The following is a 57,671-nucleotide window of genomic DNA, read 5'->3' on the forward strand; positions in this document are numbered from 1 at the left end:
TAGAAGATAGCCCAGAATAGTTTGCGATAAATGCAAATCCTAATACAAATCCAATAGATAGAATTGGCATTTTAAGTTCACTTAAAGTTTCTTTAAATGTTACCACTGCATCTTTTACACTCATTTTCAAAATCAGCATGGAAATGAGACAAGCAATTAAAATTGCTGTTCCCGTTGCTGATAATACATCAAACTTCAAAATTGCCTCGTAAGGCGTCGCTTTATTTACAATAGGCTCTGCTTTCATTACTAAATTGTGCAAGCCTGGAATTTCAAACTTAAACACAAGGCTTTCCAATGCGCCGCCTGGAGCAAATAACGATTTAAAGAAACTTTGGCTCCAAATAACTACCATCACAGTTAAAACAATGAATGGAGACCATGCTTTTACGACTTTTCCTACTGTTAGTTTCGGCATAGATGTCGCCGTCGTTGCCGCAGCTACTTCTCTATTTGCTTGCCCCGATTGATAAATTTCTTTCGGTTGCCATACTTTTAAGAACAGCGCTAAACTCACTAAACTTACAAGTGCTGACGTAATATCCGGAAGTTCTGGTCCTAAGAATGTCGCTGTTATGAACTGCGTAATTGCAAATGAGCTACCTGCTACAAGTAAAGCAGGCCATGTTTGTCTTACCCCTTTCAACCCGTCCATTAAAAATACGATAAAGAATGGAACAAATAATGATAAGAACGGTAATTGATGTCCAGCCATTTGTCCAATTTTATGTGGATCAATACCTGTTACTTGTCCAGCAACTGTAATCGGAATACCCATCGCCCCGAACGCTACTGGTGCTGTATTTGCAATTAAACAAAGACCTGCTGCATATAAAGGATTTAACCCAAGACCTGCAAGAAGCGCTGCCGTAATCGCTACTGGTGCACCAAATCCTGCTGCCCCTTCTAAAAATGCTCCGAATGAAAAACCGATTAAAATAACGAGTAAACGATGATCATTCGTAATGGATAATACAGATGCACGAATCACATCGAATTGACCTGTTTTCACAGATATTTTATATAAAAATACCGACATAATGATAATCCAAGCAATTGGCCATAATCCGTATAAAAAACCATATCCAGTCGCTGCCATCGCCATCATGAACGGCATCTTATAAGCGAATAACGCCACTAAAATTGTAAGTACAACTGTAATAAATCCTGCCACGTACCCCTTCATGCGGAAAACTGCTAAAGCTAAGAAAAAAAAGATAATCGGAATAAGTGCGACTGCTGCCGAAATCCAAATGTTTCCGAACGGATCATAAACTTGTGTCCATGTGTTCATTGTTCTCTCCCCCTAAAGAATCCCCTTTTAAATAGAATAACCTCATCAATAGACTATCAGGTCATCATACCTTTCAGCCTAAAATAAAAAAACGTTTAAGAAAACGTTTTCAATAACTTTCATTTATACTGTACCATAACAATTTCCGTTTAAAAAGATTTTTTCGAAAATTTTATTATTTAACATAAAAATCTTACAAAATCGTCACCTTGCTGTAATGTTCATCGATAGAAAGCTTGCCAAAACTATTGCATAATAATAGTATAACAACAGACATTATTCATGAGGTGATATATATGAACGGAAACAAAATATTAGCAGCTTTATCATACTTTAGTGTATTATTTGCCCCTATCTTATTCCCGATTATTGTGTGGATTGTGGGCGATTCTGAAACGAAACCACACGCAAAACGCGCTCTATGGACACACATCATTCCAAGCATCGCTACATTCATTGGCGTAACTATTTTAGGAATTATGGGTCTTGGATCTGATCAACCGGATGTAACATTGGGGATCGGTACAATGATTGTCTTATGTATTTGCGGAATCATTAGCTTATACTACTTCATTTGGAACATCGTAAAAGGTATTAAAGTACTGAAAGCTTAATTTCCTTTTTAAACAAACGTTTGATTAAAAAAGAAAAACCGTCCCAAAATACCTTTTGGGACGGTTTTTTATCTTCTGCGTCTCTTCTTTTTTCTCATCATTTTCTTGCGGCGCGTATTCACTTTATCCGCTATAATGTGAAGCGTGCTTGCCACAACAATTCCCATTACGAACGTTACAATTTCAACCTCATGGTCCTTCGCAATTTCTATTAAATTACCGTCAAGCGCGATTACATTTAATAGGAATAAAAATGGAGAAAACACAATTAACATGTATGCAATACGAATCACATCACCAAGTATAATTGTGTGTGTAAAGAAGGAGCGATGCGGCATTACCTTCTTATACGGATACCAAAATATACGCAGGAATCCCCATTTATTATACGCATTACTATACGTATCTAAATCCGGTGTTAAAAATGTAGTACCTACTAAAAAACCAATTGCAAAAGTTAATAAAAAATCAAAATTTGTTAGTCCATACGAAAAGAGCAGAAACAAAACAACCGGAAGGGATATTAAGTTTATTTTCGTATGCGTTCTTCCTGATGGCATAATGCACTTCCTCGCTTACGTTCGCCCTGTCACCATGTGACAGTTCTCACCTATTGATCTAATTTCTGATCGATAAAGGATGTGTCTATATCCGAACCAAACCATTCTGCCAACTTCACTCGTGCTTTATCTTTTACATCATCATCGACGTATAACGACGCTTGTAATAACGCAGCCATTAACGCCCCTAAATCATCCGTATAACCAATTCCAGCAACGAAATCTGGAATCGCATCAATCGGTGCAATAAAATAAGCAAGTGCCCCAATTACAATAATTTTCACTCGTTTTGGAACATCTGGTTTCTGCAAAACGTAAAACAACAATAAACTTGCATAAATGACCGACTGCCCCGCCTGCTTTGCGACATGTTTTACTTTCTTCCAAAACGCTTCAACTGAAAATTTTTGCTCCATGTAAAAGCCTCCCTATTTTTTAAAAGAAATAAGCTACAATATGTTTTCAGTAAAAGTTCATCAAAATTACACATAATCTATCAATGAACTTTCATTGTAACAAACAAACCTAAAAAGAACAAGTGTTCGTTAATTTTTACGTACTTCCCTTCATATAATAGGTTTCTAGATAACCACTTACCCATTGTCATTTCTTATTTCTCAACAAAGAGAATTTTCACTTTCACTTAACATTCTGCTCTACCTTTGTTATATTTTCTAGTTGACGGACATATAAACGAATGTTAAAGTTTTCTCTGGTAGTGACAAATCTCATACAAAAAATGTAAAATGTTATAGTGTTTCTCAGAAATGAATTTTGTTGTATAATACAGAAATGACGTTATGCTTATGAGTAACACAAGAAACTAAAAGGGTATGCATAGTTATAGTCGTATATGGGTGAATATAGAACCTTTAATTATGGCCAAGAAAACTATGTATTTTTTATTTTAGCATTTTTCGCTCCAAAATCGACCAAGCCTGATAGAGAAAGGGTGGAAATGAATGAAAGAAACCTTGAAATCACAATTTCAAAATGTGCGTTTCACTGCATTCGTAGCTTTAGCCTTATGGTTGAAGACATATCTTATTACACGCACAAGCTTTGATTTAAAACTTGAATCTTTCATGCAAGAATTCATTTTATTCCTGAGCCCATTAGCAGCATCATTACTGCTTGTTGGTCTTGCATTATTTGCAAAAGGGAAAAAACGTAACTATATAGCACTTGGAATTAATTTTGTCTTAACAATCGTTCTTGTTGGTAACGTAATGTTCTACGGATTTTACAATGACTTCGTTACTTTACCAGTACTAGGACAAACATCTAACTTCGGAAGTTTAGGTTCTAGTGTAAAAGAATTATTTAACTACAAAATTATCCTTGCATTTGCTGATATTATCGTATTCTTCATTTTATTGAAGAAGATGAAGAATTTTGCACCGACAGAACGTGTAGCACGCCCAATGCGTTCCCTATACTTCGTGTCAACAATTGCTATTTTCTTCGCAAACTTAGGATTGGCAGAAGCTGAGCGTCCAGAACTATTAACACGTTCATTCGACCGCGTTATGCTTGTTAAAAACTTAGGTTTATATGTACACCAAGTGTATGATCTTGGCTTACAAGCAAAATCAAGTTCACAAAAAGCATTTGCTGACGGTAGTAAATTACAGGAAACAGAGAACTACGTAAAAACAACCCAAAGCAAACCAGATCCAAATATGTTTGGTACTGCAAAAGGGAAGAACGTAATCGTTGTATCTCTTGAGTCATTACAAACATTCTTAATTGGTGCAACAGTTAACGGACAAGAAGTTACACCATTCTTAAACCAATTTACGAAAGAAAGTTATTACTTTGATAACTTCTTCCATCAAACTGGGCAAGGAAAAACATCTGATGCTGAATTCTTAGTAGATACTTCAATGTATCCACTAGACCGTGGTGCTGTATTCTTCACACACGGTAACAACGAATATACAGCAACTCCAGAAATTTTACGTCAGCAAGGATACTACACTGCAGTATTCCACGCAAACAACGCAACATTCTGGAACCGTAACATTATGTATCCGGCACTTGGTTATGATCGTTACTACAACGAGCTTGACTACAAGATTACGCCAGAAACAAAATTAAACTGGGGATTAAAAGATATCGAGTACTTTGATCAATCTATCGATATGTTAAAACAAGTGAAGCAACCGTTCTATACTCGCTTCCTTACTTTAACAAACCATTACCCATTCACTTATGATGACAATACAAAATTAATTGATGAATACAATTCTGGTGATGGCGTATTTGACCGTTACATGGTAACAGCTCGCTACTTAGACGAAGCAATGAAACACTTCATTGAGCGTCTAAAAGCAGAAGGTATTTACGACAACTCAGTTATCGTATTCTACGGTGACCACTACGGTATTTCTGAAAACCATAACCGTGCAATGGCACAGTTCTTAGGAAAAGAAGAAATTACTGCATTTGACCATATGAACTTACAAAAAACACCGATGTTTATTCACGTTCCAGGTCAAAAAGAAGGTAAAACAATTTCAAAACCAACTGGTGAAATTGACATTAAACCAACTATTCTAAACTTACTTGGTGTAGACTCTACGAATGACGTTCGATTCGGTCATGACGTATTCTCACCTGATAATAAAGGCTTCGTTGTTCTTCGTGATGGTAGCTTTGTTACAGATAAGTACATGTACACGAACAGTACATTCTACGACCGCGCTACTGGCGAAGTTGTACAACTGCCAAAAGAGGAATCTCAACCACTTATTGATCGTGCCCAAAATGAATTGAACATGTCTGACAAAATCATTGAGGGTGACTTACTTCGCTTCTCTGAAAGCAACAAGATCAAAACTGGTGAAGTAAAGACAGCTATTAAAGAAGAAAAGAAGAGCGCTGAGTAATCTCAGCCTCTTTTTTTATATTCCTCCATACAATTACTTATATTCATTAACTTTAACATTACATAACCTTTACCAAATATTCACATAGAGTTAATGAAGTATCTCTATAATAAAATATGTAAACGAGGTTCTATATATTTCTTATCTCTCATCTGTAATAAGATCCCTTAAAGAAATATGTGAATCGTTTATTTCTACTTTCTTATAATTGTCTTTCAATATGTTTTGTTTCCATACACAAAACATTCAATAAGACGATGTCCCTATGAAAGATAGCTACCCTCCTTGTGCAGCATTCCATAAGAATGTTGCTTTTTTTTATTTAAAAGCAGGATTCTTATTTCTTATTTTCGAATTTGTATATACGAAATGCTGTAAATCACTACCAGTTCTCTACCATTTACAAATACATATACGTCATATGTAAAGAATTACTCACATAAAAATTACTGTAGTGATTTTTATTCCAAATGAATGAAAGCTTCACTTTACTTATGCACTTACGAAAGGATGGGACGAAAATTGGCATATGAAAGATTTGTACTTTGGAATGATGCAGTTATTGATACAACGAAACAAAAAACGTACATAGACCTTGAGGAAAGAGGCTTGCAGTTTGGGGATGGTGTCTACGAGGTTATTCGTCTATATAAAGGGAACTTTCACTTATTAGATCCGCATATCACAAGATTGTATCGCTCCATGGAAGAAATAGAATTAACACTCCCTTTCTCAAAAGCGGAACTGATTACCCTACTTTATAAACTAATCGAAAATAATAATTTCCACGAAGATGGAACGATTTATTTGCAAGTATCTCGTGGTGTACAAGCTCGTACCCATACGTTCTCATATGACGTCCCTCCAACAATCTATGCCTATATTACAAAGAAAGAAAGACCAGCGTTATGGATTGAATATGGTGTACGTGCCATATCAGAACCGGATACACGCTGGCTACGCTGTGATATTAAATCATTAAATTTATTACCGAATATATTAGCTACTACGAAAGCGGAACGAAAAGGTTGTAAAGAGGCCCTTTTCGTACGAAATGGTACTGTAACTGAGGGAAGCCACTCTAACTTCTTTCTAATTAAAAACGGAACTCTTTACACACATCCAGCTAATCACCTTATTTTAAACGGCATTATTCGTCAATATGTCCTTTCTTTAGCGAAAACCCTTCGTATTCCAGTACAAGAAGAGCTTTTCAGCGTTCGTGATGTTTATCAAGCGGATGAATGCTTTTTTACAGGAACAACAATTGAAATTTTGCCGATGACTCATCTTGATGGAACCGCAATCCAAGATGGTCAAGTTGGCCCTATCACTAAAATGCTGCAACGATCATTTTCTCAGAGTTTGTTACAATCCAATATGTCATCTTCTTAAACACGAATAATTTCTATCCTTTCTACATTCAATATATGTATTTAAATGGAAATCAAGGTATAGATTTATGCCTTGATTTTTTCTTGTAATCTTTTTGTCATATTCAGATTCCCGCATAAGTCTTGACAGTAATCGACATGCTCTTTAGAATTTTTAACAGTTGGTAAATATTTCTTCACTACATTACAGACAGAAAGGAATCGACAAATTATGAAAAAATACCTTGCCGGTCTTGCGGCAGTGTCTGTAGCAGGAGGAGCAGCACCTACACTTGATAGTGTTCAAGCTGCCCCTGAACAAAATACACAAAAAGCTGCTACAACTGTCCAAGCTTCTGCATCAAACAGCTCATCTTATACGGTAAACGCTAGCGTATTACATGTTCGTGCAGGCTCAAGTACTTCTCACGACATCATCTCGCGCGTTTATAACGGTCAATCACTAAACGTGATTGGCGAAGAAAATGGTTGGTACAAAATTAACATGAATGGCCAAACAGGCTTTGTTAGTGGCGAATTTGTATCAAAAAATGGTGCAAGCAATTCCAATGTAAGTACAACAGGCGGAAACAATAAAGTTACTGCTGATGTATTACGTGTACGTACTGCTCCTAACACTTCTAGTTCTGTTTCAGGACGTGTATATGCAGGACAAACATTAAACGTAATTGGCCAAGAAAATGGTTGGGTGAAAATCAACCATAATGGACAAGTTGGCTATGTAAGTGGCGAATTCGTATCTGGTGTTTCTGCTAATGCAGGCTCTTCAAACAACAATACGAATAATAACAACCAAGAATCTGTAAAACCAACAAGCGGAAACTATACAGTAAATGTATCTTCCCTTCGTGTTCGTACAGGTCCTAGCACTTCTCACACAACTGTAGGTTCTGTTACAAAAGGACAAGTCGTACAAGTTGTTGGCGAAGTTCAAGATTGGTTCAAAATCAATTATGCAGGCCAAACAGCTTACGTAAGTAAAGACTACGTAACAAAAGGTGGTTCTAGCGATAACGTTACACAAGGAAACAACCAAGATAACAAACAAGAACAAAATAATAATGTAACTGTTCAAACTGGCGGTACTTACGTTGTTAACGCAACATCTCTACGCGTACGTACAGGCCCTGCTACTTACCATAGCGTAATTGGTGGCGTATTAAATGGTACGACATTAAACGTAATTGGCTCTGAAGGTAGCTGGTTTAAAGTTAACTATCAAGGAAAAACCGGCTACGTTAGTAGCGAATTCATGAAATTCGTTAAAGGTGGCACTACTACTCCTGAGCAACCAAAACAACCTGAACAACCTAATCAAGGTGCAATTGGTGACTACTACATTAATGCTTCTGCCTTAAATGTACGTAGTGGTGAAGGTACAAATTATAGAATCATAGGCGCACTTCCACAAGGACAGAAGGTTCAAGTAATCTCTGAAAACTCTGGATGGAGCAAAATTAACTACAACGGCCAAACTGGTTATATCGGCACACGTTACCTTTCTAAAACACCAGTTGGGGGCGCAGTAGATAATAAGCCTAACAACAACCAAAATAACAATCAAAACAACAACAATAATAATAACAATACAAGCAATAATAGCGGTGACAGTTCTTCCGTACTTGCATATGCAAAATCAATGCAAGGTGTACCTTACGTTTGGGGTGGAACTTCTGCTACTGGTGTTGACTGCAGTGGTTACATCTACCACGTATTTAAGAAATTTGGTCATAACATTAGCCGTCAAAGTGTTGCTGGATATTGGGGTAGCCTACCACAAACTTCAAATCCACAACCAGGTGACTTAATTTATTTCCAAAACACTTATAAATCAGGTCCTTCTCATATGGGTATTTACCTTGGGGGCGGATCATTTATCCAAGCTGGAGATAAAGGTGTAGCAATCGCTTCATTAAGTAACTCTTATTGGAAGAGCCATTTCTTAGGATACACGAAAGCACCTTAATTAATAGTTTTAAAGCCTTCTAGATTAATAGAAGGCTCTTTTTAATGTTGTATAACCTATTTCCCTAAAAAAATAATGTATCTATTTTCCTATTTCATACACTATATTCTACAATAATGATCCATAACGTTATCATAATGTATATTTTCACATAAAAAACATAACCTATTTCATGTCTAATCATTTCATATGTGTTTTTTTGAAGAATTTTCTTTTTATTTAAACTTTTCGTTAGACGTTTGACCTCTGATGTCCATTATGATAAGTTACTTAAGATGTTATATTTGCAGAAGTATAGACAACTGTTTTATACATTTTTTTACTATGAGGAAGGAGCATACACTGCATGAATCTTTTATGGGGAATTGGCGGCGTGATTGGAGTATTAGCAATCGCTTTCTTACTATCTTCCAACCGCAAAGCTATTAATTGGCGCACGATTTTAATCGCGCTAGCATTACAAATGTCATTTTCATTTATCGTATTACGATGGGATGCCGGAAAAGCAGGTTTAAAACACGCTGCAGATGGCGTTCAAGGATTAATTAATTTTTCTTACGAGGGAATTAAGTTCGTTGCTGGGGATTTAGTCAACGCAAAAGGCCCTTGGGGATTTGTTTTCTTCATTCAAGCACTACTTCCAATCGTATTTATTAGTTCATTAGTTGCAATCTTATATCATTTCGGTATTATGCAGAAATTTGTCAGTGTCGTTGGTGGCGCATTAAGCAAACTTCTTGGAACTTCTAAAGCAGAAAGTTTAAACTCTGTAACGACTGTATTTTTAGGACAAACTGAAGCTCCAATCTTAATCAAGCCTTACTTAGCACGTTTAACAAATAGTGAATTCTTCGCTATTATGGTAAGCGGTATGACAGCTGTTGCCGGATCAGTTCTTGTCGGCTATGCAGCAATGGGTATTCCGTTAGAACACTTATTAGCAGCAGCAATTATGGCAGCTCCATCAAGTCTATTAATTGCGAAACTAATTATGCCAGAAACAGAACAAGTAGATAATAACGTTGAACTTTCTACAGAGCGTGAAGATGCAAACGTTATTGACGCAGCAGCACGTGGTGCATCAGAAGGTATGCAACTTGTTATTAACGTAGCAGCAATGTTAATGGCTTTCATCGCATTAATTGCTTTATTAAACGGTTTATTAGGATTAATTGGCTCTCTGTTCCATATTAAACTTAGCCTTGATTTAATCTTCGGTTACTTACTATCACCATTTGCAATCTTAATCGGGGTTTCTCCTGGTGAAGCTGTACAAGCAGCAAGCTTTATCGGTCAAAAACTTGCAATCAACGAATTCGTTGCATACGCAAACTTAGGACCACATATGGCAGAGTTCTCTGCAAAAACAAACTTAATTTTAACATTTGCAATCTGTGGATTCGCAAACTTCTCTTCTATCGCAATTCAGTTAGGTGTAACAGGAACATTAGCTCCTACTCGCCGTAAACAAATTGCACAATTAGGGATTAAAGCAGTTATCGCTGGTACACTAGCTAACTTCTTAAATGCAGCAGTTGCAGGTATGATGTTCCTATAAATTTATGCAAACCCTCCTCTTTCTAAAGAGGAGGGTTTTTATTTTATAATATGTTTTATTTATATGCAAAATATCCTATGTCTAAATATAATTACATTATGATACAATGATTAGTGGTTCTTTTTATTTTTTTAAAATAAAAAGAACCACTAATTTATGTTACTCACTTCAAAAGAATTTAGCTAAATGGTCTATTTCTTAATAATTGCGCATACTACAAATATCCTTGCATGAATTATCTTTAAAGGAGGAAAGTTTTGTGAAAGATAACTTCTATAAGATCCTTTCTATGTGGATTTTACAAATTTTATTTTATTTTACAACTGTACATGTAACGCAATATGAGCATGCTCTCATTTTTACAATTATATATGTAATTGTTAATGTACTATTTCTATTTTTCCCTGATAAAACTGCCTTTGTTTTCTTCATATTAGGAACCATTATTTCTGTTTTCTATTTATTCTACGAAGCATGGCTTTACTTATGGAGTACATCAGAACAATGGGAATACATTATTACTCACTTCCTAATGGCAGCAAATTTCTTCATTGTATATATCTCCACTCATCTATTAAAGAAGGTTATTCATGAAAATAAAGAATTAACCGAACGTGTGAGAACGTTAGAACAGTACATTGGAGAATCGAAATTATTAACAAGACAAGAATTCGAAAGACGACAAGCATTATTAATCAATGCAATGAATCGTCGTAATGAAACAGGCGTTATAATTTATTTTGACTTCACTTCCTTTAGTAAATATACGAAGGAAAGTGTTATGGATCGTGTAGCTTCATTATTAGTTGAAACGGTAAGAGCTGACTTTGACCTTGTTGCTGAGTATGATACCAACACACTAGTCACTTTATTACAAAATACAAATGAAGCTGGTGCCGATATTGTAATGAACCGTCTACAGCCTAAAATGGAAAAATGGCTTGCAGATGAGGCAATTCAAGATATTAAGATTAAACGAGAACAAATCGCTACAAAAGGACCGACAGTATTATGATGACACTCGTTATACTTCTTTTATTCCTTCTATTTTGCGTACTCGTTTTTTGGATCAGTATCACATTTTCCATTAAGTATGTACTTATTTTTACAGCCTTTCTATTCTCTGGCTTACTCGTTTACTATTCTTTCTTAACACTCGCAGGTTTAGTTCACCGAAATAGGAAACGAAAAGATCGTACGCTAGAACATTACCCAAGCGTCGATATTTTAATACCAGCTCACAACGAAGGCGTCGTGATTAAGGATACTTTAGAGGCGATGGCAAAGATTGAATATCCAGGCAAACTAACTGTTTATTTATTAAACGATAACTCGCAGGATGAGACACCTGAAATTGGTGACGATTTTGACAAAGCTTATGCTCATATTCGTCACATTCGCGTTCCACCTGGTGAACCAAAAGGAAAATCACGTGTATTAAACTACGGCCTTAGTATTTCAGATGGTGAATACTTCTGTGTTTATGATGCAGATAACCAGCCTGAACCACATGCACTGCGAATGCTTGTAGAACACGCTGAAACAACCGAGGATGCTGTTGGAGCTGTTGGGCATGTTCGTACTGTAAATGAAAACAGAAACTGGCTAACACGAATGATTTCGTTAGAATTTCAAATCTTCCAGCTCCTTATGCAATCCGGACGCTGGTTACTATTCCAAACAGGTTCACTAACAGGAACAAACATGCTTCTTCGTCGCGCTGCATTAGAAGAGCTTGGCGGCTATGACCCTTATGCAATTGCAGAAGACGCTGAATTAACATTGCGTATTACACAAAAAGGCTACCTCTTACCGATTGTGCCCGAATCGATTACATGGGAACAAGAACCTGAGCATTTAAAAATCCTTATTAAGCAGCGTACACGTTGGCTCCAAGGAAACTTGTATATTTTAGAAAAAATGTTTTCTTCATTAAGTTTCTTTAAAGGAAAGCTTCTCGTTCATTCCTTACAACAAGTTTTAGTGTATGTTGTATTTTGGCTATTCTTAATTATTTCAAACGTTTGGTTTGTAATTGGGTTACTCGGGATATTCCAAATTCAATATAGCATTCCGCTACTATTTATGTGGTATGTCGCATATATTACATATGTTTCTCAATTATTTAGTGCCCAGAGTGTGGAACGAACCTTTACACCAACTAATATTTTTATTAGTGTGATCATGTACTTTACGTACGCACAGCTCTTTACGTACTTATTCATTCGTAGTTTAATCTTATACTTACGTGCAAAGAGTAAGAAACAAGTCATTGGCTGGGATAAAACAGTTCGATTCAAAAAAGACAAATAAACAGCACATTAAAAATAAGCACAGAGCGCCGTATGCTCTGTGCTTATTTATTGCCGTATAACTTATATATCAGACAATACCCCTTAGCTGAAAGTAATTTCACGTCCATCCCCCAACGAACGATCGACCTTCATTTATATACGAAAAAGTGATTGCTATTTTTGTAGAACCAATTGCTTCTCTTGCTGCTCTTTGCGCGTTTCAGTCTTAGGTTCCGTGCTTTCTTGGACACTACGATGTGCCACACGTTTCAAACAAATATGCTTCCACTTTCTTTCGTAACGTTTCATTATTCTAGATGTCCCCCTTGAATGCGCTTTAAAACTATTTGAAATCGCTTACAGGAAATAATATAGCACATATATATAAACGTGACAACACATTTCCGACAATTTTTTGTCAAAAATATGAATAGAATCCGCAAGATATCGAACATTGTCGAAACGAATCGATTTTTATTCGTATAAAAGGCATACTACTAATATAGTAAAGTATTTTATTTCCCTTACTTGCAGTTCAAATTCCTTCTATATAAAGTGAAATTTTAATCAGTGAGGTTTTTCTTCATCCCCACCTAACTTCTTTGCTTTCACTGAATTTTGAGGTGGGGGTCTTACTGCCCATTATAAAGCGGGATTAAAAAAAAGAGCTGATACATAATCAACTCTTTTTCCTTCTATTATTTATGACGCTGCATACGCCCTTCTTTTTGTAACTCTTTAAATAATGCTGCCATCATAAAGAAAATAACAAATACGAACGGGAATGCCGCTATGATAGCTGCTGTTTGCAGTGCTTCTAATCCGCCAACATATAATAGAGTAGAAGCTATCGCTGCTAATACGATACCCCAAACCATTTTAATGCGGTTTGGCGGATTTAAACTACCATGCGTCGTTAACATTCCTAGAACGAATGTCGCAGAATCTGCTGATGTAATAAAGAATGTTGCAATAAGTAGAATGCCTAATACTGATAAAGCTGATCCAAAGCTTCCCATCTGATCGAACATAGCAAATAATCCTACTTCTGTTCCCAGCTCTTTAACCTTTTCAAAGATATGTGCGTCACCAAATAGCTCCATATGAATACCAGTTCCACCAAAAACAGAGAACCAAAGTGCACCAATTACGGTCGGTACGAGTAAAACACCAATAACAAACTCACGAATCGTACGTCCTCGTGAAACACGAGCAATAAATGTACCTACGAATGGTGACCATGCAATCCACCATGCCCAATAGAAAATTGTCCATGACTGAATCCATTGGTTTCCGCCTTCATCTAATGGACTTAAACGGAAGCTCATACTCGGTAATTCTTGAATATAAGAACCTATTGTTGAAGTAAAGTAATTCATAATAAAGTTTGTTGGACCCGCAAATAATACAATGATCATAAGTGCAAACGCAAAAATAATATTCGTATTACTTAAATATTTAATTCCTTTATCAAGACCTGTTTGCGCAGATAACATGAAAAGAACAGTTACAATCGCTATAATAACTAACTGTGTCGTTAATGAATTCGGGATAGATGTTAAATAACTAACACCACCGGCAATTTGTTTCGCACCAAGGCCTAATGACGTCGCTACGCCAAACACCGTTGCGAAAACAGCTAACACATCAAATGAATGAGCAATACGACCATGTTCCCCGCCCTTAAATAACGGACCTACTGTCGCACTAATCGTACTCGCTTTTCCTTTTCTAAAAGTAAAGTAAGCAATACACAGCGCTACAAATGCATATAGTCCCCACGGATGTAATCCCCAATGGAAAAATGAGAAGCGTAGTGCAAGGCGCGCACTTTCCTCAGTTGCACCTTCTCCAAACGGAGGTGCATAAAAATGGTTTAATGGTTCGGCAACGCCCCAGAAAACTAGACCGATACCCATACCAGCACTAAATAACATAGCAAACCATGTCATATAACTATAATCAGGTTCGTCATCATCTTTACCTAAACGAATAGAACCGTATTTCGAAACAATTAAAAAGATAGACACAACTAAAATAATAGAAACAGAAATAATATAAAACCATCCAAACTTACTAACTAATGCAGTTTGAATTGCGGTTGTTACATTTCCTAGGCTACCTTTTCCAATAATAGATTCGGGAATAATTCCCCAAATTGTAAATGCAATACATAATGTTAATGATACGATGAATGTTTTTGTTAGTTTCCTCATCAAATCCCCCTTCGTAGGTTTCACTTTTGTAAATAACATAAATTCCGATATGTAAAATCGGATAGAAAACTATAATTTCACGGTGATTTTCTTACTTTCACCTTCACCAATTCGAATTCTTATGGACAGCCTTACCTTCCGTATAACCTTTTCACTCTGCAAGAGCTATAAGATCGAAATACTGCTGTCAAATTGTGTGAGAAAAATGCGGATGGGAATGTATTTTCCCAAAAAAGGATGTGTTACAGATGTAAAAAAGGGCATTTTTCTTCCTTGCAACCCTTTCTTTTTGTAACAATTATGCGGTTTTTTTGCTAGTATATAGCACGTGTTTATAGTTTCACAAACGAAATGTTTATGTTTATATAACTATATTACCCATAAAACGGTAAAATACTCAAGGAATGTAACCGTTTAGTAAACATTATGTAACACTCATGTAATATTTTTATTTACGTCGAAAACAATATGTTGTATTAAATATTTTGAATATAAGTAGAAACCTACTAATCACATAGAATGAAAAACGCTTTCCTATATTTTTTGTTATATTACAGGATGTTAACGACTTATTACGAATGGTTTGTAATTGTGTGTTTTCCCCAAATCCGAAAAAATCTGTTGCTATAATGAGGACACGAAAACAAACGCAATGGAGGCTATCATGAAAAAATTAATTGGTATAGCAACAGCAGCAGTTTTTGGTCTTGGGATTTTCACATCATCTGCTAATGCAGAAACTGTTGTAACAACAGACGTACTAAATGTACGCGAAAACCCTACTACGGAATCAAAAGTTGTCGGTAAATTACTAAACGGTAATAAAATAGATGTTCAAAATACAGAGAACGGATGGTCAAAAATCACTTTAGATGGTAAAGACGCATTCGTAAGTACAGAGTTCACTAAAAGCATCTACTACGTAACAGCTAACGTATTAAACGTACGTGCTGAAGCGAACACAAACTCAGAAATTCTTGGGACGCTTAAGAAAGACGATATGATCGAAACAACGAACCAAGTACAAAATGAGTGGTTACAATTCGAATATAACGGAAAAACAGCTTATGTTCACGTTCCTTTCTTAACAGGTACAGCACCAGTTATTGAGAAACAAGAACAACCTGCTCCTGCTAAAGCGCAAGCACCAGCTCAAGCACCTGCAGCTCAAGCAAAACAAGCTGCTAAGCCTGCTGTAAAGGCTGCTGAAACTAACACACCTTCTGGTGGTCGTGAGTTAACAGTTGTAGCTACAGCATATACAGCTCATCCGAGCGAAAACGGTGGCACATATGGCGGCCGTGTATTAACTGCAATGGGTCATGACTTAACAGCGAACCCAAACATGAAAATGATCGCTGTTGACCCGAAAGTAATCCCATTAGGATCTAAAGTATGGGTAGAAGGTTACGGAGAAGCTATCGCTGGCGATACTGGCGGTGCAATTAAAGGTAACCGTATCGACATCCTACTTGGATCAGATAGCGCTGCTCAAAAATGGGGACGCAAAACTGTTAAAGTGAAAATTTTAAAATAACCAATGACTGCTGAAGCCAGTTCTCTTTGTTGAGAGCTGGCTTTTATTTTTTTATCCCACTTTAATGGGCAGTAAGACCCCCACCTCAAAATTCAGCGAAAGCAAAGAAGTTAGGTGGAGATCAACTGCCCATAAAAGTCCGATTGGTGAGGGCTAATAATCAGTGGGGGATAAAGAAAACCCCCACTGATTAAAGTTTCACTTTATAATAGCCATAAGGAGGTTATGTCCATGAATGTACAAGCAAAAGTAGACTGGATCGGTACACCAAAACCGTATATATATAAGGATGAAGCAACATACGACGCTACTTCCATTGATTTCTCACTCACTGACGACGACAATCGATATAAATTAATTGTGCTCAAGTCTGAAGATAATACACATTACAAATTTGTCCAATATGGAATCAAACCCGGCTCACAAAAGCCATTTCCTATCGACATTCCATTCGAACAAAACATGTTACCAATCATAGAGCAAATATTACATGATCCATATGTACAAGCGATATTAAAGGAAACGCGCTTCTAATCGAAAAAAGACTATCTCAATTATGAGATAGTCTTTTGCATTAATGAGTTGGACCAGATACTTCCTCTGATTTCAACGTATTATTCGCTCCAAGAGAATGGTACAATATCTTTCCATTTCCATTCACAGTAACGATATGATCATTATTAAAGCTTTTGAACTTCACAGAGCCATCACCGTAACGAATATGATACTCTTCATATGTCGTTACTTTATATTTCGTAGCACTTTGACGCTCTACATTACGAATTTCCATTGTTAATAAATCTTCTGTAATTCCTTTTTTGTGTAAATACTGTATATAATCACGGTCTTCCTTATACGATTTCCCGCTCTTATCATAATTATTTTCAATTAAGCTAAAATCATTTAATGAAATCGCACGCACATTATCATAAAGATGATTTCGTACAAAGTCACCAACAGCCGAACTTGATGTTTCTTTCGGGAATTTTAAGTAATACGTGCTTTGGTCTCCAATTTTAACACTTTCAGATTTCATCACACCAAAATCAGTAGTTTTCTCTAAATGTACTTCTACCGTTTCATCTGTTGGCACAGGACCAAGTTTATAACTTCCGCGGCTTAACTTCCCACGCTTCGTACCATTCACAAATACAGTTGCATCATTTTCATCAGAAGAAATGGTTACATAATTTCCTTCTAATGATAATTTAACATCCACTTTCGCCTCTTTTTCATCTGCCAAGTCCACTTCTTTTTCTGTTTCTAACTCAGTTAGTTCCGTCTTCGCTTTTGCCTTTACAACGTAAGAACCAGGGAAGTACGGACCAACTTCTTTTGAAGTTTTATCACTTGATAGCTCTATCTCTTTCTTATCATTCACATATATTTCAGCACCTTTCGCAGTTGTGCTTACATTCATATAATAAGATTTCATATTAAGTTTATACTTCGGATATAAGAACCATTCTTTCCCGTCTTCTATAATTTGACCATCTTTAAATGATGCTTTATCACTTGCTAGTTTTTGATCTACTGTCTCTCTTTGTAAATAAGATAGCAGTTCTTTATTATAAGAAGGATTTTCTTTTAAATAACGGATATATCCTTTAATATCGTCAACTTTCACTTTCAAACTCGGATCATCTACTTTTACAAACTCATCAATTGCATTCGCATCTTTCTTTTGGAATGCTTCAATCATAGCATTGACCTGCTTTTCTTTTGAGAACTTGCTTGCTCCAAATTTATACGCACCAAACAATATAGCAAAGATAACAACAAAGCCTATAAGTAACATTATATTTTTCTTACTTTTCACTGGCTTTATTTCTCGTTGTACTTCTGAACGAGAAGAAGCTGCCTGATCAGCAATTACATCTACCTTACTTCCACACTCGGAACAAAAGTTCAAATGATCCGCAACTTGTTTATTACATTTCCCACAAAACTTCAAATGGCTCTCCCCCTTATTTTTTCCCGAACTTCATACCAGCGAATGTTAATGCGTACGAAAGAAGAAAACTCCCTACCATTAAATACAGCGTGCTACTTTGAATAGAGAACAATGGTCCGGAAATCCCAGCAAATTCCTTCATAACTTCTTTACTCCCTGAGGCCTCAATATGAATTTTGGCCAATCCATTTACACAAAGCATCATCACAGTATACACCGCACTAAACACAGCAATAGTTACGTACATATTTTTCATCGGATATTGAGCCAATTTCATCCCAGCTCTAAATAGTAAAATGCATGGTAGTACAATTAATAACCCCCACCAGTGCATGTAGGAATTGAAATCCTCAATTTCTTTTACTCGTTTAAAATTCGCTCCATTAGCTACTTCCAGATCTTTTAATGACGTACCATGTATTGATATTCCTGACGTATAAGATAAATGCAATGGACCTTTTTCCATTGAGTATCTTCTCATTTCTCTATCCATGTCTCCCCATTCAATTGCTGTTGGAGCAAAGTGAGCCATATTCCACATGTATGGTGTTGCTTCTAATGAAATGAATGTTTTATATGTTTTCTCTGGAAAATCAATTGGTCCCACTGACTTTGAACTGCTAAATAAAATTGTAATAAGTATAATACCAAATGTAATAAGCAATCCTTTTAATACAGTTACCACACTATAATAAATAGATGTTGCATATGGAATACTTCGACTCATAGAAGATAATAGACGGTGTGGTCCTGCCTGAATACACATACCAATAAAGGTAAATAATAAACCAAATATAATGCCATACAATAAACTACTAACATGTGAATAACCAATACTGATTGTCATCGTTTTATAGAATTGAGAAATTGTCGTAGAAGAACTTGCGATAAAGCTGACAATACACAAGAAAACCCCATATACAATACCGATAATACTTGATGTTAGTAACTTCTCACGCCAAATAGCAGAAGGGTTGCTTCTCTCTACAAAGAATCCAATTCCACCTAATATAAGTGCTGGAATTGCTAACAAGATGAACAATGGGAAATGAAGGATAAATGACATCGCATATTCCCCGCTCCCACTAACTTCAAGGCCTATTAAATGATACATTAAAATTAATGGTGCTATACCGATGAAAGATTGATCAATAGTAGTCATATTCAGCATACCGTTCATCTTTGTAAGCATCGTTCTCACTAGATCGTTAATCGCCGCATCGACAATTAGGCTACCAATCCAACCGGCTATAAACATACATACGATTGCAAGCCCACCACCAAGTAAACCTTTTTTCAAAGTGCTGCCAGGTGGACTTACATGTAATTGTAAACTTTCGTCTGGTAATCTTGTTTTCATTTCTTTTTTCATAATACCTAATAAGGAATCCCCGCATTTCTCACAATACGTAGCAGTCCCTTTACTTTCCACACCACAAGTTCGGCAATACTTTGAGTCTTTCGGTGCTAACATAACTTCACTTTCTACACTACCTGTACTTGATCCATCATGTGTACAATAATTCGCTACATCCGATTGTTCTAAACCACAAGTTTTACAATACATGTTCCTCACTCCTTACTTTGCTTCATACCACAAACTGGACAGAATGTAGCCTCTGCTGCAATTTGTTCACCACATGAAGTACATGACCCATTTTCAGCATTTTTTGATTGAAGGAGTAACTCATTTATTTTCCCGCACTGTCCACAAAATTTATCATTTAATGATAATGGGCCGCCACAGCTACATTGCCCTTTCTGTCCTTGATTCTGTAAATTAGCTATTTGCTTACGCGTGTTATAAATAGCTACATCCAGCTCTTGTACTGGTTCTATAATACTTTTTAACACATCTACTCGAACTTCATCATTTCGGAGTTGCATATATGTCGTTTGACCAAGTTCCAACAAAATTTCAGTTTTCACCTGTAGTTTCTCTTGCGTAATCTTCTTTAATTGCGCAACCTCTTGAGCTACTTGTAATTTCATCTTCCCTTGCTCAATTCCCTCTTGCAATTTGTTCATACCGCTACCAAACTTCGATTGTAAATCTGACAAAACTTAATCCCTCCATAAATATATAGTAATATACAAAATTAACATTTTATATATTACCATGATTTTCAAGTAATGTAATCTAAATTTCATTTTTTCTGTTTTAAGCATTTTTTGTTTATAATGGTAAAGGAAAGAAATATATGTACGGAGGAATATTATGCTGCAACACTCAATTACGAAAGATGAAATTATGATGATTGCGAATGAGTTCGTTCAAGGACTAGATCCACAGCAAACAGCTGATCAGGAACATGTCGCTACAGCTCGGCACCTATATCGTAGTGGTGTTGTCTACAACGTTGACTTTGATGGCTATACGCTATCAGGAACTGTAGATGCTGAAGGCAGCGTATATAGCGTCCATATCCCGATTCGCAACGTCGCTGAAAGCTATTGCGATTGCTTCGCACCAACGCAATGTGAGCATATGCTCGCTGTGTTACTATCGGCAGCATCTAGTTTCGGGCAAGTAGGAGATGTATTAACTTTATTTAAAAATAATACGAAGCCTTCCCTTCCTCCTATTCGAACTGCAAGACAAGTATTGCAATCATCAGCTTTTGAAGAAACGGATTATAAAAGTTGGCAATCCTATTTTGATAACGAATATGAATCATTTAAAAAAGAACAAGCTCGGCTTACTTATAAACAAATGTATTTTCTTATGAGTATTTTTACGGACTTCTATACGAAACTCGAGCGGAAAGCTCCACGTATCATTGTGATACATGAGTTGTTCAGGTTACATGCAGCACTTTATTGCTTTCAAAAATTATTAGAAGAAATTCAGGAATTTGAAGCAAATAAAACGTATTCTTATCACCAACCAGTTAACGTCGTTCGCCTATTTGTAGATAAAGTGGAATCCATCGTTCGGGACTTACAATCAGAATCGATCCCTTCAGAGTCTAAATCAATTTTGCAAGAAACAGCTCGTCTCGTTCACGAAGTATTCTTCTCCACCGATGCCTATACGCAAGAGAGATTTTTTATTTATCGTCACATATGGAGTGAACTCTTACACAATAACGAGCAACTACAAGAAGAAGAAAAACGAATCGATACGAAAATGAATCCACTTTCCAAAGCATTAGCATCTTCTCATCTACTCTTTTTAAATGACGAAGATCGATTAGCGATGGACTTACTAAAAAAACAGCCTGCTTCTGTTGTAAGTCTATACTTCTATTGGTTAGAAGAGTTATTAAATGCAATGAAATGGGATCGTGCGAAAAACTGGCTTTCCTTTACGTATAAACAAGTGAAGAAAACGATACATGAGCACGAAAATACAATTTTCATAAAAGATATCGTTCGCTTATTCGTCATCATGTATGAAACGTATGCAACCCATACAAATGAACAAGCTGGATTCGAAATGATTTTGCAAGAGCTATTACCATACAGTTTCGCAAACTATGAGCAATACGTACTGGCGAAAAAGCAGTATCGAACATGGGCAGAACTTCAGCTCTTACATGGATTTGAAGCAATTGAAATTTTGAAAGAGCCGCTGAAAGATATTGAAAAGGAAGCACCAGAAGCAGCACTTCCTCTTTATCACCTTGCTGCTACCGAAGCTATTGAAGAGCGAAATCGCAAATCATATAGACGTGCAGTTCGTTACTTAAAGAAATTACGTACATTATATAAACGATTAAAGCGTACCGATGAATGGGATGCTTTCATTATTCACATCGCAAACTTACATTCACGTCTGCGTGCACTACAAGAGGAATTACGGAAAGGAAAATTAATCGATGATCAATCAAACTGAAGTAACAATTAGGCTCCAGCACGTTAGTCACGGTTGGTTCCTTTGGGGAGAGGATGATAGCGGTAATCCATTATCCGTAACAAGTTGGAAACGAAATGCATTTACATGGCACTCCACTTCCTTCTACGGCACGTTTCTAAAAGAAGCAACCTTTGAAGGAAGACAAGGTGTTATGCTAACAAACGCACAAGCATTTGAATACATCGCTAATAAACCAATGAACTCCTTTGCTCGTATTCAAATGAACGGTCCTATTACAGCACTTACGGAAGATGCGAACGAATTGTGGGATGCCTTCACAAGCGGTAGCTTCGTACCTGATATGGAGCGTTGGCCTAAACAACCATCTTGGAAAGTTCAAAATACTCCAATCGAAGATGACACATTGGCATCTCTTTTCTCGGCTGCAGTAAATGAAAGCATATTACAAGATAACCGTTCAAATGACGGATGGGAAGATGCAAAGAGACTTTATGAACATTATGACTTTACGAAAAGACAATTAGACGCAGCACTACATGAAGAAGATTGGCTTCGAAAAATTGGTTACATTGAAGATGACCTTCCCTTTACAATCGGTCTACGGCTACAAGAGCCGCAAGAAGAATTTGAAATGTGGAAGCTTGAAACAATTGTTACACCAAAGCGCGGGGCCCATCGCATATATGTATATGAGGGTATCGATTCTTTGCCAAAACGATGGCACGATTATGAAGAACGTATTCTTGAAACACAAGAAGGCTTCAGTAGACTTGTACCGTGGTTAAAAGATGGTGATACATTCCGAAGTGAACTCTTTGAAACAGAAGCATGGAACTTCTTAACAGAAGCAAGTAACGAATTACTCGCTGCAGGTATTACGATTTTATTACCATCATGGTGGCAAAATTTAAAAGCGACAAAACCAAAATTACGTGTGCAGCTGAAGCAAAATGCGACGCAAACGCAATCTTTCTTCGGCATGAATACACTCGTCAATTTTGACTGGCGCATTTCAACGAACGGCATTGATTTATCAGAAAGCGAATTTTTCGAACTCGTTGAACAAAATAAACGGTTATTCAATATAAATGGTCAATGGATGAGACTAGATCCAGCCTTTATTGAAGAAGTACGAAAGCTCATGAACCGTGCTGATAAGTATGGGCTCGAAATGAAAGATGTTCTTCAGCAACATTTATCAAACACTGCTGAAACAGAAATTGTAGAAGAGGATAGTCCGTTTACCGATATTGAAATTGAACTAGATGGATATTATGAAGACTTATTCCAAAAACTATTGCATATTGGAGATATTCCAAAAATAGATGTCCCTTCATCACTAAACGCCACACTCCGTCCATATCAACAACATGGCATTGAGTGGTTATTATATTTAAGAAAACTTGGATTCGGCGCATTGTTAGCTGACGACATGGGACTTGGAAAGAGTATTCAAACGATTACTTACTTACTATATATAAAAGAAAACAATCTCCAAACAGGTCCTGCTTTAATCGTGGCTCCGACATCTGTTCTTGGAAATTGGCAAAAAGAATTTGAGCGTTTCGCACCGAATTTACGTGTTCAGTTACATTATGGAAGTAACCGAGCTAAAGGGGAATCCTTTAAAGATTTCCTTCAATCAGCAGATGTTGTATTAACATCTTATGCATTAGCTCAGCTTGATGAGGAAGAACTTAGTACGTTATGCTGGGATGCTGTTATTTTGGATGAAGCACAAAATATTAAAAACCCACATACGAAACAGTCTAAAGCAGTACGAAACTTACAAGCAAATCACAAAATCGCATTAACTGGGACACCGATGGAAAACCGCCTTGCCGAGCTTTGGTCTATTTTCGACTTCATTAATCATGGATATCTTGGCAGCTTAGGACAATTCCAGCGCCGCTTCGTCTCACCAATTGAAAAGGACCGTGACGAAGGAAAAATCCAACAAGTTCAACGTTTTATCTCACCGTTTTTACTGCGACGAACGAAAAAAGATCAAACAGTCGCATTAAACTTACCAGATAAACAAGAACAGAAAGCGTACTGTCCACTTACTGGTGAACAAGCTTCCTTATATGAACAACTTGTTCAAGATACATTACAAAATGTAGAAGGATTAAGCGGGATTGAAAGACGCGGATTTATATTACTCATGCTGAACAAACTTAAACAAATTTGTAATCATCCCGCTCTTTATTTAAAAGAAACGGAACCGAAAGACATCATCGAGCGTTCCATGAAAACGAGCACGCTTATGGAACTCATTGAAAATATAAAAGATCAAAATGAAAGTTGTTTAATCTTCACGCAATACATCGGTATGGGGAATATGCTAAAAGATGTGTTAGAAGAACATTTCGGTCAGCGCGTCCTCTTCTTAAACGGTAGTGTACCGAAGAAAGAACGTGACAAAATGATCGAACAGTTCCAAAACGGAACGTATGACATCTTCATCTTATCGTTAAAAGCAGGTGGTACAGGGTTAAACTTAACAGCTGCCAACCATGTCATTCACTACGATCGTTGGTGGAATCCAGCGGTAGAAAACCAAGCAACAGACCGTGCATATCGCATTGGTCAAAAGCGTTTCGTTCACGTTCATAAGCTGATTACAACGGGGACACTTGAAGAGAAAATCGATGAAATGTTAGAAAGAAAACAATCATTAAATAACGCCGTCATTACAAGCGATAGTTGGATGACAGAACTATCTACAGATGAACTAAAAGAATTACTTGGTGTATAAAGTGAAACTTTAATCAGTGGGGGTTTTCTTCATCCCACACTGATTATCAGCCCTCACCAATCGGACTTTTATGGGCAGCCCGCCCCCCCACCTAACTTCTTTGCTCTCGCTGAATTTTGAGGTGGGGGTCTTACTGCCCATTAAAGCGGGATAAACAAAAGGAGCTAATCTTTTCGAGATTAGCTCCTTTTTCTATTCCAAAACCAATTACTTATTATAATACCTGTTAATCCGCCGCACGTATCCAGTAATGAATCTTGCCACATCGGTGTACGATCGCCCGTAAACCATTGATGAATTTCATCAAATGTTGCGTATCCCGCAACGAAAAGGAGAGCGTATATAAAACACCTTTTTCTCGAATAACCTGATCGATGAAAAGCGTAATACGTCAATGAACCGAGCATAAAGAACACCATAAAATGAGCACCTTTACGAAGGAAAAACTCAATAAATCCACCTACACCTTTATTTGCAATACTAACAGGTGTACCACCGCCGTAATCGATAGATACCCATGAAAAATGCTCTTTCACAAACTCCACATTTACATATTGTTCAATATCCGAACGCATATCCTGCTTTTTATATGGTTGTGCCGAGGAATAGAAAATCAGCCCCATCCATAGTAAAACAGGAATCCAAAATAACCATTTACGATTCATTCTTCCGAAACCCCTCTCTTATTCTTTTAAGAGTACCAAAAAAAAGAATAAATTTCACGCCAAAACATGACATTTGCATCCTATTTATATAGTGAAAGGGGGTGATAAACATGGCAGTCGAAACAATCGTAATGGATTTAACTTTACGTCTCGTCTTAAACAATGGATTAGATAAGAATGGAAAAACAGTTTTTAAGAACAAACAATTTAAGCGCGTAAAAACAAACGCAAACTTAGAGCAAGTACAAAACGTAGCACGTGCTCTTGCTTCTTTACAAGCATCACCACTTCACGCTGTACAACTTGTTAGCACATCAGATCTTTCTAACCTTTAAGGTGGAAATATAATCAGTGGGGATGCCCCCACTGATTACAAGATAAATAAAAAGGAGGAATCAACGTATGCAAGTACTAGAATTAATTTTCGCGAAAGAAGATGGAAAAACAGTTGTCTTTTCTATCGAGAAGCCGATCACACCTATTGATGCACAAGTCGTAAATCAAGTAATGGATACGATCCTTGCCTCATCTGTATTTTCATCAATTAATGAAAATACCCGAAAAAAAGGAGCTCGTCTCGTAGAAAGAAATGTATCTGAAGTTCCTATTACCTTATAGACAAAAAGACGAATCTGCATCATTTTGCAGATTCGTCTTTTTTCTTCGGCATTTCAATTGGAATAAAGATTTTTGAAAAACCGACGCATACATATTTATAGTGTTCTCCGCCGATATCAAATTCCGTCTTATATGTTGAGAAGAATATATAATCATCTCGCTTCGTATAATGATCGATTAACAATCCAACTTGCGGCTCAACATATTTTTTCGCCAACTTCTTACCAGCCGATGCTAAATCACCAAGGAGCCCCTCTTCATTTTCCTTTTGAACTTCGTCTAGCTTCTTACTTACATCATTACGTTTCATAAACTGCTTCGCTGCCCAATCCGTATATTCACCTTTACTCGGATTACTATTTGCTAAATATACTAGAAGAACAACAACTAGAGCCATAATAATATACCTTTTCTTCATACTATCTCACCGCCTACCCTTTTCTATTTTCATATATATGTACAAGCGATGCAAATTAGAAAGACTATCATCTATTGATTGTAAACGAATAGCTAAAATTTACAATATGAAATAAAAGATTAACAATTAATTTACTTAATTCGTATATAATTATATTGAGAATTATTATCATTTATAAAGGGGGAATTAAATTTATGAATGACGAAAATGATATTATTATTTCTAATTCTACAATGATGTTAGAACCATACAAGCACCCTTACTATCAGACAAAGATTATAGAAAGTAGCGGGAACCATCTTTACTCCTGTCAAACTGCTCTCCAACTTATCAAGCAATCTTGTCTAACCAATGTTCACTCTACTTATCAAGGTAGACGGAAAGCAGTTCAAACAAACTTTCATTTCAAACAAAATGTCCCGATTCCAATTAATCATCGAGAATATATTTGTGCTTTCCCAACAGAGTCTCCTTCTTCTCCAAACTGTATATGGCTGTTTTATAACCATATAGATGACATAGAGTTTTTCAAAAAAAGTAAAAAAGCTACCATTCATTTTTCAAATGGCACGACTACAACCATACATATCAGTCCCCATAAGTTAAAACAACAATTATTAAAAGCCGGATATGTATTATCACGTATGAACATGCAAGATTCACTACAATTTAAAAAACTCTTACTACATTTACTACCTTAACAGAATAAGTAGAATGGAAAGCAATATCCCTTGCCTTCCATTCTTATGATAATGTTTATCCTCTTAAACTATCTCGCATTTTCTCAAGTGCTCGCCGATACACCCACCTCACTTGATAATAGGTCATCTCTGTCTCTAAAGCGATTTCCCCCATCGTCTTTCCTACAAAAAAACGCTCAAAAACGATATACTTCTCCTTCTCATCTAATACACTCATAAAATCCTTCACTTTCATTTCAATATCTTCAAAACGAAAGATATCCTCATACTCTCCTACACATACACACTTTTCTTGCACTGCAAACTCTTTCTTCAATCTTTCTAATATATAACCACGCACCGTTACAACTGCATATGCAGGAAAACTCCCTTTCTCTGCATCAAACTTTTCATACGCATGCCAAAGACCGATTAACCCACATTGATAATACTCTTCATAATCTTGATAGATCCCTAACTTCTTTATTTGATTTACAATCAATCCTTCATACAACAAAACTGCCTCTTTAAAAGTCGCTGGCTTCACACAGTACCCACTTCTAAAAGGTATACCTCTTTGTTATTCCGCCGGTACCTCCACAATATAAAAATAAAGAGGGAAATTCACTGTGAGTAATTTTAAATACTATCGCTGAAATTTGAAATTACAATGGGTAGAATTTCAAATTTTGTTGGTGGTATTTGAAGTAAGGTTAAAAATAAAAAAGGTGACTCTTGGAAGAGCCACCTTTTCAAAATAATATGTTATGCGCCAAAACCAGAAAACATACCGCCTAACATACTAAACCCAACTGTAAAGATAAAGAATATGCAAATTAAAATTGTTGCCTGCTTTTTACTTAAACCAGCAACGATATGCAAGCCTAGGCCAGTTAAAATTAAGCTCCAAATGTTGAAAACTTCAAATGCAGAACCAATGCCATATGCAATTGTTCCTTGTTCAAATAAAGGTCCTAAACTTGTATATTTATCAATGCCGTTTCCACCAAGTATATAACCTAAAACGACATTAATAAGACTACCAAGATAAAAAACAACATTAGCATAAATATAAATAGATAATATCTTCATATATGGAGTATCATTGCTCATAAACATCATAATCACTTTATAAAATCCTGCTACTACGAAAAGACCAATAGCTGTTCCAATTAGCCCCCCAAAAGCTCCAATACCAAGTGTAGTTCCTTTCATTATCCCTGTCGTATCTTCTTGAAGTAGCTTTGCCATATCCGGATTATTAATTAACCCTAAGTAAGCTGCTACTGTTGCAAAGATAGTCCCCATTACAAGAAATAAGAAAAAACCTCCCCAAACCGGACTTTTCGTCTTCATTCTCTCAAACTGTTCACTTGGAGAAGTAATCATCCCAAACAATGACGGCTTCTTTCCATATGCATCTTGCGTATTAATATTTGCTTCCATTATAACGCCTCCTTCTATGTATATAACCCGTTCTAACGGGCGGTTCACTTCCTCATATAGAGGCTACGAACCGCCCACTAGAACGGTAATGTGTAGTTCTTACTACACTATTAATTACTCATAACGTAATGCTTCAATTGGATCTAATTTCGCAGCTTTATTCGCTGGAATTAATCCGAAAATAATGCCGAGTGTCATTGAGAACAGTACGCCTCCAACGACAACTTCCCATGAAACGAGTGGTGGCCATTTTGCGAATGTGGAAACGATATAGGCTCCGCCATATCCAAGACCAATTCCGATTAAGCCGCCTAGAAGTGTTAACATAACTGCTTCAATTAAAAACTGTAATAAAATTTTACTACGCGTTGCCCCAAGTGCTTTACGTATTCCAATTTCGCGCGTACGCTCCGTTACAGATACGAGCATAATGTTCATAACACCAATACCACCAACGACTAATGAAATACCTGCGATACCGCCAATAATCATCGTCATAATGTTAGTAACTTTAGAAACACCTTCTTGGAATTCTTTTAAATTCACCAATTCATATTTACCTGGAATATCGCTCGGTTTACGACTGTTCAATACATCAACAGCTTTTTTCCCTGCCGTTTCTAAATTATCTACGTTTTTAGATTGAATGGCGATACTTTGAATTTCATCCGTTCCATATAAAACGGGCCATAAAGTAAGCGGAATTAACATTTCCTCAGCTTCGAATCCCATAAATTCATTATCTGATTTATAGACGCCAATAATTTGCATCGGTTGTCCTTTCATTTCAATAATTTTCCCTACTGGATTTTCATCTTTAAATAACGTCTCTTCTGATTTCGTACTAATCATAACAACGTTATTTCCTTGTGAAATATCAGATTCATTTAATGAACGGCCTTTAACCACTTTCACTTTATTTACTTCAAAATACTCACTATCAAGTCCAATAACATTAATCATGGATTTTTTATCATTAATGTCCATTGTTTCCATCGTATTATTCGTCGTAATAACATGGGAAACATCTTTAACTTGCTTTACTTCCATAATATCTTCTTCTGTTAATTTCGGTACTTGATGCCCCCCCATACTAAACTCATCATTAATATCTGGTTTAAACTGAATTGGCATAAGGTTATTACCAGAACCTGCGATTTTTGACTTTAGCATTGCTTCCCCGCCTTGCCCAATCGCAACGACAGTAATAATGGAACCAACACCGATAATAATACCGAGCATCGTAAGAGCTGAACGCAGTTTATGAGCTAAAATAGAAGATAGGGCAATTTTTATACTATCTAGTAAACTCATACCGCACACCTTCTATCCTCTGTAATTTTCCCATCTCGCAGTACAATGCGGCGGGAAGAATACGCTGCTACTTCCTCTTCATGCGTAACCATAACAATCGTCGTACCTTCTGCATTAAGCTTCTTGAAAATATCCATAACTTGCTCACCAGACTTCGTATCAAGCGCACCAGTCGGCTCATCGGCCATAATGAACGTTGGATTATTCGCGATCGCTCTTGCAATTGCGACACGCTGCTTCTGTCCACCTGACAATTCGTTCGGTAAATGATGCACGCGGTCCGCTAATCCGACTTTACCAAGCGCCTCTAAAGCACGCTTCCGACGTTCTGCTTTCTTTATGCCACCATATACGAGCGGAAGCTCAACATTTTCGACTGCTGAAAGACGCGGAAGCAGATTAAAGTGCTGAAACACAAAACCGATATATTCATTACGAATTAAAGCAAGCTTTGACTCGTCTGCTGTTAAGATATTCACATCATTCAACATATATTCGCCTTCTGTTGGACGATCTAAACAGCCGATAATATTCATAAGCGTTGACTTACCAGAACCAGACGGTCCCATAATTGAAACGAACTCCCCGCCTTGAATTGTTAAACTAATATCGTGTAAAATCGGTACCGCAAGTTTCCCTTGATAATACGTTTTAGCAATATGATTTAACGTAATCATTTCTCTTTCACTTCCATTCCGTCATACACATCGTCGGAAGGATTTTTAACCACCTTTTGCCCCACTGTTACGCCTTCAGTAATCTCCGTCCAGTCTCCATCAGTAGAACCTTTTTTCACATTTTGTTTGCGAAGCTTTCCTTTATCCTCAACATAAACAAATGCATCATCATCTTTTTCTACAATGCTCTTAGTCGGAACAGCAACCATCTTCTTATTCTCTAAATTTACTTGCAGAGAAACGTGATAACCTGGAGATAAACCATCTTGACTATCAAGACTTGCTTTATATGTATATTGGGACATGTTTTGAGTCGCTTCACCCATACCACCAGCTTGCGCCATCTCTGCACTCGTTGGGAATTCACTTACTTCTGTAATCTTACCTGTCCACTTCTTCTTATTGTTTGCTTTCGCAGTTACAGTAAATGTTTGATCCTTTTGAATTTGCGACTTTTGAAGCTCAGTTAATGTCCCTTGAATTTGGAATGGATCTTTAGAAGCCACTTGTAAAAAGGCTTTCCCTTGACCACCTAACGCTTGAGATGAACTTTGTGCCGCATCTTTATCTAACTTTTGAACAACACCAGCAAAATTACTATAAATCGTAAGCTCTTTTTGCTTTTTACTTAATTCTTCTTTCTGCAACTTCCCTTTTTCTTTCTCAAGATCAGTTGTCTTTTGTGCTATCTCTAACTCACTTACTTGCTCTTCCATCGGATCTGTTACTTCTTTCCCAGCTCCGCTATCTTTCGCTTTCTTAATTTCTTTCTTCAGCGAATCAATCTTCTTTTTCCCTTGATCATAACGCATATCTGCCATCTTCTGATCAAGCTCAGCTTGCTTCATTTGAAGATTAATCTCTTCATTATCATAAGAGAATAACTTCGCACCTTTCTCTACCTCTTGTCCTTCTTTTACCTCAATATCTTTCACTTTTCCTTTGGCCGGATCCGCATAAAAACTTTCAATATTCCCAGGTTTCACTTGACCAGAAATTAACTTCGTATTATTCAGCTTTCGCTCTGTTACCTTCTCGAAACTTACAGCATCAGCCGTTGTTGCTGCGCCCTTCTTCTTCCCTTGCATAACAAAAATATTAACTGCTGCTACAATAACAATTAGTGCAATAACCCCGATAATAATCCATTTCTTCTTCTTGTTTGGAGTACGAACCGTATTTGGTACCATATTCTCTCTCCTTTTTATAACTTAATAGTTTAATATAAAATTGTATAAAACTTTCTGAAAATGAATTACATATTATTACATTCTTTTTACAAAGTTTTACACATCCATTTATATTGTAACAAAAATTCCAATGATTAGAAATATGACATTATGTCTTTTAAGATAGATTTAAGGAAAGATTATAGTAATATAAGAAAAGCTATCCAAAATAATAATTGGATAGCTTTTCAAACAAAATATTACGCCGCTTTAGGAGCTTTGCTTTCATGTCCACGTTGAACGATGAACAAGAAGATCGTTGATAAAATAGCACCTGTTAATAGTAAGATGAAACAACCATCCCAGCCAGAACGATCAACAATAACACCGATTGCTGCGTTTGCTACAAGACTTCCGCCTACGTAACCGAACAGACCACACATACCAACTGTCGTACCTACTGCAAATTTCGGTACTAATTCCATCGCACTTAAACCGATTAAGAACTGTGGTACATAAATTAAACAACCGATAATAGAAACTGCAATACTTATAACAAGTATGCTAGTTGCTTGCCAGTACACAAACGTACCAATAACAACTCCGACCATACTAAAGATACATAATGGCATACGTTTTCCTTTAAATAATTTATCACTTAAAAGACCAACGATTAATGAACTTGGAATTGCCATACCTTCAAAGATTGTGTACGCTGCGTGTGCTTCATTTTTTGAGAACCCTTTAACTGTCGTTAAATACAGTGGAACCCAGTTAATAACACCGAAGCGAATTAAATACACAAATGCATTTGCAATACATAAGAACCATACAAACTTATTTTTCACTACATACTTCATTAAAATTTCTTTTGGTGACATCTTGTTAGCATTGTCTGCTTTTTCAAGATTTTCATAGTCATTACGATACTCATCAATTGGAGGAAGACCTTCTGATTCCGGTGTATCCTTCGCATTAATCCAAACAAGAACTGCAATTACCATTGCGATAATCGCTGGGAAAATAAATACGCCGCCTTGCCAATGATTTTCACCAAAAATACCTACACCAATTCCGACAAGTGGTGGTACAAGCATTCCACCAACGTTATGTGAAATATTCCAAAGACCTGTTTTCGTACCACGTTCTTTCTTCGAAAACCATTTCGTCATAACGATACTACAAGGAGGTGCTCCCATACCTTGTACAATACCATTCACAACAAGTAATGTAACGATCATCCCAAAGGATGATGCAAAACCGAAACAAATATTTACAAGCCCTGATAAGAATAAACCGACCGCGATAAAGCGCTGGGCGAAAGCTTTATCTGATAAATTCCCCATAAAGAACTTACTAAATCCATAAACAATTGCCATTACTGAGCCTAGTAGACCAATTTCAGCTGTACTAAATCCAAATTCTTCTACTAAATATGTGCTTGATAACGTAAAGTTACTACGAACTAAATAATAAGCAGCATATCCAACTGAAATTCCGATTAACACACGAATACGTAGTAATCGATATACACGATCGATCATATCCGCTGGCAATCTTTCAATTGCAGGTGCTGGCTTGAGCCATTTAAACATATTCTTTCGTCTCCTTTTCTCACTTCTGAGAGAGACGTTGTCTATTCCATATCTCGATTATTCCGCTATTTGATATATGTTGGTTCGTTCTTCTAACCGGCTGTCCTTCTATTTCTTTCTCGTTCTTCGCAAACATCGTTGGCACGCCAAACGAAACCTTTTCTAAAATGTGACCCGCTTCTTCTGATAAACAATAATCAATAAATAAATCCGCAATAATACCATTCGGTGCACGTTTTAGTTTCGAAATCGCATTAACAGATAGCCCTGTTTGCTCAGGTACGATACTTACAACTGGAAAGCCTTGTTTTTGAAGCATTCTCTGATCTCCCATGAAATTGATGCCTATCATATACTCACCACTCGCAACAAGCTCTACTGGCATGTAACCATTCACTGTTACTTCACCAACTTGCCCTGCAAAGTTCTTAACATATTCTTTCGCTTCCTCTTCACCTACAGTATCAATAAGTGATTGAAAAAACGTATAGGCTGTTCCTGAAACATTTGGATCTGGCATAACAATCTTTCCCTTATATACTGGATTTAATAAATCTTGCCACCTTGATGGATAAGGAAGTCCGAGCGGTGCTATTTCTTCGTTCCACCGCTCTTTATTGATTGCAATTGCCAGCTTCTCTACTTCATAACCGTACCAATAACCGTCTTTATCTTTCACAGTTTTTGAAATACGGTTCGCATGCTGACTCGTAACAGGAATAGATAGATTTTTTTGCTTCATCATTTGATGCGCGTCTACCGTACCACCAATAATAATATCCGCTTTCGGATTTCCAGCTTCCTCTTCTACCCTCCGAAGAAGCTCTTCTGTCGAAAGACGAATAAATTCATACGTACAGCCGCGTGGTTTACAAAATGATGAAAGCAACGCTTCCCCAACTTCCTCGCGAGCCGCTACATACGCAACTAGATGACGATCATTCAAAATAGGGAGACCACTTTTATTATATTTAATAGAGGTTGTATCTCGAGAGCAACTAGACATCGCTCCTCCAATTACTAGCAAAAAGAAGAAAAAGGCTATCTTTCTCATGACACATTCTCCTTTACAAATACATTTGCGAGGGAGCTTTTCATATACATGACATTCCCATTATTATCACCGAGATATTGCACAACAAAGTACGATGGATACACAGAAATAGTAAGAATGTCTTCACGCTCATTCTTTATACGCTTACCAGTTTTATAAGCGGTAATATAAGCGATCGGTTCATTCTGTGATTGTAATAACTTCTGGATTTCTCCGTAATCTGTAATTTGCTTTGCGTACCGAATCGAATCAAGTATGTGCGTAAGGTCGATAGTACGTATCACATTACCTTGGCGCACTATGACATCCTGTGCTGACGCAAAGAAATCATGAATACGCTCTGGTGTGTAATACAGACTTAATAAATACGTTTGAAATGCTGAAATCATAGGATCCGTACCATTCTTTCCGTACATATCAGCCCCATACTGGAACAAGTCACCTACTGCAAAAGTACGTTTCTGTCCATTCAAGTACGTTACTTCTCCAGTAAATACTTGTTCTTGGTCCTTAGCTTCTCTCGGTTCTATTCTAATTCGGTCAAAGAATGAAACAATCGTATGCAAACGAACTTCATCCGTTATAACAATTTCTCCCCACTTTTCATGCCTAACCTTCATTTCAGTAGGCAGGGATTCATTCACTCTTTGTAAAACAGCTTGTTTGTCATTCACGATTGTGATCCGATTATATATTTGCTTCTCCATCACATAAAACAAAATAAGAGAAACAATTATACAAAAGACAAATATAAGAATTTGAAATGATAGCCTTTTCATTTCTGCCTACCTCCAAGATAAAAAAACGTTGTTTCGAAAATACCGCATAATTGTTTCATAAATGTATCATTTAACCGCTTTCAAGTTTTTTATGTCTTCCATCCGTCTCGGAAGCAAAAATGTAATAAATATGGTAGTACCAACCTCTTCACTACTCTCAATCCGCATACTTCCGCCCTGCTTATTCATAATCTCCTGACAAATATACAAACCGTAACCATTCCCGTAACTAGAAGAAAGTACCTTCCCTTCTGGCGATTCATTCCACTCTGCCAGCACCCCTTCATCGATACCAATGCCATCATCATGAACAAACACCTTTGCCTCACGTTCATTTACAATGACATTCATACGAATTTGCGTAGCGTCGCTATATTTTATCGCATTATCAAGCACATTTAAGAAGATCTGTTTCGTCTTATCGAAATCCGCAACAACATGTACATCTGTTAACTCATTAAGAACTTCAATCTCAAATTTCTGCAAGCGAGGTTTCACAATTGAAACTGCTTCTTCGACCAATTCCTTTATATTCACAACTGTAGGTGATATTTCAAACGTACTCGTCCCGTACTTTGAAGACTTAAGTAATTCCTCTACAAGTGATAATAAACGCTCACTTTCTACAGCTACATAGCGCAAGCTCTCCTGTACATCTTCCTTCGCCTTTAACTTCGGAATTAAATCCACATAGCCAATAATCGCCGTTAGCGGTGTTTTTAGCTCATGCGTAATACGGTCTAAGAAATCTTTCTGCTTCTCTTTTTCTTCCTTCAATTGCTTAATATGTAGTTCAATCCCATCAGCCATCGCATTAAAAGACGCTGAAAGCTGCGCAATTTCCACATATTCATTTAACTCAATCTTACTTTTATAATCACCATTCGCAAGCCGGTGCGCCATTTGTCTTAACTGATCAATCGGCTTATGAAGAGACTTTGCCAAACGAATTGCAAAGAAAATACCTGCAGCTACGAGGCAAAGAGACGTCATTAAAAACGTCCAACCGACATTTGTTAAAACTTCCTTCTCACCCGTTAACTCATTTATAAAACGAACACTACCAATGACATCGTTTCCATAATACACTGGGCTTGAAAACAAAAGAATTGGAGCTGGGTCTCCCTCTTCAAACACATAAGATTTCTTCCCCTTCAAAGAACTCTCAATATCAATATTCCGATGAAGAAGTGCTCCCTTTTGCGTATCTGCCACAACATCCCCATTCTTCCCAATCATCTGTACACGGACATCCATGCGCTTCGCTAAATACGAAGCAATTAAAAGTGAATTCGGACCGAGCGTCTCTACCTCTGCTTCCTTCTCTAAATAATTCATCGTATAAATTTGTGCTTCTACACTTAACTTTTCTAAAGAATTTGCCGCGTTATGATACATATTCTTTTCTAACGTAATATAAACAACTGCGTACAAAAGAACAAAAATCGGAATTAACAGCCCAACGATTCCAAACACCATATTTCTTTTTAAAGACATACCATCACCACTTAACAATCCAGTTTATAGCCAACGCCATAAATTGTCTTAATATATTCCCCGCTATTTCCGAGCTTCTTTCTCAATCTTTGCACCATAATATCAACCGCTCTCGTATTTCCGATATACTCAAATCCCCATACTTTCTCAAGTAACTCATCTCTCATAAAGACACGCTGCGGATTGGAAACAAACAACTGGCATAAATTAAACTCTCGGTACGTTAACTGAATCTCTTCTCCACTCACATGCACTTTTCTTTCCTTAGGACAAATCGTTATCTCTCCCGCCCCGATTACTTCATGGCTTACCGTTACCTCTTTCTTCTTCACGCGCCGCGTCATATTCTTAACCCGAAGAATAAGCTCCGCATAATTAAACGGCTTCGTCACATAATCATCTGCACCAAGCTGCAAGCCAAGTAATTTATCATTCATCTGACTCTTCGCAGTTAACATGAGGACTGGAATATCCCGATCCTTCTCCCGGAACAAACGAAGCAATTCATACCCATCTGTATCTGGAAGCATAACATCCAAAATCAAAACATCCGGTCCTTCATTCCATCTCTCTAAAGCTTCTCTCCCATCAGCCGCCGTAAGCACTTCATATCCTTCCATCTCAAGCTGCATCCGAATCAAATTACGAATACTCGACTCATCATCCACTACAAGTATTTTCATTATTCTCCTCCTTCCATCCTGTATTATAGTACAGTTTAGTATAGCAAAAATCTTATAAAAAAAGAGAGGGTATTGTCGAACATATGTTGAACGACAATACCCTCTCCTTCACTTATTAGTCTTACTTATCATAACCATTAGGTTTCTTCTGATGCCAATTCCAAGCATGCTCAATGATTGTCTTCACATTTACATACTGAGGATCCCAACCTAACTTCTCTTTCGCTTTCTGAGAAGAAGCAACTAAACGTGCTGGATCTCCCGCACGGCGCGGTGCTACTTCAGCTGGAATTTCATGATTTGTAACTTCACGAACTGCATCAACGATTTCTTTGACACTGAAACCATTACCATTTCCTAAGTTATAGAAATCACTTTCTCCGCCGTTCTGCAAGTCTTTAAGACCTAAGAAGTGAGCTGCCACTAAATCTTCAACATGAATATAATCACGGATACAAGTACCATCTGGTGTATTGTAATCTTCACCAAACATCATAATCTTCTCACGTTGACCTAACGCCACTTGCAATACAAGAGGAATTAAATGCGTCTCTGGACGGTGATCTTCCCCAATAATACCATTTGGAGTTGCACCAGCCACGTTAAAGTATCTGAAAATCTTATAACGTAAATTAGAAGCTTGGCTATACCAATGAAGCATCTTCTCGATTGCTAACTTCGTCTCTCCATACGTATTCGTTGGATTTGTCATCGTTTCCTCAGTAATAAGATCTACATCTACCTCACCATACGTCGCCGCAGTAGAAGAGAAAATAAACTTATCTACCTTAAACTCATCCATTACCTCTAATAAACAAAGTGCACCATACACGTTATTATTATAATATTGCAGAGGCTTCTCCATACTAACTCCAACTAAAGAATCAGCTGCGAAATGCATAACCGCCTCAATATTTTCTTGTGTAAACACATCCCTTAAAAATGCTTTATCACGAAGGTCGCCATTATAAAACTTTGCACCTTCTGTAATTGCATCCTCATGACCCGTTTGTAAGTTATCTACTACTACTACAGATAAACCTTCGTCTACTAATTTTTTCACAGCGTGAGAACCGATGTATCCAGCTCCGCCGCAAATTAGGATTGAACTCATTGTCTTCCTCCTACTATATATTAGGATTTCTTATTCACTCTCTTATTATAAAAGGTATACGATTGCTCGTATACCTTTTGTGTACCTTTATTACTTAGCAACGAAATAATCCGTTACATATTGTGCCCAAACTTCGTGGCCTTTAGCACTTGGGAAACCAAACTCTTCTGTTAAGTACGGCAGGATAGCTTTCGTTGATGCATCAGGCCATGCTCCCCAATGATCCACATATGTATAACCATTTTGCGTCGCAAATTGCTTTAACGCCTCAATTGCCTTCGGATAATTCTTCGCACCATACACTGGGTTTGATGGCTGAATCATAATTGTAGCACCCTTCGCGCTAGTAGAAAGTGCTTGTACAAACTTCTGTGTACTCGCAACAGAGTTTCCATTACCAGTTTTACCATTGTCAGTAATAAATGGTGGTTCAAATAAAATCACATCTGGATTTTCCTTCGCAATCTCTTTATCACGTTTATTCGCAATTAACTCTTCTGTGCTTTCACCCTTATATTCCTTTACCTTCACATTCCATAAACCTTTACCGTAAGCAGTTTCTAAATTAGCTGTTAGCTTAGCTGCCCAAGCACCTTTTTCAGATGAAGAAGCTTCATCACCAACAATAACAAGATTTACTGCCTTTTTCTCCTCAGCAGCTTTCTTTAACTTCTCTTTCACTTCATCTGGTAAATTCTTTGCATATGCTTCATTAAAAGATGACTTTGCATCTTGTTTTTTCTCTGCTTTCTTCGCTCCACTATCTTTCACTTCAGACTTCGTTTTCGTTACTTCACTCGTCTGTCCCGTCGCATTCGCAATCTTCTTATTCCAATATAATTTACCGCTCACAACCGAAGCGACAAACAATACAAAAATAACTAGGACAAGTACTGCTTTCTTATTCATCGATTCACCTCATCTATTATTCTCACAACATATAATACTAATATAAATTCACGCAAAAATAAACCCAACTCCTACCAAAGGAGTTGGGTTATTACATATTACTTAGTCACTTCAAGATGCGCTCTTAACTTATTCGTAATATCTTGTTTCGCTGCATCTGGAACGTAGTAATACCAAATACCATCAGCGGCTTTATGTCCGTCGCCTGGGATTTGAATATCTTCACTATTTTTCAAGCAATCTTTATAGTTCTTTTGCATATCAAACATTTGATCTTGCGTTAAGTTTGTCTTCACATTCTTTTGAATCGCTGTTAACACATCACCATAGCTTGATAAAGAAGAGAAGCTTGCGCCCTTCTTAATAACGGCTTGCATTACTTGGCGTTGACGCATTTGACGTCCGAAGTCGCCGCGTGGGTCTTCTTTACGCATACGTGTGAATGCTAGGGCTTGGTCACCTGTTAAATGGATATTCCCCTTTTGGAAATGATGCTCCCCAAGAGAAAATTCTAAATCATTATTCACATCAACACCGCCAACTGCGTCGACGATATCTTTAAAGCCTTCCATGTTCACTTCAATATAATAGTTAATAGGAACATTTAAAAACTTTTCTACTGTCGCTACAGACATATCTACACCACCAAATGCATAAGCATGGTTGATTTTATCACTTTTTCCTTTTCCAACGATTTCTGTATAAGTATCACGAGGAATACTTACAGTTTTCATTGAATTATTTTTAGGGTTTAATGTGATGACCATTAAAGAATCTGAACGTCCCTTATCTTCACCACGTTCATCTGCTCCTAATAATAGGATAGATACTGGTTCAGATTTACTGATTTTTGCTGTTTCTGAGCTATTAGAGTCTTTATCACGTTGTAATGGTTTATGGACTTCATCTAATGTTTTTGAGACTTTAGAATATACATTATAGGCATATACTCCACCACCTATAATCATTACTCCGATAATCCCTAGTATCCATAATAGGATTTTCTTTTTCATTCCTTTAGCCCTCTTTCAATTTATATAATACTCCCTTATTTCATATCTACTCAAGAACAATTTCCTATCAAAAATGTCACCTTACTAATTCGCATTTATTTACTTTTTTGTAAAAGTTAGGGAAATGTGTTTTTTATAGACTGAATAAATAAGTGAAGCCGTAACGACTCCACTTATCTTCTACTTTTATTAACACTATAAAATCATATTTATAATTGAGTCTTAAATTCATTCTTTAAAAAGACTTGCATATTTCTCTTAAATGTTTCAAATTCTTCTTCAGAAATTTTTCTATCTCGAATAATCTTTTGTTGAGTGGCTTGTTCAATTAGGGATAACCCCTTAATATCTGAATTTTCTTCCCTTGGAATAACATGAATATGAAGATGCCTAACAACTTCACTAATCGTTACAGTATATACACGTTCTGCTCCTAGCTCATTTTTTAGAAATAAAGACACCTTTTGGATAATTAATCCTAAATCTAGTAACTCATCGCTTTTTAATTCATACCAGGATTCTACATGTCTTCTAGGTTCTATATATACGTATCCCAATATTTGTGATTCTACATTCCCAAAAGATACAATCATATTTTCCCCTTCGAAAATTACACTCTCCTTTATACAATGGTTTCTACAAATTACGCAATTATCCATAGTTATACCTCACTATATAAAATCTTTAATTACTATACTGTTCTAAAAACTCATCCCTTTTACATTACAAAAACTTCAATATATATCCCTACTGAATAATTTTCTCTTTTTTATTTAAGTAATCTGTTACAAGATTATTATAATCTAATTGTTTCTTCAGTATAACTTCTATCATTTCTCTTACTGCACCATGTCCGCCCTTATTTGTAGTAACATATGTAACATGATTTTTTATATAATCAACTGCATCACTTGGGGCAAAAGATATTCCTACCTCTCTTATTATCGAGTAATCGTTTATATCATCACCCATAAAACAAACACACGATCTATCAATATTCAGTAACTCTATTATTTCTTGAAGAATTTTTTGTTTATCTTTTATACCTTGATAAACAAAATCTATCCCTAATTCTTTAGCTCTTATTGTAACTGCTTCAGATTTTCTTCCGGTAATAATGGCAAATTTAATTCCAGCATATCTCGCTAAACTAATGCCCATTCCATCCTTTACATTAAAGCTCTTATATTCATTCCCATGAGAACCAATTAATAAGCTTCCATCAGTTAAAACCCCATCAACATCAAGTACAATTAATTTTATTTCATTTTTCATTATACTTAAATTCCTAACTTCGTTAAATTTTGGAGATGAATCATTGAAACTGGCTGTCTATATTCATCCACTATAGGTAAAACATTAATTCTTTTTTCTTCCATGATCCCTAAAGCCTCTGCGGCTAATGTACTTTCCTTAATAGTTATAGGGTCTTTATTATAAATTTTCTCAATTGTTTCCTCTAATGGATTAACCCCTGACACCAAGGCTCTTCTTAAATCACCATCTGTAAGAATTCCAATAATTTTACCTTCCTCATTAACTATACTTATTGCACCTAGCCCCGAAGATGTCATTTTAAAGATAACGTCTTTTACACTGGACTCACGAAAAGCAATTGGATTTTTATCATAGTCTTCAATAATATCTCTTATCGTTAATAATAACCTCTTTCCTAAAGAACCTCCTGGGTGAAAGACTGCAAAATTTTCCGGTTTAAATTCTCTTGCCTTTAATAAAGCAATTGCAAGAGCATCCCCAAGAGCTAGGGTTAGTGTTGTACTAGTAGTTGGTGCCAATCCTAATGGACAAGCTTCTTGTACTTTCCCAATACTCAATACTCGATCAGCCTTTTTCGCTAATGTTGAATCTTCATTACCTACTAATCCGATAATTTTAGCACCAATTCTTTTAACAGATGGTACAATATTAAGGACCTCTTCTGATTCTCCACTGTTAGAAAGCGCTAATACGATATCAGTTGATGTTACCATCCCTAAGTCACCATGTAATCCTTCTGCAGGATGTAAAAAAAATGAGGGTGTTCCAGTACTTGCAAATGTAGCCGCCATCTTTTTACCAACAATACCAGATTTACCAACACCCGTAATTACAAGTCGGCCTTTACATTCTAGTATCATTTCAACCGTTTCATTTATGCCTTCACCAATGTTATCACTTAATTCAAGCAAAGCCTTCGCTTCTTTAAAAAGGACATCTTGAATATCCTTAGAATAATCATTCTTAGTAGCTCTATTAATTAATTTAGACATCGATGGACTCCCTTTACAATTATTTAATTCCTTTTACAATTTTATCTATATCAGCAATTGGTTTTAGCACCTCTTCTAGATTTTCAAGCTTAATCATATTTGGTCCATCAGACCAGGCGCTATCTGGGTTTGGATGCACCTCTGTAAATAACGCATCCATTCCTACAGCTGCTGCCGCACGTCCTAAGTAAGGTACAAATTCTCTCTTTCCACCAGTAGTAGTCCCTTGCCCTCCCGGAATTTGAACGCTATGTGTTGCATCAAAAACAACAGGTACCCCTAATTCTCTCATCTGTGGTATTGAACGCATATCAACTACTAAATTGTTATAGCCAAAAGTAGATCCTCTTTCAGTAAGAAGAATCTGTTCATTACCTGCTTCTTGTAATTTAATGACAACGTTTTTCATATCCCATGGCGCAAGGAATTGCCCTTTTTTAACATTAATAATTTTATTTGTTTTTGCCGCTGCAATTAGTAAGTCTGTTTGACGACAAAGGAATGCTGGAATTTGAATAATGTCCAAGACTTGTCCAGCAAGCTCCGCCTGACTTGCCTCATGAATATCAGAAGTAACAGGTATATCAAATTTCTCTTTAACATTCGATAATATTTCCAAGCCCTTTTCAATTCCAGGACCTCTATTTGAAAATATCGAAGAACGATTAGCCTTATCAAAAGATGCTTTAAAAACAAACGGAATATTTAGCTTATCTGTAATTTCTTTTACAGCTGCTGCAGTTTCCATTACAAGTTGCTCACTCTCAATTACACAAGGACCCGCTATCAATACAAAAGGATTATTTCCACCGAATGTGATATTATCATTTAATTTTAAAGTCTTAACCATATACTATTTCCTCCATTAATCTTTCCACTTTTTTTATATCTTCTGGAGTATCTACTCCTACAGCCTCATAAGCAGTTTCAACAACTTTTATACTATAACCATTTTCAAGAAGTCGCAACTGTTCCAGCATCTCTATTTTTTCAAGTTTAGATTTTGATAACTTTACAAACTCAGTTAGTATTGCTCTAGGATAGCAATAAATCCCCAAATGCTTATAAAAATCAATCTCTTCGGCACCTCGATTATAAGGAATAGGAGACCTTGAGAAATATAAAGCCTCATTATTATTCTTCGTTACAACTTTAACTATATTTGGGTTATCTATTTCTGTTTCATTTTCTATTTTCTTCATAGCCGTTATAACACTACTACAATCACCCTTACTTTCCATTATTACTTTATCAATAAGCCCTGGATGAATAAGTGGTTCATCACCTTGTATGTTGATAAATATGTCCCCCTCAACCTTTTCAGCTACTTCTGCAATACGATCCGAACCTGATTCATGAGTAGCTTTGGTCATTATAACCTTACCACCAAACATATTTACACTATTTAGAATTGACTCATGATCCGTTGCTATTATTACTTCATCAACTAAATTGGCTAAACTTACTCTCTCATAAACACGTTGAATCATGGGCTTACCCTTAATTTCAGCTAAAGGTTTGCCTGGAAAACGAGTAGAACCATATCGGGCTGGTATTACTGCTACAACTTTCATTTTTTCATCCTACCTTTCTGTATTAGATACTTTATTTAAGAATCCACATTTCTCTTATTTTTTGCTCTATAAATCTTCTTTTATAAAATAAAGCAATAAATGTTATACATACAATGATCAAACGCATAATAAGAAAATTATAAAGGGTCATAAGAAAAATACTAACAGCTATAAATACAATTGATACTTGGATAAAGAATCTAATATCGTATATACTATTACTCTCTATTTTTTTCATAAACAAGTAATGAAGTATCATAAAAACTAAATAACCTATAGCAGTGGTATACGCCGCTGCTATGAATCCTAGCATAGGTATAAAGATGTAATTAAGTAGTATATTTAACAATGCAGCACCTACAGTACAAATCATAATAAATACTGTTTTTTTATGATAAAACTCTATGTTAGTAAAGAATCCCGTAACAACAAAGAAATATAAACCAATAGTGACTGGAGGAATTATCCACATAGCTTCAGAATAACTTGGTGGTGCTAAGATACTTATTATCTCAGGGGAAAAACTAATAAACATAATGCTAACAACACCATATATGACTAAAATATAGTTTGCCACCTTGCCTATCTCTTTATATTTTTGTTCTTTCATTTTCTTTAAAGTAAATGGAGATAGTGAAGAATTAATAGCTGCATATATAATTTGAAGAATTGATGCAGCTGTATAACCTAAAGTATAAATACCGGCCTTATCTATCCCTATAATATTTGCTATCATAATGCGATCAGCCTGCGATAAAACAAAGAAAGATAGATAATGCGGTATGAGCGGTAAATTAAAAACAAGCACATACTTCCAATACTTCAAATTAACTGAACATTTTGCACGCAATAAAATATAAATGTAGATCATGCTATTAACAAATATATTTATAAGCCCACTAATTACTATCACAATAGTAGCTTTATCGCCTGATATGTGTAGCACTGCAATAATTGCTATTATTTGAGATGCCATAGCTGTTAATACAGTTACTACAGTTAATCCTTTGTATTTGTAGTCAAATTTTTGTTCAGCCGACCAATATCCAAGAGCCGGATTTACCAAAAAACCTATAAACATTATTGTCATTTGCAAATTAGAGAGGTTAGTTATATTAAGTACACTATCCTTTAAAATTAAAAATATTATATACCACACACCTGCAGAAATACTTGATAGAATAAGAATGGACGAAGCAAATCTAGCCTTATCCTCCTTAAAATCAAGTAATCCATTACTAAAAACACCTGCAGATAATGAAAGAGTAACAACCACCGTTAACGCTGCCTGCCATGCATTAAACAAACCTATGGTTCCATAGTCAGTCTCACTCATAATTCTTGTATATATAGGAGTAACTAAAAAACGTATTCCAGCCGTAAGTACACTAGATATTAAAAACCAAAAAGAAGCCTTAATAGGCGCTGGTGTATTTTTATACTTGTTGATAATTGACATTATTCTCATCCACATTACCCTTCAAAAATGTTAATTCATCAAAATTGACTCGTTCAAAGACTTCTAATTTCCCACCACGGGATGCATTATATATTTTCACACCATTTTTTTCTGCATATTCTTGTGCAACTTTATAAGATTGTGCCATTAAATATCCTGCATTAAAGTCAGTTTGTGTTATATAATCTTTTAAATAATTTTTTCCCTTTTCTGTATAATTACAATCTACACCTAACAAATATATTTCTTTAAATCCCATGTACACAGCTAATTGCATTAGGGAATAAGTTATGGTAAATCCATCGTATATTACGGAAAAAGCATCGTCACTAAATTTTGTGAAATGCTTTAATTTAGCTCCATTATGATCTAACAAATTTAAAGGATACGCAATAAAATCACCTGATATTGGAGGTGAAAGTTTTTTAGTAGATATCCCACAAAATGTATATGGCATATCTGCATTAGAAATGGCTTCTTTTAACTTTTCATAAGCTCTTAAATCTTGTATCCCATAATAAGTCGGTCTCCAGCTCGTGTCTTCATAAGACAATACAATGGAATTCATACTAAATGTAGATTCATTTTTTAATATTTCTAAATCCTCTAGCTTTAAACTTGGGCCTGTTGCTACTATAAAACAACGTTCACCTTTATGCTTATCCTTAAATCCCTTAAGTTTTTCATAATTATATCCACTGTAGATACCATATTTTCTAAGCATACGAAAAAAATTAAATGTCATAATTCTAGGCATATACCTAAAGATCCAGAGAAGGGAATAATGAATATATTTATTATTCTTAATCACTCTCTCTTTTATTACTTTAATCATCCACTTTCCCTCCATTTGGATAACTATCAATATGTTTATAGTTGATTTTTTTGTTATGCCTTTTCCTAGTTACTATTTTTTCTAATAACCACATAAATATCGGTATCCATAACAATACCCTTGGTATTTTAGTAATAGTAGAACGCACTGAAAAAATTATATCTATACCAGCTGGAATAAACATAGCTACCTTATAATAATTCATCTGCTTTAAGTTTTTTTCGATATATTGGCTAAATATTTGAATTAAGAAACCATATATAGCTATACCAAAGATACCCTTAGTACCAAAATCAAAATAAAAATCTGCTATATACGATCCTCCAAAATGCCAGATATCCAGTCTCTCTATTAAATTATATTCAGTAAAATTGATATTACTAAATATACTTGATACGAATGGGATTGCAGACATACTAGCAGTAACTATTTGCATTCCACCTGCATAATCTACCAATCCATTACTACCGACTTTTTCTATAACCTCACAAACAACATTTATCGTTAATCCGAACTCTTCAAGGGTTCCTAAAATAGGATTACTTTGATTAGATAATAACCCCTCATAAATCTTGTCAAAACTTAAACCATAGCTTCTTGTATTTCTAATCACAATAAATAAGGACAAGATGAAGTACCCTATAAAACTACCCAAAATCACAAATTTCCGATTGAATTTTTTTACAGAACTATGATATAAATATAACATAATTAGTATATTTAATATTGCATATGCCCTCATGCCAGTAAACATTGTAATAAATTTATATAATATATAAATTATCAAGATGCATTTTGCTTTCCATTTGTGATTTTTATTAGAAACCATAAGCAAAAAAATCGCTGGATTAACTAAATAGGATACATATCTTAAACCTAAATTCACTCCAAACTCATGAACAGAAGAATATCCTCCTGCACCCATTTGCTTGATTTGATTAAATAATAGATATAAATCTATCGGAAGTGAAACAACAAGTAAAATAGCACCTAACACACCATAGTATTGTTGATTTTTATTTATTCCTTTCACACTAATACTAGGATTTTCTTTCCCCTTAGATTTCTTAGCAAGCATCATACCCAAAAATAAAGAAGCTACACTAAGCATGCTAAAATTCATAACTGCTCTATATATATCTTCCCCATATTTATACAAACCGACACCATATGCTAGGTCTACAAAACTATAATTAATCGAGAGTAGAAACAAATGTGAAAAATGGAATACATATGAAAATATTAAGAACATCCCTGCGATTGATATTATATTAATCCTTAAATACTTCATAAAGATTAATTGTATAAATATTGTTATAAACAATGTTGCATTTATATATATCATCCATTTATCATAGCTAAGGCCCTCTGTCCGTTTCAAAATCAACCACAATATTCCAATGTATCCTAAGTAAAGAAATGCCAAAAGCATCTTATTGTTTTTTTTTAGCTTCACACACCTTCCCCCTCTGCATATTTTCCGTATAATTTTTGAATCCCTTTAACCGAACTTTCCATTTCATACCCTGCTTGTTTCATCTCATCAAAAGTATTCTCCCTTGTATAATCATCTGAATACTTAAGAATTTGTTCCGTCCAATAATCAACTGACTGAGTTAAAGATACAAACTCTACTAAGTTTGTAACTTTTACTTCCTTTGTTATGGTATCTGCAACTATACATGGCAAACCTGCACTTTGAGCCTCTATTAACGAGACTGGTAGCCCCTCATAATGGGATGGCAATAAAAAGACATCCATAGCCTGTAAAATTTTATTTACATCATTTCTAGCACCTAAGAATTTAACCTCATTCTCAAGTCCTAGTTCATAAACTCTATTTTTTATCTCTTCCTCTAATTCACCATCACCGATAAGTAATAATGCAGTATCTTTTCTGGTTTTCACTATATTTTTATAGACATCCAGAATAAAACTATGATTTTTTTGATAAGATAGTCGGCCCACATTACCAATTACAAATTTCCCTTCAAGGCCAAGTTCTTCTCGTATTTCTTTCCTAACTGTAGGATTAAAGTTATACTTTTTGACGTCTATAGCATTATTAATCACAGTAAAGTCAGCCTTTTTTCCAAATAAAGATGTACCTGCTAATTTCGAACAAGCAAATAGCTCTGTTGAAAACAATTTAAATGGAACTCTAAAAAATGGGATTATTTTTTCGTTTTTTCCGAAACTGGTATTATGAGAATGACATATTCTTCCTGGGGTGCGTGCTAAGGTTCCAGCTATAGCAGAAAATAAGGCCGCTTCATTAGTATGTGCATGAATAACATCATATTTCTCTGTACGTAATATCTTATATGTTTCAGATATAAATTTCCCAATTCCCTTTCCACTACGTTCTATGAAATAAATTTTCGAATCGTATTTTTCAAGATCTTTTTTACGACTATGATCTAAACCATTAAATAATACAAAATCAATCTTAAATCTTGAGTGATCTATATTCTTATGTATATTTAATACAACACTCTCCACTCCTCCGGAGCCAAATGCACCAAGTATATACAAAATTTTCATTTGAGTCATAGAGAAATCCTCATCTTTCATTCTTTAATATCTAAAATATAATTATTAATAGCTTTTTTAAATTTTTCATTATCTGCATTTACATCTAATAAAAATTGATCACACGAATCATAAAACTCTTCCCAATCTATATTTCTATAGTAATGATAAATATCATCACAAACTGTATCAGAGTTTAAATCCACACTGTAACCAAATCCATAATTACATGCAACTTCCTCCATATACGTATCTGGTGAAACTAGGATAGGTAATCCTAATAAAGCTGCATAATATAACTTATTGGATAAGGCATAATCGAGGAGCATCGAATTATTTCCATAGAGATTATTTATCATATCAGTCATTTTATAATAATCCATCGTTTTTTCTGGCGGAAATCGGTCGATAAGATTAACATTGCTGACTTTTAAACTTTCACAATATGAACGTAATGCATAAGCATCCGCACCAATGAAATTTAAAACAAATCTTTCATCGTTTGCAAATCTCGCTATCACCTTTTTATTTTGTTCATGAAATCTAATCAAGCCTATAAAAGAAATACTGATTTTATTTTCATTTATTATTTTTGTATTTCTAAAATCACGGATAGTAGATTTGGAAATGCTGATGTCATTATGAGATAAAACATAATCATACTTTGGCAAAAAAGATTCATAACCCTTAGAAGAAATAACTGCTAATGCCGAGTGCTCTAGCAAATCCTTTTCAAAAGCATAAAACAATGGATTCTTTTCCATAGTATAATCGCGAATATCAATAATATATTTCTTTTTATAATATTTTTTCAATACACTTTTCAACAGGATACCAGTTGTTGTGTGAAGAACAATTACTCCATCATAATTGTTCTTCTCTAAAATACCTTTTGCAAAGGCTCTAAATTTCATGTAGCCTACTAACTTTTGTTTTTTGCTTAAATTTTCATTCATCTGATATTCAAAAGGAAATAAATTTTCGGCCGATGAGGTCTCTTTTACATCATGCCTATTCCAATATATTACATCATAAGGGGTATCTATATTTTCTACATATTTCGACAGATATGGAACTAAATACATATTACTTAAACAAACAAAACATATTTTAGCTTTCATTGATTATGCCTTTCCCCAAATTACTTTATTAATTATTTTTGTATAGCTTTGAATTAGTTTAATTACTTTTGTAGATACGTTAGTATCTACATAATCAAGCGCAAGTACTGTTTCCTCCGAATTCTCCCACATCGCACGTGATAGTTCTACAGCTTGAATAACATCTAACTCTTTGATTCCCCCAACAACTACTGTCCCTTTATCAAGAACTTCTGGACGCTCTGTTGAAGTACGGATAAGCACACCTGGGAATCCAAGAATTGCAGCCTCTTCAGAAAGGGTACCACTATCTGAAAGAACACAAAATGAATTTAATTGTAATTTATTATAATCCAGGAATCCAAATGGCTTTAACTGTCTAATTAAAGGATGGAATTTAAATCCACGTTCCTCTATTTTTTTCCAACTTCTCGGATGTGTTGAATATACTAATGGAATTTGATATGTTTCTGCAATTTGATTTAAAGCATTCATTAAAGACATAAAGTTTTCTTCATCATCTATATTTTCTTCACGATGAGCAGATACAACAATATACTTTCCTTCTTCTAAATCTAATTCTTTTAAAATACCACTGTTTTGTATTTTATCCATGTGCTTACGGATAACCTCTGTCATTGGTGATCCTGTAACAAAGATGTGCTCTCTGCGAATCCCTTCAGAAATTAAGTGTCTTCTACTGTGTTCAGTATACGGAAGATTAATGTCTGATGTATGATCTACAATTTTCCGATTAATTTCCTCTGGTACATTTTGATCGAAACATCTGTTTCCTGCTTCCATATGGAAAATTGGTATTTTTAAACGTTTCGCTGGAATAGCCGCAAGGCAACTATTTGTATCTCCTAGAATAAGAAGTGCATCAGGTTTTTCTGCTTCTAGAACTTCATAAACTTTAGCAATAATATTCCCCATCGTCTCACCAAGATTTGAGCCCGCAGCATTTAAATAATGATCCGGTTCTCTTAAGCCTAAGTCTTCAAAAAATACTTGGTTTAATGTATAATCCCAATTTTGTCCTGTATGAACAAGAACATGATCGAAATATCTATCACATGCTTTAATAGTTTCCGAAAGTCTTATAATTTCTGGTCTAGTACCAATAATTGTCATAACTTTTAATTTTCCCATGAATTATACCTCCAAAAAATAAGTGTCTGGTCTTTCAGGATTAAAACATTCATTTACCCACATTACTGTCACAAGGTCATTTTCTCCTACATTTACAATGGAATGTGTATATCCAATTGGTATATCAACGACTTGTAACTTTTCTCCATTCACATGATATTCAATAATATCATCTGAATCTATCTTTCTAAATCGAATTAAACCTTCGCCACTCACTACTAAAAATTTTTCGTTTTTGGTATGATGCCAATGATTTCCCTTTGTAATTCCTGGTTTCGATACATTTATAGAAACTTGTCCTCTTTCAGCCGTTCTAATAAATTCCGTAAATGACCCTCTATTATCAATATTCATTTTAAGGTCATATGCAAACTCGCCTTCTGGTAAAAAGCTCAAGTATGTACTATAAAGCTTTTTAGTTAGAATATCTCCCATGTTTGAAATACTTAGATTTGCTCTACTTTCTTTAAAGCTCTTTATAAGCTGTGCTAATTCTCCAAGCTTAATCTTATGTGTTATAGGAACAACACAATACTTATCCTGTATAGTTGGATTATGCTTCAGAGCCCTAAAAAACTCTTCCAAAACATCATCTATATAACAAAGATTCAGTTCTACATCTGGATTATTCACTTGAATATCTAAACCTCTGGAGATATTATGGCAGAACGTTGCTACCACCGTATTATAGTTAGGTTTACTCCACTTTCCAAATAAATTTGGGAGTCTATATACGTAAGCTTTAGCACCCGTGTCTTGAGAGTAATTAAATACTATCTCTTCACTAGCTTTTTTACTTTTCCCATAAGAATTATTACTTTCCGCCTGAATGGATGAGGTAATAAGTACAGGAGCCTTATTACCAGACTCCTTTAATAAGTTTAGCAGCTGGGATGTAAATCCAACATTCCCCTCCATAAATTCATTTTCATCCTTTGGTCTATTGACACCCGCTAAATGAAAAACAAAATTACATTCCTTTGTATACCTTTCAAGTAATGTAATATCATCTTCTCTAGAAAACTCAAATATATCTTTATAGCCCTGATTTTTAAGTTCAGCAACAAGGTTTTTTCCAAGGAAACCTTTTGCACCTGTAATAAGAATTTTCATTAATTCTCCCCGCCCTCTAATTCATTGTATAGACGTGCGCTTTATTCCATTCCTCTAGTTCTTTTTTCACATAATCTAATTCTAATAATTTTTCTTTAATTTGCTCAATATCAAGTATCTGAGTATTATCTGAATTATACTCCTCTACAGTAGTAAGTTTTTGATTTCCTTCAGCAAAATATTTATCATAGTTAAGATCCCTTCGATCCGCAGGAACCCTAAAGAAGCCACCTAAATCTTCCGCTACCACGTACTCCTCTTTCGTTAATAGTGTCTCATAACGCTTTTCTCCATGACGTGTACCAATTACCTTAATTTCATTATCAGCATTAAATAATTCTTTTACAGCTTGGGCAAGATCACCAATAGTACTTGCAGGAGATTTTTGAACCATAATATCTCCAACTACAGCATTTTTGAAAGCAAACACTACCAATTCTACAGCCTCTTCTAAGCTCATTAGAAATCTTGTCATATTAGGATCAGTTACCGTTAAAGATTGTCCTGCTTTAATTTGCTCGATAAATAATGGAATAACCGATCCACGTGAAGCCATAACATTACCGTATCTTGTGCCACAAATTAGTGTTTTCTCTGGAGATACTGTTTTTGATTTTGCCACAAACACTTTTTCCATCATTGCTTTCGAAATCCCCATTGCATTGATTGGATAAGCAGCTTTGTCTGTTGATAAACAAATGACTTTTTTTACACCATATTCTATAGAAGCCGTCAATACATTATCTGTACCTATAATATTAGTCTTTACTGCTTCTAATGGGAAAAATTCACATGAAGGAACTTGTTTTAATGCAGCTGCATGAAAAACATAATCTACACCATGCATAGCATTTTTAACACTTGCTAAATCTCTCACATCTCCCAAATAAAATTTAATTTTGTTATTTGTATAAAGCTTTCTCATGTCATCCTGTTTTTTCTCATCACGTGAAAAAATACGAATTTCTTTTATATCAGTATTTAAGAACCTTTCCATCACTGCATTACCAAAAGATCCTGTACCTCCTGTGATTAGTAGCGTTTTATTTTTGAACATACTTACTAGTCCCCTCTAATTTTATTTTATTTAATAAGTTATTCAGTCTCTCCATATAAATCTTTTTAGAGAAATTACAATCATAGTAATTCCTCGCATTTTCTCCATATAACAAATGCTTGTTTGTTTCTTTAGCAAACTTTCTTATACTATTAGCCAATTCTATATAATTTTCTGCTGGGGAACATAATCCACAATTTGCCTCATTTATAACAATTTGAGTTTCTCCGTTTATCGCACCTATAATAGGCTTTCCAGCAGCCATATACGATTGAACTTTATTAGGCAATGTATATGATATTACCTTATTTTCCTTTAATGTAATTAAGAAAGCATCTGCCATCTCATAAAATCTTGGCATTTCTGTAACAGGGTATTGTCCATGGAATATAACATTATTAATTTCTAAATCCTTGGTCAGTTCTTCACATTTTTTACGTGAAGATCCATCACCTACAATATGAAACTTAATACAACTATCTTTTTTAAGTTCATTTGCAGCATAAATAATTGTTTCCACACTTTGCATTTCACCTATGTTACCTGCAAATACTAAATTTATAATTCCATCTTTTTTATTAATAGAATTAATATCTTCAAATAATGCCTCAGCATATACTGGAAGGTGTGTAATTTGACTCTTAATATTTAAAGTATCCTTAAAATACTCCTCAAACAATTTAGAACTTGTAAAGATTTCATCTGCACTTTTATAAATCCACTTACTTATTTTCAACAACACTCTATATACTTTACTATTGGGCGAAATACCAGCCGATGCAATACTCTCAGGCCACAAATCATGGCAATATAATACAAGGGGTTTCTTCGTCATTTTTTTCAAAACAATACCAGGTATTGCCATAGTCACAGGAGAAAGTTGATACACTAAAATAAGGTCAAAATCCTTCTTCATAAAGATGGATTTTAATGTAGAAGATATAGCGAAACTAATATAATTTAGTGCTAACCTTTTAGTCCCTTTTCCCCTTCCAAGGAGCCATGAACGTATTACTTCCACTCCATTTATTTCTTCTTTTCTATTTTTAAATACTCTATACCTTTCATCTACAATTCCACTAGGGTAATTAGGAAGCCCTGTTAGAACGGTTACTTCATGTCCTTCTCGTACTAGTTCAGAACAAATATCATTGACTCTAAACTGTTCAGGAAAAAAATATTGACACACTACAAGTATTTTCATTATGACCTTACTCCTAAACTCTTAATATTGCTAAAAAATTGGTTTTATCAATTATTTCCTTCTTTAACACCTTCACTTTTAGCTACACTAAGTATTGTTTTAAAACATATTCTAATATCAAAAATAAAATTTATTTTTTGAACATACTCTCCATCTAGCTTAGCTTTTATATTTATAGGTAATTCATCCCTACCATTAACTTGTGCCCATCCAGTAAGCCCTGGACGAATATCATTTGCATTATACATATCACGTTCTTTTATTAAATCATATTGATTCCAAAGTGCCGGCCTAGGGCCAACTATACTCATCTCACCTTTAAGAATATTTATAATTTGTGGGAGTTCATCTAAACTTGTTTTACGTAAAAAGCGACCAACCTTAGTAATATATTGATCTGGATTTTCTAGAAGGTGTGTAGGTGTATCTTTAGGTGTATCTATTTTCATTGTTCTAAACTTTAGAATATAAAACTCAGATTTATCTTTTCCAATTCTACATTGCTTAAATAAAACTGGACCTCTCGAATCAATCTTTATACACAAAATTAATAATAAAAATACTGGCGATAAAATTATTAATCCTATTAATGAAATAATAAAATCCATCATACGTTTCACGTAATTTATATATAACATTTTTCACAACCCCGATTATATTAATTTATACTTTAGGTTACTTTTAATATCTTGTTAATAAAAATGAAATCTTTTTAATTTACAAACACTTTATTATTAGCTATATCCAATAACCGTTCCCTTATTTCTTCCTTACTCATGTATTCAAAATCATGCATAAACTCCAATAAAATACCTTGATCCATTAAAATAGCTTTCCCCACATGAATCTTCGGAAAAATCTGTTCTGGATGTATTTCACTTTCGTTTAATAATTCTTCGTACATTTTCTCTCCTGGTCTCAATCCGGTAAATTTAATTCCAATTTCTTCAATGGAATATCCCGAAAGGGTAATAAGGTTCTTTGCTAAATCAACAATTTTTACTGGATCCCCCATATCAAGGACAAAAAGCTCTCCTCCTTTAGCTAACGTTCCAGCTTGAATTACTAGTCTTGAAGCCTCTGGGATTGTCATAAAGTAACGAATCATATCTGGATGAGTAACAGTTACAGGTCCACCCTTTTGAATTTGCTTCTTAAATAATGGGATTACGCTTCCTCTACTCCCAAGTACATTACCAAACCGAACAGCAACAAATCTTGTATTAACACTCACAGCTGCCAAATGCTGTACAAGCATTTCTGCAAATCGTTTTGTGGCCCCCATTACATTCGTAGGATTTACAGCTTTATCTGTCGAAACCATGACAAACGTGTTTACTTTAAACGTATCTGCAGCCTCAGCTACGTTTTTCGTACCAAAAATATTATTTTTTACAGCCTCTTCAGGATTACGTTCCATTAAAGGTACATGCTTATGTGCAGCTGCATGATATACAATATATGGTTGGTGCTTTTTCATTATTTCAAAGATTTTATTTCGATCTTGTACATCAGCAATCTCTGTCGTAATTTCAACTACATCTTTATAGGTCACTCTCATTTCCATTTCAATATTATAGATGCTGTTTTCACCATGTCCTAAAAGAACAATTTTTCCTGGTTTATATTTCATCACTTGACGGCAAATTTCTGATCCAATTGATCCACCGGCACCCGTTACTAGGATGGTTTTACCTGTAATTTGCTCCCCAATTCCAGCATCATCTAATTGAATCGGCTCTCTTCCTAATAAATCTTCTACTTGTACATCACGTACTTCATTGACAGACACTTTACCATCTAGAAGATCTTCAAGCATTGGTACAATTTGAGTTTTAGCTTTTGTTTCTCTACACTTTTCAAAAATCTCGTTTATTTGTTTACGATTTAAAGAAGGAATAGCAATAATAATATGTTCAATATCGTTATCTTCTACAACTTCTTTAATATGATTTGTTGTACCAGTAACTGGTACATTATAAATTTCTAATTTTTGCTTATTTCTATCATCATCGACAAACGCAATGGGATACAGGTCTGCTTCCTTATTATGTAATAACTGTCTAACTACCATAGTTCCTGCAGAACCTGCACCAACAATTAATGTTCGTTTTTTATCGGTAGCTTTAGTAATATATGTATCACGGAACATACGCCATACAAACCGGGAACCCCCGATTAATAATAAATGTATCATCCACGCGATTGCTAAAATTCGAACATAGATATCATGATTAATAATTTGTTGTACAATTGCTGTGACTAAAATAGATAGCGTAATTGCTTTGAATATTTGTTTTAATTCTCCAATACTTGCATATTCCCACGCCTTGTTATAAAGCTTATAAATAGCTGCAAAAATATGATGACTACATAATAATGTAATAGAGCTAATAATTACTGTCGCAGGAATTTCACTTAATATATTAGGATGTACAAACCAATAACTTAAATACACGGCAGTTAATACAATAAATGAATCTAATAATGTTAATAATGAGAGCCGTTTTCGATAACTCAATATACCTATTCCCTTCTTTATATAATTAATATTTTACTCATAAAAAAAGTACATTCCCTTATGAATGTACTCTTTCCTTTTTTATAAGTTCCTTCATGTATTCCATTAAATCTATTTTCAATTCTTCATTTTGAAGTGCCAGTTCAACCGTTGTCTTAATAAACCCAAACTTCTCCCCAACATCGTAACGTGTTCCCTCAAAATCATAAGCAAACACACGTTGAATTTCATTTAAACGTTGAATAGCATCTGTCAACTGAATTTCTCCACCAGCACCCGTCTGTTGATCCTCTAAGAACATAAAAATTTCTGGCGTTAACACGTAACGACCCATAATTGCTAAATTTGATGGTGCCGTACCTTCCGC

53 protein-coding genes (2 of these 53 only partly in view) are annotated in these 57,671 nt (G+C 35.4%); 14 read left to right on the forward strand and 39 right to left on the reverse strand.

Annotated elements, in window-relative coordinates:
- On the reverse strand, positions 1-1,294 hold the 5' portion of the coding sequence (lldP, locus tag AC0NJG_RS11000) for an L-lactate permease (RefSeq protein WP_143881679.1). 368 nt of this gene lie to the left of the window's left edge; 1,294 of the gene's 1,662 nt are visible here — the first part of the coding sequence; its start codon is at positions 1,292-1,294; its stop codon lies beyond the left edge, outside the window.
- Positions 1,295-1,590: 296 nt separating this feature from the next.
- Between lldP and AC0NJG_RS11005 the strand changes: the two genes are divergently transcribed.
- On the forward strand, positions 1,591-1,908 hold the full coding sequence (locus AC0NJG_RS11005) for a magnetosome magnetite crystal formation protein family (RefSeq protein ID WP_048553014.1): 318 nt from the start codon (positions 1,591-1,593) through the stop codon (positions 1,906-1,908).
- Between the two features lie 68 nt (positions 1,909-1,976).
- On the opposite strand, the gene AC0NJG_RS11010 is transcribed toward AC0NJG_RS11005, so the two are convergent.
- Both AC0NJG_RS11010 and AC0NJG_RS11015 read right to left on the reverse strand, forming a co-directional pair.
- On the reverse strand, positions 1,977-2,468 hold the full coding sequence (locus AC0NJG_RS11010) for a metal-binding protein (protein ID WP_143881681.1): 492 nt from the start codon (positions 2,466-2,468) through the stop codon (positions 1,977-1,979).
- Between the two features lie 50 nt (positions 2,469-2,518).
- Entirely contained in the window at positions 2,519-2,884 is a 366-nt protein-coding gene (locus AC0NJG_RS11015; protein WP_000435502.1) for a YkvA family protein, read from the reverse strand.
- Positions 2,885-3,430: 546 nt separating this feature from the next.
- Between AC0NJG_RS11015 and AC0NJG_RS11020 the strand changes: the two genes are divergently transcribed.
- From AC0NJG_RS11020 to AC0NJG_RS11045, 6 genes are all read left to right on the forward strand, one after another.
- Positions 3,431-5,359 carry an LTA synthase family protein gene (locus AC0NJG_RS11020; RefSeq protein WP_016718951.1) on the forward strand — a complete coding sequence of 643 codons (1,929 nt, stop codon included), beginning with the start codon at positions 3,431-3,433 and terminating at the stop codon, positions 5,357-5,359.
- A gap of 510 nt (positions 5,360-5,869) precedes the next feature.
- Positions 5,870-6,754 carry a D-amino-acid transaminase gene (locus AC0NJG_RS11025; RefSeq protein WP_049112924.1) on the forward strand — a complete coding sequence of 295 codons (885 nt, stop codon included), beginning with the start codon at positions 5,870-5,872 and terminating at the stop codon, positions 6,752-6,754.
- 210 nt (positions 6,755-6,964) lie between these two features.
- Positions 6,965-8,719 (forward strand): C40 family peptidase, encoded by a 1,755-nt coding sequence (locus AC0NJG_RS11030; RefSeq protein ID WP_087994279.1) that lies wholly within the window; start codon positions 6,965-6,967, stop codon positions 8,717-8,719.
- Between the two features lie 346 nt (positions 8,720-9,065).
- Positions 9,066-10,277: a NupC/NupG family nucleoside CNT transporter gene (locus AC0NJG_RS11035; RefSeq protein ID WP_087955131.1), complete on the forward strand. Its 1,212-nt coding sequence runs from the start codon at positions 9,066-9,068 to the stop codon at positions 10,275-10,277.
- 259 nt (positions 10,278-10,536) lie between these two features.
- Positions 10,537-11,292 (forward strand): dGTP triphosphohydrolase, encoded by a 756-nt coding sequence (locus tag AC0NJG_RS11040; protein ID WP_308900817.1) that lies wholly within the window; start codon positions 10,537-10,539, stop codon positions 11,290-11,292.
- Positions 11,289-12,590: a glycosyltransferase family 2 protein gene (locus AC0NJG_RS11045; RefSeq protein ID WP_088325784.1), complete on the forward strand. Its 1,302-nt coding sequence runs from the start codon at positions 11,289-11,291 to the stop codon at positions 12,588-12,590. The genes AC0NJG_RS11040 and AC0NJG_RS11045 overlap by 4 nt, the downstream gene beginning before the upstream one ends.
- 679 nt (positions 12,591-13,269) lie before the next feature.
- Here AC0NJG_RS11045 and opuD read toward each other — a convergent pair.
- Positions 13,270-14,787, reverse strand: a complete 1,518-nt coding sequence (gene opuD, locus AC0NJG_RS11050) for a glycine betaine transporter OpuD (protein WP_087994282.1) — start codon at positions 14,785-14,787, stop codon at positions 13,270-13,272.
- Positions 14,788-15,451: 664 nt separating this feature from the next.
- Between opuD and AC0NJG_RS11055 the strand changes: the two genes are divergently transcribed.
- Entirely contained in the window at positions 15,452-16,324 is an 873-nt protein-coding gene (locus AC0NJG_RS11055; RefSeq protein WP_087994283.1) for a cell wall-binding protein EntA, read from the forward strand.
- A gap of 231 nt (positions 16,325-16,555) precedes the next feature.
- A complete protein-coding gene (locus AC0NJG_RS11060) occupies positions 16,556-16,858 on the forward strand; it encodes a DUF3910 family protein (protein WP_474063039.1) in 303 nt (100 codons plus the stop codon).
- Between the two features lie 40 nt (positions 16,859-16,898).
- On the opposite strand, the gene AC0NJG_RS11065 is transcribed toward AC0NJG_RS11060, so the two are convergent.
- Genes AC0NJG_RS11065 through AC0NJG_RS11075 form a run of 3 tightly spaced genes read right to left on the reverse strand, consistent with a single transcriptional unit; the run spans position 16,899 to position 20,339 of the window.
- The gene (locus tag AC0NJG_RS11065; RefSeq protein WP_087955138.1) at positions 16,899-18,278 is read right to left on the reverse strand and encodes a zinc ribbon domain-containing protein; all 1,380 of its coding nucleotides are present in this window, start codon (positions 18,276-18,278) and stop codon (positions 16,899-16,901) included.
- Between the two features lie 13 nt (positions 18,279-18,291).
- Complete coding sequence (locus AC0NJG_RS11070) at positions 18,292-19,845, reverse strand: hypothetical protein (protein ID WP_474063040.1); 1,554 nt, start codon at positions 19,843-19,845, stop codon at positions 18,292-18,294.
- A 5-nt stretch (positions 19,846-19,850) separates the two neighbouring features.
- A complete protein-coding gene (locus AC0NJG_RS11075; RefSeq protein ID WP_474063041.1) occupies positions 19,851-20,339 on the reverse strand; it encodes a zinc ribbon domain-containing protein in 489 nt (162 codons plus the stop codon).
- Positions 20,340-20,496: 157 nt separating this feature from the next.
- Between AC0NJG_RS11075 and AC0NJG_RS11080 the strand changes: the two genes are divergently transcribed.
- Together AC0NJG_RS11080 and AC0NJG_RS11085 are read left to right on the forward strand one after the other, a co-directional pair.
- The gene (locus AC0NJG_RS11080) at positions 20,497-22,116 is read left to right on the forward strand and encodes an SWIM zinc finger family protein (RefSeq protein WP_088325791.1); all 1,620 of its coding nucleotides are present in this window, start codon (positions 20,497-20,499) and stop codon (positions 22,114-22,116) included.
- Complete coding sequence (locus tag AC0NJG_RS11085) at positions 22,100-24,856, forward strand: DEAD/DEAH box helicase (RefSeq protein ID WP_410981441.1); 2,757 nt, start codon at positions 22,100-22,102, stop codon at positions 24,854-24,856. Before AC0NJG_RS11080 ends, AC0NJG_RS11085 begins: the two co-directional genes overlap by 17 nt.
- A gap of 179 nt (positions 24,857-25,035) precedes the next feature.
- Here AC0NJG_RS11085 and AC0NJG_RS11090 read toward each other — a convergent pair whose 3' ends face one another.
- Positions 25,036-25,521: a VanZ family protein gene (locus AC0NJG_RS11090; RefSeq protein ID WP_001080717.1), complete on the reverse strand. Its 486-nt coding sequence runs from the start codon at positions 25,519-25,521 to the stop codon at positions 25,036-25,038.
- A 110-nt stretch (positions 25,522-25,631) separates the two neighbouring features.
- Here AC0NJG_RS11090 and AC0NJG_RS11095 point away from each other — a divergent pair, with 110 nt between their 5' ends.
- Both AC0NJG_RS11095 and AC0NJG_RS11100 read left to right on the forward strand, forming a co-directional pair.
- A complete protein-coding gene (locus tag AC0NJG_RS11095) occupies positions 25,632-25,856 on the forward strand; it encodes a DUF1659 domain-containing protein (protein WP_014893407.1) in 225 nt (74 codons plus the stop codon).
- A 67-nt stretch (positions 25,857-25,923) separates the two neighbouring features.
- A complete protein-coding gene (locus AC0NJG_RS11100; RefSeq protein ID WP_001197596.1) occupies positions 25,924-26,139 on the forward strand; it encodes a DUF2922 domain-containing protein in 216 nt (71 codons plus the stop codon).
- Positions 26,140-26,158: 19 nt separating this feature from the next.
- Here the strand turns inward: AC0NJG_RS11100 and AC0NJG_RS11105 are convergent, their stop codons facing one another.
- Positions 26,159-26,557 carry a DUF4359 domain-containing protein gene (locus AC0NJG_RS11105; RefSeq protein ID WP_000747726.1) on the reverse strand — a complete coding sequence of 133 codons (399 nt, stop codon included), beginning with the start codon at positions 26,555-26,557 and terminating at the stop codon, positions 26,159-26,161.
- A gap of 194 nt (positions 26,558-26,751) precedes the next feature.
- Between AC0NJG_RS11105 and AC0NJG_RS11110 the strand changes: the two genes are divergently transcribed.
- Positions 26,752-27,258, forward strand: a complete 507-nt coding sequence (locus tag AC0NJG_RS11110) for a competence protein ComK (protein ID WP_087955144.1) — start codon at positions 26,752-26,754, stop codon at positions 27,256-27,258.
- A gap of 55 nt (positions 27,259-27,313) precedes the next feature.
- Here AC0NJG_RS11110 and AC0NJG_RS11115 read toward each other — a convergent pair whose 3' ends face one another.
- The 30 genes from AC0NJG_RS11115 to galU form a co-directional block, all read right to left on the reverse strand.
- Positions 27,314-27,784, reverse strand: a complete 471-nt coding sequence (locus tag AC0NJG_RS11115) for a sigma-70 family RNA polymerase sigma factor (RefSeq protein ID WP_087955145.1) — start codon at positions 27,782-27,784, stop codon at positions 27,314-27,316.
- 218 nt (positions 27,785-28,002) lie between these two features.
- A complete protein-coding gene (gene yknW / locus AC0NJG_RS11120) occupies positions 28,003-28,683 on the reverse strand; it encodes a YknW family membrane protein (protein ID WP_474063042.1) in 681 nt (226 codons plus the stop codon).
- A gap of 114 nt (positions 28,684-28,797) precedes the next feature.
- Positions 28,798-29,997 carry an ABC transporter permease gene (locus tag AC0NJG_RS11125; protein ID WP_000054380.1) on the reverse strand — a complete coding sequence of 400 codons (1,200 nt, stop codon included), beginning with the start codon at positions 29,995-29,997 and terminating at the stop codon, positions 28,798-28,800.
- Positions 29,994-30,674: an ABC transporter ATP-binding protein gene (locus tag AC0NJG_RS11130; protein WP_474063043.1), complete on the reverse strand. Its 681-nt coding sequence runs from the start codon at positions 30,672-30,674 to the stop codon at positions 29,994-29,996. Before AC0NJG_RS11130 ends, AC0NJG_RS11125 begins: the two co-directional genes overlap by 4 nt.
- A complete protein-coding gene (locus AC0NJG_RS11135) occupies positions 30,671-31,864 on the reverse strand; it encodes an efflux RND transporter periplasmic adaptor subunit (RefSeq protein WP_088325797.1) in 1,194 nt (397 codons plus the stop codon). The genes AC0NJG_RS11130 and AC0NJG_RS11135 overlap by 4 nt, the downstream gene beginning before the upstream one ends.
- Positions 31,865-32,103: 239 nt before the next feature.
- Positions 32,104-33,438: an MFS transporter gene (gene pgtP, locus AC0NJG_RS11140; RefSeq protein ID WP_044791980.1), complete on the reverse strand. Its 1,335-nt coding sequence runs from the start codon at positions 33,436-33,438 to the stop codon at positions 32,104-32,106.
- 19 nt (positions 33,439-33,457) lie between these two features.
- Complete coding sequence (locus tag AC0NJG_RS11145) at positions 33,458-34,492, reverse strand: ABC transporter substrate-binding protein (RefSeq protein ID WP_308900830.1); 1,035 nt, start codon at positions 34,490-34,492, stop codon at positions 33,458-33,460.
- Positions 34,489-35,271, reverse strand: coding sequence for a DUF3919 family protein (locus AC0NJG_RS11150; protein ID WP_429680890.1), 783 nt, complete (start codon positions 35,269-35,271; stop codon positions 34,489-34,491). Before AC0NJG_RS11150 ends, AC0NJG_RS11145 begins: the two co-directional genes overlap by 4 nt.
- A 66-nt stretch (positions 35,272-35,337) precedes the next feature.
- Entirely contained in the window at positions 35,338-36,768 is a 1,431-nt protein-coding gene (locus tag AC0NJG_RS11155; RefSeq protein ID WP_474063044.1) for a HAMP domain-containing sensor histidine kinase, read from the reverse strand.
- A gap of 11 nt (positions 36,769-36,779) precedes the next feature.
- Positions 36,780-37,451: a response regulator transcription factor gene (locus tag AC0NJG_RS11160; protein ID WP_128805232.1), complete on the reverse strand. Its 672-nt coding sequence runs from the start codon at positions 37,449-37,451 to the stop codon at positions 36,780-36,782.
- A gap of 121 nt (positions 37,452-37,572) precedes the next feature.
- Positions 37,573-38,565 carry a UDP-glucose 4-epimerase GalE gene (galE, locus tag AC0NJG_RS11165; protein WP_097850990.1) on the reverse strand — a complete coding sequence of 331 codons (993 nt, stop codon included), beginning with the start codon at positions 38,563-38,565 and terminating at the stop codon, positions 37,573-37,575.
- A 90-nt stretch (positions 38,566-38,655) separates the two neighbouring features.
- Positions 38,656-39,474, reverse strand: coding sequence for an SGNH/GDSL hydrolase family protein (locus tag AC0NJG_RS11170; protein ID WP_474063045.1), 819 nt, complete (start codon positions 39,472-39,474; stop codon positions 38,656-38,658).
- 98 nt (positions 39,475-39,572) lie between these two features.
- The gene (gene tagU / locus AC0NJG_RS11175) at positions 39,573-40,487 is read right to left on the reverse strand and encodes a polyisoprenyl-teichoic acid--peptidoglycan teichoic acid transferase TagU (protein WP_474063046.1); all 915 of its coding nucleotides are present in this window, start codon (positions 40,485-40,487) and stop codon (positions 39,573-39,575) included.
- Positions 40,488-40,696: 209 nt separating this feature from the next.
- Entirely contained in the window at positions 40,697-41,146 is a 450-nt protein-coding gene (locus AC0NJG_RS11180; protein WP_474063047.1) for an HIT family protein, read from the reverse strand.
- 88 nt (positions 41,147-41,234) lie between these two features.
- Positions 41,235-41,762 (reverse strand): KdsC family phosphatase, encoded by a 528-nt coding sequence (locus AC0NJG_RS11185; RefSeq protein WP_474063048.1) that lies wholly within the window; start codon positions 41,760-41,762, stop codon positions 41,235-41,237.
- 5 nt (positions 41,763-41,767) lie between these two features.
- Positions 41,768-42,757 carry a KpsF/GutQ family sugar-phosphate isomerase gene (locus AC0NJG_RS11190; RefSeq protein ID WP_474063049.1) on the reverse strand — a complete coding sequence of 330 codons (990 nt, stop codon included), beginning with the start codon at positions 42,755-42,757 and terminating at the stop codon, positions 41,768-41,770.
- A gap of 19 nt (positions 42,758-42,776) precedes the next feature.
- Positions 42,777-43,607: a 3-deoxy-8-phosphooctulonate synthase gene (kdsA, locus tag AC0NJG_RS11195; protein WP_474063050.1), complete on the reverse strand. Its 831-nt coding sequence runs from the start codon at positions 43,605-43,607 to the stop codon at positions 42,777-42,779.
- Entirely contained in the window at positions 43,600-44,331 is a 732-nt protein-coding gene (gene kdsB / locus AC0NJG_RS11200; RefSeq protein ID WP_474063051.1) for a 3-deoxy-manno-octulosonate cytidylyltransferase, read from the reverse strand. The genes kdsA and kdsB overlap by 8 nt, the downstream gene beginning before the upstream one ends.
- A gap of 31 nt (positions 44,332-44,362) precedes the next feature.
- Positions 44,363-45,790, reverse strand: coding sequence for an oligosaccharide flippase family protein (locus AC0NJG_RS11205; protein ID WP_474063052.1), 1,428 nt, complete (start codon positions 45,788-45,790; stop codon positions 44,363-44,365).
- A complete protein-coding gene (locus tag AC0NJG_RS11210; protein ID WP_474063053.1) occupies positions 45,768-46,625 on the reverse strand; it encodes a 6-hydroxymethylpterin diphosphokinase MptE-like protein in 858 nt (285 codons plus the stop codon). Before AC0NJG_RS11210 ends, AC0NJG_RS11205 begins: the two co-directional genes overlap by 23 nt.
- Positions 46,618-48,081: an O-antigen polysaccharide polymerase Wzy gene (gene wzy / locus AC0NJG_RS11215; protein WP_474063054.1), complete on the reverse strand. Its 1,464-nt coding sequence runs from the start codon at positions 48,079-48,081 to the stop codon at positions 46,618-46,620. The genes AC0NJG_RS11210 and wzy overlap by 8 nt, the downstream gene beginning before the upstream one ends.
- Positions 48,078-49,178: a glycosyltransferase family 1 protein gene (locus tag AC0NJG_RS11220; RefSeq protein WP_474063055.1), complete on the reverse strand. Its 1,101-nt coding sequence runs from the start codon at positions 49,176-49,178 to the stop codon at positions 48,078-48,080. The genes wzy and AC0NJG_RS11220 overlap by 4 nt, the downstream gene beginning before the upstream one ends.
- Positions 49,179-49,195: 17 nt before the next feature.
- Positions 49,196-50,278, reverse strand: a complete 1,083-nt coding sequence (locus AC0NJG_RS11225; protein WP_474063056.1) for a glycosyltransferase family protein — start codon at positions 50,276-50,278, stop codon at positions 49,196-49,198.
- A gap of 3 nt (positions 50,279-50,281) precedes the next feature.
- Positions 50,282-51,409 (reverse strand): non-hydrolyzing UDP-N-acetylglucosamine 2-epimerase, encoded by a 1,128-nt coding sequence (gene wecB / locus AC0NJG_RS11230; RefSeq protein WP_474063057.1) that lies wholly within the window; start codon positions 51,407-51,409, stop codon positions 50,282-50,284.
- 3 nt (positions 51,410-51,412) lie between these two features.
- The gene (locus tag AC0NJG_RS11235; RefSeq protein ID WP_474063058.1) at positions 51,413-52,522 is read right to left on the reverse strand and encodes a capsular polysaccharide biosynthesis protein CapF; all 1,110 of its coding nucleotides are present in this window, start codon (positions 52,520-52,522) and stop codon (positions 51,413-51,415) included.
- A gap of 16 nt (positions 52,523-52,538) precedes the next feature.
- On the reverse strand, positions 52,539-53,579 hold the full coding sequence (locus AC0NJG_RS11240; RefSeq protein ID WP_474063059.1) for a polysaccharide biosynthesis protein: 1,041 nt from the start codon (positions 53,577-53,579) through the stop codon (positions 52,539-52,541).
- A complete protein-coding gene (locus tag AC0NJG_RS11245; RefSeq protein WP_474063060.1) occupies positions 53,566-54,783 on the reverse strand; it encodes a glycosyltransferase family 4 protein in 1,218 nt (405 codons plus the stop codon). Before AC0NJG_RS11245 ends, AC0NJG_RS11240 begins: the two co-directional genes overlap by 14 nt.
- A gap of 47 nt (positions 54,784-54,830) precedes the next feature.
- Positions 54,831-55,421 carry a sugar transferase gene (locus AC0NJG_RS11250; protein WP_474063061.1) on the reverse strand — a complete coding sequence of 197 codons (591 nt, stop codon included), beginning with the start codon at positions 55,419-55,421 and terminating at the stop codon, positions 54,831-54,833.
- A 74-nt stretch (positions 55,422-55,495) separates the two neighbouring features.
- On the reverse strand, positions 55,496-57,304 hold the full coding sequence (locus AC0NJG_RS11255; RefSeq protein ID WP_474063062.1) for a polysaccharide biosynthesis protein: 1,809 nt from the start codon (positions 57,302-57,304) through the stop codon (positions 55,496-55,498).
- Positions 57,305-57,362: 58 nt separating this feature from the next.
- Positions 57,363-57,671 carry the 3' end of a UTP--glucose-1-phosphate uridylyltransferase GalU gene (galU, locus tag AC0NJG_RS11260; RefSeq protein ID WP_474063063.1) on the reverse strand. It continues 573 nt past the right edge of the window, so 309 of the gene's 882 nt are visible here — the last part of the coding sequence; its start codon lies off the right edge, out of view — the gene reads right to left on this strand; its stop codon occupies positions 57,363-57,365.

Source organism: Bacillus sp. SSR7 (genome assembly GCF_055902415.1).

Coding starts and splice junctions, on each gene's coding strand:
- AC0NJG_RS11020 (WP_016718951.1), top strand. CDS start 3,431: ATGAAAGAAACCTTGAAATCACAATTTCAAAATGTGCGTTTCACTGCA.
- AC0NJG_RS11225 (WP_474063056.1), bottom strand. CDS start 50,278: ATGAAAGCTAAAATATGTTTTGTTTGTTTAAGTAATATGTATTTAGTT.
- AC0NJG_RS11035 (WP_087955131.1), top strand. CDS start 9,066: ATGAATCTTTTATGGGGAATTGGCGGCGTGATTGGAGTATTAGCAATC.
- AC0NJG_RS11245 (WP_474063060.1), bottom strand. CDS start 54,783: ATGAAAATACTTGTAGTGTGTCAATATTTTTTTCCTGAACAGTTTAGA.
- AC0NJG_RS11160 (WP_128805232.1), bottom strand. CDS start 37,451: ATGAAAATACTTGTAGTGGATGATGAGTCGAGTATTCGTAATTTGATT.
- AC0NJG_RS11100 (WP_001197596.1), top strand. CDS start 25,924: ATGCAAGTACTAGAATTAATTTTCGCGAAAGAAGATGGAAAAACAGTT.
- AC0NJG_RS11105 (WP_000747726.1), bottom strand. CDS start 26,557: ATGAAGAAAAGGTATATTATTATGGCTCTAGTTGTTGTTCTTCTAGTA.
- AC0NJG_RS11005 (WP_048553014.1), top strand. CDS start 1,591: ATGAACGGAAACAAAATATTAGCAGCTTTATCATACTTTAGTGTATTA.
- AC0NJG_RS11125 (WP_000054380.1), bottom strand. CDS start 29,997: ATGAGTTTACTAGATAGTATAAAAATTGCCCTATCTTCTATTTTAGCT.
- AC0NJG_RS11095 (WP_014893407.1), top strand. CDS start 25,632: ATGGCAGTCGAAACAATCGTAATGGATTTAACTTTACGTCTCGTCTTA.
- AC0NJG_RS11085 (WP_410981441.1), top strand. CDS start 22,100: ATGATCAATCAAACTGAAGTAACAATTAGGCTCCAGCACGTTAGTCAC.
- AC0NJG_RS11135 (WP_088325797.1), bottom strand. CDS start 31,864: ATGGTACCAAATACGGTTCGTACTCCAAACAAGAAGAAGAAATGGATT.
- AC0NJG_RS11025 (WP_049112924.1), top strand. CDS start 5,870: ATGGGACGAAAATTGGCATATGAAAGATTTGTACTTTGGAATGATGCA.
- AC0NJG_RS11205 (WP_474063052.1), bottom strand. CDS start 45,790: ATGTCAATTATCAACAAGTATAAAAATACACCAGCGCCTATTAAGGCT.
- AC0NJG_RS11220 (WP_474063055.1), bottom strand. CDS start 49,178: ATGACTCAAATGAAAATTTTGTATATACTTGGTGCATTTGGCTCCGGA.
- AC0NJG_RS11150 (WP_429680890.1), bottom strand. CDS start 35,271: ATGAAAAGGCTATCATTTCAAATTCTTATATTTGTCTTTTGTATAATT.
- opuD (WP_087994282.1), bottom strand. CDS start 14,787: ATGAGGAAACTAACAAAAACATTCATCGTATCATTAACATTATGTATT.
- AC0NJG_RS11030 (WP_087994279.1), top strand. CDS start 6,965: ATGAAAAAATACCTTGCCGGTCTTGCGGCAGTGTCTGTAGCAGGAGGA.
- AC0NJG_RS11185 (WP_474063048.1), bottom strand. CDS start 41,762: ATGAAAAATGAAATAAAATTAATTGTACTTGATGTTGATGGGGTTTTA.
- AC0NJG_RS11190 (WP_474063049.1), bottom strand. CDS start 42,757: ATGTCTAAATTAATTAATAGAGCTACTAAGAATGATTATTCTAAGGAT.
- wecB (WP_474063057.1), bottom strand. CDS start 51,409: ATGGGAAAATTAAAAGTTATGACAATTATTGGTACTAGACCAGAAATT.
- AC0NJG_RS11155 (WP_474063044.1), bottom strand. CDS start 36,768: ATGTCTTTAAAAAGAAATATGGTGTTTGGAATCGTTGGGCTGTTAATT.
- AC0NJG_RS11070 (WP_474063040.1), bottom strand. CDS start 19,845: ATGTATTGTAAAACTTGTGGTTTAGAACAATCGGATGTAGCGAATTAT.
- AC0NJG_RS11250 (WP_474063061.1), bottom strand. CDS start 55,421: ATGTTATATATAAATTACGTGAAACGTATGATGGATTTTATTATTTCA.
- AC0NJG_RS11090 (WP_001080717.1), bottom strand. CDS start 25,521: ATGAATCGTAAATGGTTATTTTGGATTCCTGTTTTACTATGGATGGGG.
- AC0NJG_RS11080 (WP_088325791.1), top strand. CDS start 20,497: ATGCTGCAACACTCAATTACGAAAGATGAAATTATGATGATTGCGAAT.
- AC0NJG_RS11170 (WP_474063045.1), bottom strand. CDS start 39,474: ATGAATAAGAAAGCAGTACTTGTCCTAGTTATTTTTGTATTGTTTGTC.
- AC0NJG_RS11210 (WP_474063053.1), bottom strand. CDS start 46,625: ATGATTAAAGTAATAAAAGAGAGAGTGATTAAGAATAATAAATATATT.
- AC0NJG_RS11240 (WP_474063059.1), bottom strand. CDS start 53,579: ATGTTCAAAAATAAAACGCTACTAATCACAGGAGGTACAGGATCTTTT.
- tagU (WP_474063046.1), bottom strand. CDS start 40,487: ATGAAAAAGAAAATCCTATTATGGATACTAGGGATTATCGGAGTAATG.
- AC0NJG_RS11145 (WP_308900830.1), bottom strand. CDS start 34,492: ATGAGAAAGATAGCCTTTTTCTTCTTTTTGCTAGTAATTGGAGGAGCG.
- AC0NJG_RS11055 (WP_087994283.1), top strand. CDS start 15,452: ATGAAAAAATTAATTGGTATAGCAACAGCAGCAGTTTTTGGTCTTGGG.
- galE (WP_097850990.1), bottom strand. CDS start 38,565: ATGAGTTCAATCCTAATTTGCGGCGGAGCTGGATACATCGGTTCTCAC.
- AC0NJG_RS11235 (WP_474063058.1), bottom strand. CDS start 52,522: ATGAAAATTCTTATTACAGGTGCAAAAGGTTTCCTTGGAAAAAACCTT.
- AC0NJG_RS11060 (WP_474063039.1), top strand. CDS start 16,556: ATGAATGTACAAGCAAAAGTAGACTGGATCGGTACACCAAAACCGTAT.
- AC0NJG_RS11015 (WP_000435502.1), bottom strand. CDS start 2,884: ATGGAGCAAAAATTTTCAGTTGAAGCGTTTTGGAAGAAAGTAAAACAT.
- yknW (WP_474063042.1), bottom strand. CDS start 28,683: ATGGAAGCAAATATTAATACGCAAGATGCATATGGAAAGAAGCCGTCA.
- AC0NJG_RS11180 (WP_474063047.1), bottom strand. CDS start 41,146: ATGGATAATTGCGTAATTTGTAGAAACCATTGTATAAAGGAGAGTGTA.
- AC0NJG_RS11045 (WP_088325784.1), top strand. CDS start 11,289: ATGATGACACTCGTTATACTTCTTTTATTCCTTCTATTTTGCGTACTC.
- kdsA (WP_474063050.1), bottom strand. CDS start 43,607: ATGGTTAAGACTTTAAAATTAAATGATAATATCACATTCGGTGGAAAT.
- AC0NJG_RS11110 (WP_087955144.1), top strand. CDS start 26,752: ATGAATGACGAAAATGATATTATTATTTCTAATTCTACAATGATGTTA.
- AC0NJG_RS11010 (WP_143881681.1), bottom strand. CDS start 2,468: ATGCCATCAGGAAGAACGCATACGAAAATAAACTTAATATCCCTTCCG.
- kdsB (WP_474063051.1), bottom strand. CDS start 44,331: ATGAAAGTTGTAGCAGTAATACCAGCCCGATATGGTTCTACTCGTTTT.
- AC0NJG_RS11130 (WP_474063043.1), bottom strand. CDS start 30,674: ATGATTACGTTAAATCATATTGCTAAAACGTATTATCAAGGGAAACTT.
- pgtP (WP_044791980.1), bottom strand. CDS start 33,438: ATGTTTAAATGGCTCAAGCCAGCACCTGCAATTGAAAGATTGCCAGCG.